Origin of the sequence: Mycobacterium stomatepiae, assembly GCF_010731715.1 — a bacterium.
Taxonomy (GTDB): domain Bacteria; phylum Actinomycetota; class Actinomycetes; order Mycobacteriales; family Mycobacteriaceae; genus Mycobacterium; species Mycobacterium stomatepiae.
Map to the genome: position 1 here is coordinate 2,297,817 of NZ_AP022587.1, position 56,747 is coordinate 2,354,563.

The 56,747-nt window shown below is 64.7% G+C and carries 55 protein-coding genes and 5 pseudogenes (1 of these 60 only partly in view); 36 read left to right on the forward strand and 24 right to left on the reverse strand.

From position 1 onward, the window contains the following. Both G6N54_RS10920 and G6N54_RS10925 read left to right on the forward strand, forming a co-directional pair. A protein-coding gene (locus G6N54_RS10920; protein WP_308207233.1) for a flavin monoamine oxidase family protein crosses the window boundary here: on the forward strand, positions 1-654 show its end. It extends 693 nt beyond the left edge of the window; the window shows 654 of its 1,347 coding nt (coding positions 694-1,347); its start codon lies off the left edge, out of view; its stop codon occupies positions 652-654. A 431-nt stretch (positions 655-1,085) separates the two neighbouring features. Continuing rightward, positions 1,086-2,131, forward strand: a pseudogene (locus tag G6N54_RS10925) (IS30 family transposase). 34 nt (positions 2,132-2,165) lie between these two features. Here the strand turns inward: G6N54_RS10925 and G6N54_RS10930 are convergent. After that, complete coding sequence (locus tag G6N54_RS10930; RefSeq protein WP_163790145.1) at positions 2,166-3,017, reverse strand: helix-turn-helix transcriptional regulator; 852 nt, start codon at positions 3,015-3,017, stop codon at positions 2,166-2,168. A 103-nt stretch (positions 3,018-3,120) separates the two neighbouring features. On the opposite strand from G6N54_RS10930, the gene G6N54_RS10935 reads away from it, so the two are divergent. From G6N54_RS10935 to G6N54_RS10945, 3 genes are read left to right on the forward strand one after another with little or no spacing between them, the layout of a single operon-like run. Next, complete coding sequence (locus G6N54_RS10935) at positions 3,121-3,585, forward strand: hypothetical protein (RefSeq protein WP_163790147.1); 465 nt, start codon at positions 3,121-3,123, stop codon at positions 3,583-3,585. Then, on the forward strand, positions 3,569-4,273 hold the full coding sequence (locus G6N54_RS10940; protein ID WP_163790148.1) for a TetR/AcrR family transcriptional regulator: 705 nt from the start codon (positions 3,569-3,571) through the stop codon (positions 4,271-4,273). Before G6N54_RS10935 ends, G6N54_RS10940 begins: the two co-directional genes overlap by 17 nt. A 25-nt stretch (positions 4,274-4,298) precedes the next feature. After that, a complete protein-coding gene (locus tag G6N54_RS10945) occupies positions 4,299-4,649 on the forward strand; it encodes a hypothetical protein (protein WP_163790151.1) in 351 nt (116 codons plus the stop codon). Between the two features lie 37 nt (positions 4,650-4,686). Here the strand turns inward: G6N54_RS10945 and G6N54_RS10950 are convergent, their stop codons facing one another. Beyond that, on the reverse strand, positions 4,687-5,121 hold the full coding sequence (locus G6N54_RS10950) for an SRPBCC family protein (RefSeq protein WP_163790153.1): 435 nt from the start codon (positions 5,119-5,121) through the stop codon (positions 4,687-4,689). Positions 5,122-5,487: 366 nt separating this feature from the next. Here G6N54_RS10950 and G6N54_RS10955 point away from each other — a divergent pair, with 366 nt between their 5' ends. Further along, on the forward strand, positions 5,488-5,886 hold the full coding sequence (locus G6N54_RS10955) for a heme-binding protein (RefSeq protein ID WP_163790155.1): 399 nt from the start codon (positions 5,488-5,490) through the stop codon (positions 5,884-5,886). A gap of 121 nt (positions 5,887-6,007) precedes the next feature. Continuing rightward, complete coding sequence (locus G6N54_RS10960; RefSeq protein WP_163790157.1) at positions 6,008-7,063, forward strand: DNA topoisomerase IB; 1,056 nt, start codon at positions 6,008-6,010, stop codon at positions 7,061-7,063. A gap of 24 nt (positions 7,064-7,087) precedes the next feature. Here G6N54_RS10960 and G6N54_RS10965 read toward each other — a convergent pair whose 3' ends face one another. Then, entirely contained in the window at positions 7,088-8,146 is a 1,059-nt protein-coding gene (locus G6N54_RS10965; RefSeq protein WP_232073633.1) for a helix-turn-helix transcriptional regulator, read from the reverse strand. Positions 8,147-8,191: 45 nt separating this feature from the next. After that, on the reverse strand, positions 8,192-9,385 hold the full coding sequence (locus G6N54_RS10970) for a glycosyltransferase (protein ID WP_163790161.1): 1,194 nt from the start codon (positions 9,383-9,385) through the stop codon (positions 8,192-8,194). Between G6N54_RS10970 and G6N54_RS10975 the strand changes: the two genes are divergently transcribed. Together G6N54_RS10975 and G6N54_RS10980 are read left to right on the forward strand one after the other, a co-directional pair. Then, on the forward strand, positions 9,302-9,487 hold the full coding sequence (locus tag G6N54_RS10975) for a hypothetical protein (protein WP_163787992.1): 186 nt from the start codon (positions 9,302-9,304) through the stop codon (positions 9,485-9,487). The genes G6N54_RS10970 and G6N54_RS10975 overlap by 84 nt on opposite strands. A gap of 117 nt (positions 9,488-9,604) precedes the next feature. Further along, on the forward strand, positions 9,605-10,546 hold the full coding sequence (locus tag G6N54_RS10980) for a chemotaxis protein CheB (RefSeq protein WP_163790163.1): 942 nt from the start codon (positions 9,605-9,607) through the stop codon (positions 10,544-10,546). A 15-nt stretch (positions 10,547-10,561) separates the two neighbouring features. Here G6N54_RS10980 and G6N54_RS10985 read toward each other — a convergent pair. The 3 genes and pseudogenes from G6N54_RS10985 to G6N54_RS10995 all read right to left on the reverse strand — a co-directional run bounded on the left by G6N54_RS10985 (position 10,562) and on the right by G6N54_RS10995 (position 14,219). Further along, positions 10,562-12,402: pseudogene (locus G6N54_RS10985) on the reverse strand (CheR family methyltransferase). A gap of 52 nt (positions 12,403-12,454) precedes the next feature. Beyond that, positions 12,455-13,210 carry an STAS domain-containing protein gene (locus tag G6N54_RS10990; protein WP_163790166.1) on the reverse strand — a complete coding sequence of 252 codons (756 nt, stop codon included), beginning with the start codon at positions 13,208-13,210 and terminating at the stop codon, positions 12,455-12,457. Continuing rightward, the gene (locus G6N54_RS10995; RefSeq protein ID WP_163790168.1) at positions 13,197-14,219 is read right to left on the reverse strand and encodes a chemotaxis protein CheB; all 1,023 of its coding nucleotides are present in this window, start codon (positions 14,217-14,219) and stop codon (positions 13,197-13,199) included. Before G6N54_RS10995 ends, G6N54_RS10990 begins: the two co-directional genes overlap by 14 nt. 163 nt (positions 14,220-14,382) lie before the next feature. Here G6N54_RS10995 and G6N54_RS11000 point away from each other — a divergent pair, with 163 nt between their 5' ends. Then, positions 14,383-14,640, forward strand: a complete 258-nt coding sequence (locus G6N54_RS11000) for an SAP domain-containing protein (protein WP_163794657.1) — start codon at positions 14,383-14,385, stop codon at positions 14,638-14,640. Between the two features lie 14 nt (positions 14,641-14,654). Here the strand turns inward: G6N54_RS11000 and G6N54_RS11005 are convergent, their stop codons facing one another. Then, complete coding sequence (locus tag G6N54_RS11005) at positions 14,655-15,230, reverse strand: nucleotidyltransferase (RefSeq protein WP_163790170.1); 576 nt, start codon at positions 15,228-15,230, stop codon at positions 14,655-14,657. A gap of 96 nt (positions 15,231-15,326) precedes the next feature. On the opposite strand from G6N54_RS11005, the gene G6N54_RS11010 reads away from it, so the two are divergent. From G6N54_RS11010 to G6N54_RS11035, 6 genes are read left to right on the forward strand one after another with little or no spacing between them, the layout of a single operon-like run. Then, positions 15,327-16,052 (forward strand): glycosyltransferase, encoded by a 726-nt coding sequence (locus G6N54_RS11010; protein ID WP_163790172.1) that lies wholly within the window; start codon positions 15,327-15,329, stop codon positions 16,050-16,052. Beyond that, a complete protein-coding gene (locus tag G6N54_RS11015) occupies positions 16,049-16,990 on the forward strand; it encodes an acyl-CoA dehydrogenase family protein (RefSeq protein ID WP_163790174.1) in 942 nt (313 codons plus the stop codon). The genes G6N54_RS11010 and G6N54_RS11015 overlap by 4 nt, the downstream gene beginning before the upstream one ends. A gap of 7 nt (positions 16,991-16,997) precedes the next feature. Beyond that, positions 16,998-17,768, forward strand: a complete 771-nt coding sequence (locus tag G6N54_RS11020; protein WP_163790175.1) for a PIG-L deacetylase family protein — start codon at positions 16,998-17,000, stop codon at positions 17,766-17,768. Further along, positions 17,765-18,391 (forward strand): SAM-dependent methyltransferase, encoded by a 627-nt coding sequence (locus G6N54_RS11025; protein ID WP_232073635.1) that lies wholly within the window; start codon positions 17,765-17,767, stop codon positions 18,389-18,391. The genes G6N54_RS11020 and G6N54_RS11025 overlap by 4 nt, the downstream gene beginning before the upstream one ends. 23 nt (positions 18,392-18,414) lie before the next feature. Continuing rightward, entirely contained in the window at positions 18,415-19,179 is a 765-nt protein-coding gene (locus tag G6N54_RS11030) for an endonuclease/exonuclease/phosphatase family protein (protein ID WP_163790178.1), read from the forward strand. Positions 19,180-19,218: 39 nt separating this feature from the next. Continuing rightward, positions 19,219-19,836, forward strand: coding sequence for a flavodoxin family protein (locus tag G6N54_RS11035; RefSeq protein ID WP_163790180.1), 618 nt, complete (start codon positions 19,219-19,221; stop codon positions 19,834-19,836). 54 nt (positions 19,837-19,890) lie between these two features. Here G6N54_RS11035 and G6N54_RS11040 read toward each other — a convergent pair whose 3' ends face one another. After that, positions 19,891-20,190 (reverse strand): DUF3349 domain-containing protein, encoded by a 300-nt coding sequence (locus G6N54_RS11040; RefSeq protein WP_163790182.1) that lies wholly within the window; start codon positions 20,188-20,190, stop codon positions 19,891-19,893. A gap of 137 nt (positions 20,191-20,327) precedes the next feature. Next, the gene (gene mbp1 / locus G6N54_RS11045; RefSeq protein WP_163790184.1) at positions 20,328-20,564 is read right to left on the reverse strand and encodes a microaggregate-binding protein 1; all 237 of its coding nucleotides are present in this window, start codon (positions 20,562-20,564) and stop codon (positions 20,328-20,330) included. Between the two features lie 610 nt (positions 20,565-21,174). On the opposite strand from mbp1, the gene G6N54_RS11050 reads away from it, so the two are divergent. The 5 genes and pseudogenes from G6N54_RS11050 to G6N54_RS11070 all read left to right on the forward strand — a co-directional run bounded on the left by G6N54_RS11050 (position 21,175) and on the right by G6N54_RS11070 (position 28,548). Beyond that, a complete protein-coding gene (locus G6N54_RS11050; RefSeq protein WP_197939585.1) occupies positions 21,175-22,215 on the forward strand; it encodes an SDR family oxidoreductase in 1,041 nt (346 codons plus the stop codon). Between the two features lie 51 nt (positions 22,216-22,266). Then, positions 22,267-24,058: pseudogene (locus tag G6N54_RS11055) on the forward strand (thiamine pyrophosphate-requiring protein). 11 nt (positions 24,059-24,069) lie between these two features. Next, positions 24,070-25,175 (forward strand): annotated as a pseudogene (locus G6N54_RS30425) (enolase C-terminal domain-like protein). A 20-nt stretch (positions 25,176-25,195) separates the two neighbouring features. Then, positions 25,196-28,123, forward strand: a complete 2,928-nt coding sequence (locus G6N54_RS11065) for an FAD-binding and (Fe-S)-binding domain-containing protein (protein WP_163790186.1) — start codon at positions 25,196-25,198, stop codon at positions 28,121-28,123. After that, positions 28,120-28,548 (forward strand): anti-sigma factor antagonist, encoded by a 429-nt coding sequence (locus tag G6N54_RS11070; RefSeq protein ID WP_163790188.1) that lies wholly within the window; start codon positions 28,120-28,122, stop codon positions 28,546-28,548. The genes G6N54_RS11065 and G6N54_RS11070 overlap by 4 nt, the downstream gene beginning before the upstream one ends. Here G6N54_RS11070 and G6N54_RS11075 read toward each other — a convergent pair. The 6 genes from G6N54_RS11075 to G6N54_RS11095 form a co-directional block, all read right to left on the reverse strand. Continuing rightward, positions 28,545-29,210, reverse strand: coding sequence for a UdgX family uracil-DNA binding protein (locus G6N54_RS11075; protein ID WP_163790190.1), 666 nt, complete (start codon positions 29,208-29,210; stop codon positions 28,545-28,547). The two genes, G6N54_RS11070 and G6N54_RS11075, sit on opposite strands and share 4 nt — an antisense overlap. 4 nt (positions 29,211-29,214) lie before the next feature. Further along, positions 29,215-30,171: a TIGR03557 family F420-dependent LLM class oxidoreductase gene (locus tag G6N54_RS11080; RefSeq protein ID WP_163790192.1), complete on the reverse strand. Its 957-nt coding sequence runs from the start codon at positions 30,169-30,171 to the stop codon at positions 29,215-29,217. 37 nt (positions 30,172-30,208) lie between these two features. Then, a complete protein-coding gene (locus tag G6N54_RS11085) occupies positions 30,209-30,769 on the reverse strand; it encodes a hemerythrin domain-containing protein (RefSeq protein ID WP_163790193.1) in 561 nt (186 codons plus the stop codon). Between the two features lie 96 nt (positions 30,770-30,865). After that, a complete protein-coding gene (locus G6N54_RS29880; RefSeq protein WP_197939588.1) occupies positions 30,866-31,138 on the reverse strand; it encodes a hypothetical protein in 273 nt (90 codons plus the stop codon). 9 nt (positions 31,139-31,147) lie between these two features. Then, entirely contained in the window at positions 31,148-32,101 is a 954-nt protein-coding gene (locus tag G6N54_RS11090; RefSeq protein ID WP_197939589.1) for a CaiB/BaiF CoA transferase family protein, read from the reverse strand. A gap of 2 nt (positions 32,102-32,103) precedes the next feature. Then, positions 32,104-32,937, reverse strand: a complete 834-nt coding sequence (locus G6N54_RS11095) for an enoyl-CoA hydratase/isomerase family protein (RefSeq protein ID WP_163790195.1) — start codon at positions 32,935-32,937, stop codon at positions 32,104-32,106. A gap of 96 nt (positions 32,938-33,033) precedes the next feature. Here G6N54_RS11095 and G6N54_RS11100 point away from each other — a divergent pair, with 96 nt between their 5' ends. The 5 genes from G6N54_RS11100 (at position 33,034) to G6N54_RS11115 (ending at position 36,196) form a co-directional block, all read left to right on the forward strand. Then, positions 33,034-33,624, forward strand: a complete 591-nt coding sequence (locus G6N54_RS11100) for a TetR/AcrR family transcriptional regulator (protein WP_163790197.1) — start codon at positions 33,034-33,036, stop codon at positions 33,622-33,624. Beyond that, on the forward strand, positions 33,621-34,076 hold the full coding sequence (locus G6N54_RS11105) for a lipocalin-like domain-containing protein (protein WP_163790199.1): 456 nt from the start codon (positions 33,621-33,623) through the stop codon (positions 34,074-34,076). Before G6N54_RS11100 ends, G6N54_RS11105 begins: the two co-directional genes overlap by 4 nt. A gap of 118 nt (positions 34,077-34,194) precedes the next feature. Continuing rightward, positions 34,195-34,815, forward strand: coding sequence for a DUF4190 domain-containing protein (locus tag G6N54_RS30430; RefSeq protein WP_232073644.1), 621 nt, complete (start codon positions 34,195-34,197; stop codon positions 34,813-34,815). Beyond that, positions 34,716-35,174 (forward strand): sensor domain-containing protein, encoded by a 459-nt coding sequence (locus tag G6N54_RS30435; protein ID WP_232073646.1) that lies wholly within the window; start codon positions 34,716-34,718, stop codon positions 35,172-35,174. Before G6N54_RS30430 ends, G6N54_RS30435 begins: the two co-directional genes overlap by 100 nt. A 47-nt stretch (positions 35,175-35,221) precedes the next feature. Continuing rightward, positions 35,222-36,196 carry an aldo/keto reductase gene (locus G6N54_RS11115; protein ID WP_163790201.1) on the forward strand — a complete coding sequence of 325 codons (975 nt, stop codon included), beginning with the start codon at positions 35,222-35,224 and terminating at the stop codon, positions 36,194-36,196. Here the strand turns inward: G6N54_RS11115 and G6N54_RS11120 are convergent. The 4 genes from G6N54_RS11120 to G6N54_RS11135 all read right to left on the reverse strand — a co-directional run bounded on the left by G6N54_RS11120 (position 36,156) and on the right by G6N54_RS11135 (position 42,376). Next, positions 36,156-36,962 carry an SDR family oxidoreductase gene (locus tag G6N54_RS11120; RefSeq protein WP_163794660.1) on the reverse strand — a complete coding sequence of 269 codons (807 nt, stop codon included), beginning with the start codon at positions 36,960-36,962 and terminating at the stop codon, positions 36,156-36,158. The genes G6N54_RS11115 and G6N54_RS11120 overlap by 41 nt on opposite strands. 90 nt (positions 36,963-37,052) lie before the next feature. After that, positions 37,053-38,810, reverse strand: coding sequence for a sensor domain-containing diguanylate cyclase (locus G6N54_RS11125; RefSeq protein WP_163790203.1), 1,758 nt, complete (start codon positions 38,808-38,810; stop codon positions 37,053-37,055). A gap of 137 nt (positions 38,811-38,947) precedes the next feature. After that, positions 38,948-41,104: a glycogen debranching protein GlgX gene (gene glgX, locus G6N54_RS11130; RefSeq protein WP_163790205.1), complete on the reverse strand. Its 2,157-nt coding sequence runs from the start codon at positions 41,102-41,104 to the stop codon at positions 38,948-38,950. Between the two features lie 90 nt (positions 41,105-41,194). Next, positions 41,195-42,376 (reverse strand): zinc-dependent alcohol dehydrogenase, encoded by a 1,182-nt coding sequence (locus G6N54_RS11135; RefSeq protein ID WP_163790207.1) that lies wholly within the window; start codon positions 42,374-42,376, stop codon positions 41,195-41,197. 86 nt (positions 42,377-42,462) lie between these two features. Here G6N54_RS11135 and G6N54_RS11140 point away from each other — a divergent pair, with 86 nt between their 5' ends. Continuing rightward, positions 42,463-43,623, forward strand: a complete 1,161-nt coding sequence (locus tag G6N54_RS11140; protein WP_163790209.1) for an NAD(P)/FAD-dependent oxidoreductase — start codon at positions 42,463-42,465, stop codon at positions 43,621-43,623. A 14-nt stretch (positions 43,624-43,637) separates the two neighbouring features. On the opposite strand, the gene G6N54_RS11145 is transcribed toward G6N54_RS11140, so the two are convergent. Beyond that, complete coding sequence (locus G6N54_RS11145) at positions 43,638-44,363, reverse strand: GAF and ANTAR domain-containing protein (protein ID WP_276056183.1); 726 nt, start codon at positions 44,361-44,363, stop codon at positions 43,638-43,640. Between the two features lie 331 nt (positions 44,364-44,694). Here G6N54_RS11145 and G6N54_RS11150 point away from each other — a divergent pair, with 331 nt between their 5' ends. Then, positions 44,695-45,006 carry a hypothetical protein gene (locus G6N54_RS11150; RefSeq protein WP_179969231.1) on the forward strand — a complete coding sequence of 104 codons (312 nt, stop codon included), beginning with the start codon at positions 44,695-44,697 and terminating at the stop codon, positions 45,004-45,006. 21 nt (positions 45,007-45,027) lie between these two features. Here G6N54_RS11150 and G6N54_RS11155 read toward each other — a convergent pair whose 3' ends face one another. Then, positions 45,028-45,558: a DUF1360 domain-containing protein gene (locus tag G6N54_RS11155; protein WP_163790216.1), complete on the reverse strand. Its 531-nt coding sequence runs from the start codon at positions 45,556-45,558 to the stop codon at positions 45,028-45,030. Between the two features lie 73 nt (positions 45,559-45,631). Then, positions 45,632-47,422, reverse strand: a complete 1,791-nt coding sequence (locus G6N54_RS11160) for a glycoside hydrolase family 15 protein (RefSeq protein WP_163790218.1) — start codon at positions 47,420-47,422, stop codon at positions 45,632-45,634. A 24-nt stretch (positions 47,423-47,446) separates the two neighbouring features. On the opposite strand from G6N54_RS11160, the pseudogene G6N54_RS11165 reads away from it, so the two are divergent. Further along, positions 47,447-48,907: pseudogene (locus G6N54_RS11165) on the forward strand (aminotransferase class I/II-fold pyridoxal phosphate-dependent enzyme). On the opposite strand, the gene G6N54_RS11170 reads toward G6N54_RS11165, so the two are convergent. After that, positions 48,904-49,260, reverse strand: coding sequence for a MerR family transcriptional regulator (locus tag G6N54_RS11170; RefSeq protein WP_163790220.1), 357 nt, complete (start codon positions 49,258-49,260; stop codon positions 48,904-48,906). The pseudogene G6N54_RS11165 and the gene G6N54_RS11170 overlap by 4 nt on opposite strands. Positions 49,261-49,402: 142 nt before the next feature. On the opposite strand from G6N54_RS11170, the gene G6N54_RS11175 reads away from it, so the two are divergent. The 7 genes from G6N54_RS11175 to G6N54_RS11205 all read left to right on the forward strand — a co-directional run bounded on the left by G6N54_RS11175 (position 49,403) and on the right by G6N54_RS11205 (position 56,029). Then, on the forward strand, positions 49,403-49,852 hold the full coding sequence (locus G6N54_RS11175) for an Hsp20/alpha crystallin family protein (protein WP_163794661.1): 450 nt from the start codon (positions 49,403-49,405) through the stop codon (positions 49,850-49,852). A 244-nt stretch (positions 49,853-50,096) separates the two neighbouring features. Next, a complete protein-coding gene (locus tag G6N54_RS11180; protein WP_163790223.1) occupies positions 50,097-50,768 on the forward strand; it encodes a PAS and ANTAR domain-containing protein in 672 nt (223 codons plus the stop codon). Positions 50,769-51,172: 404 nt separating this feature from the next. Continuing rightward, positions 51,173-51,790: a diguanylate cyclase/phosphodiesterase gene (locus G6N54_RS11185; protein ID WP_163790225.1), complete on the forward strand. Its 618-nt coding sequence runs from the start codon at positions 51,173-51,175 to the stop codon at positions 51,788-51,790. A 226-nt stretch (positions 51,791-52,016) separates the two neighbouring features. Next, on the forward strand, positions 52,017-53,063 hold the full coding sequence (locus G6N54_RS11190) for a glycosyltransferase (protein ID WP_163794662.1): 1,047 nt from the start codon (positions 52,017-52,019) through the stop codon (positions 53,061-53,063). Beyond that, positions 53,060-54,298 carry a glycosyltransferase family 4 protein gene (locus G6N54_RS11195; RefSeq protein WP_163790226.1) on the forward strand — a complete coding sequence of 413 codons (1,239 nt, stop codon included), beginning with the start codon at positions 53,060-53,062 and terminating at the stop codon, positions 54,296-54,298. Before G6N54_RS11190 ends, G6N54_RS11195 begins: the two co-directional genes overlap by 4 nt. Beyond that, entirely contained in the window at positions 54,282-55,181 is a 900-nt protein-coding gene (locus tag G6N54_RS11200; RefSeq protein WP_163794663.1) for a glycosyltransferase, read from the forward strand. The genes G6N54_RS11195 and G6N54_RS11200 overlap by 17 nt, the downstream gene beginning before the upstream one ends. Then, entirely contained in the window at positions 55,178-56,029 is an 852-nt protein-coding gene (locus G6N54_RS11205) for a glycosyltransferase family 2 protein (protein ID WP_163790228.1), read from the forward strand. Before G6N54_RS11200 ends, G6N54_RS11205 begins: the two co-directional genes overlap by 4 nt. The last annotated feature ends 718 nt before the right edge of the window (positions 56,030-56,747 follow it).

Genomic DNA, 56,747 nt, shown 5'->3' on the forward strand with positions numbered 1-56,747 from the left:
ACCGCGATCACCCGGCGAGAGAACTCCGTCACCGTGCACGCCGGAAACCAATCCTTCGACGGGCCCGCCGTGATCGTCACCGTTCCCCTTGGGGTGCTCAAGGCCGGTTCGATCGCCTTCGACCCGCCGCTGCCCGACGGACATGCTCGTGCGGTCAATGCGCTGGGATTCGGCGGGCTGTCCAAGACCTTCTTCCGGTTCGACCGGCGAACGTGGAAGACGGACAACGCCTTTTACCTCTTCATGGGCACCGACCCCGGCGCGTGGGCGCAGTGGTTCACGCTGTCGAGCAACGCCGGGCCGATCGTGGTGGCGTTCAATGCCGGTGAACGGGGCCGGGCGGTGGAGGCGTCGTCGGTCGCCGATGTGACGACCCGAGCGCTGCCGATCGCTCGCCAACTGTTCGGCGACGGCATCTCGCCGGTGGAGGTCCGGACATCGAGCTGGAGCACCGACCCGTACGCGCGCGGCAGCTACTCGTTCCACGCGCCCGGCTCGGGGATCGACGACCGCCGCCGCCTACGGGAACCGATCAGCGACCGGCTCTACCTGGCCGGCGAGGCCGCCGACACCAAGAATCCGTCGACCGTGATCGGGGCCTTTGTCAGCGGCCGCTACGCCGCCGACCAATTGATGCGCCGGTTGACGAACTAGCCACGAAATATCAAGGTGTTCAGTAGTTTTCCAACCCGGTGACCTTGCGCCAACCCGACCGCGTCGTCTCCCAGACCGGGGCCGGCGACGTTGTCTCCGGTCGCCGTCCGCACGCCGCGACGTCGAGTGTGCGTTCGCGGTTTTCAGTGCGCGTCCACGCCGGGATTTCGGCCTTGAGTTCAAGGGGTGGTTGCAACACTTCGTAGTTAGGGGTGTTGATGACGGGTCAGCCTCAGTTGTTGGTGGTGCAGCGGCGGTATTGGGATTTGATCGCTGCGGGATGGTCCTCGGAGGATGCCGGGGTGGCGGTCGGCGTGTCGGCGACGTGCGGTAGCAAGTGGTTTCGCAGGTTTGGTGGTGTGAATCCACGATGGTCAAAGCCTCAAGGACAGCGACGGCCGCGGCTGTCGGCGGATGAGCGTGAACAGATCATGATCGGCACCGCGCACGGTGAGTCGATCCGTTCGATGGCGCGCCGGTTGGGCCGGGCGCCGTCGACGATCATGCGCGAGATTGCCCACAACGGTGTCATGCGAGGGCATGTGGGCCGTTATCGCGCCCGGTATCGGTTCAGGGCCCGCCGGGCCGGTTGGGACGCGAAGTCGGGCTACTCGGCGCGCATCGCTCAGCGGCGCAGCGAGCAACGGGCGCGTCGACCCAAGACCGGCAAGTTGGGCCGCTGTGAGCAATTGCGGGCCGAGGTGCAAGCGTTGTTGGTCAACAAGTACAGCCCCGAACAGATCGCCGGGGTATTGACCGCGACCTATCCTGACCGCCCGGAGATGCAGGTGTCCCACGAAACCATCTACCAGGCGCTTTACGTGCAAGGGCGCGGAGAACTGCGCCGGGAACTGAGGACATGCCTGCGCACCGGGCGCGCGTTGCGTAAACCGCGCCGACGGGCCCGCGCCGGTGACGGCCGCGGCCGTATCAAGGCATGGTCAACATCAGTGAGCGGCCCGCCGAAGCTAACGACCGCGCCGTGCCAGGCCATTGGGAAGGAGACCTGATCATCGGCAAGGACCAGGCCTCTCAAATCGGCACGCTGGTTGAACGTTCCACCGGATATGTCCGACTGCTGCACCTACCCCATACCCGTAGCGCCGAGGCCGTCGCCGAGGCCATGATCGCCGCGGTCAAAGACCTGCCCGCCACCTTGCGCCGCACCGTGACCTGGGACCAAGGCCACGAAATGGCCCACCACGCCCGCATCAGCATCGACACCGGCATCGAGGTTTACTTCTGCGATCCCCACTCACCCTGGCAGCGCGGTAGCAATGAGAACACCAACGGCCTACTACGGCAATACTTTCCAAAGGGCACCGACCTTTCGGTGCACGACGCCGAACACCTCGCCTACGTCGCCGACGAACTCAACGGACGACCCCGAAAACGCTTCAACTGGGACAACCCCACCAACCGCCTCAACAAGCTACTGTCCACCCCGACAGACACAACTGTTGCAACCAAACCTTGAATCCACCGGCGGTTTTCCCGCCATGGCGCAACACTCAAAGCCGTGATGCCGCCCGGCCGGCGAGCAGTCGCAGTGCCTCGTCAGATCGTGAACACGGTGCGGCGGTATGGCCGACCAACGACAACCCACCGACGCCGGTGAAGTCGAAGACGTTGTAGGTCAGCGACAGTTCCCCCACCTCGGGGTGCCGGAATCGCTTGACGCCGTGGCGATGTGCCTTGACGTTGTGCGCGGCCCAGGTGCTGCGGAATTGCACGCTGCGGGTCGCCAACTCGTCGACCAGGCCGTTGACGCCCGCCGAATCGGGCGAACGTGCCGCTTCGGCTCGCAGCAGCGCAACGACGTCGTCGGCCTCGCGAGCCCAATCGAGAAAGAACTGATCGGCGGCGGTGTCGAGAAACATGAACCGGGCCAGGTTCGGCGTCGCCTTGGCGCCGGCGAAGACCGGCGCGTACAGCGCGCGCCCCAGCGCGTTGGCGGCCACGAGATCGAGGTGGCCGTTGATGACGAGCGCCGGCGCGGTGGCCATGCTGTCCAGCAATGCCTGCACGCCGTCGGGCATGGCCGTGCCCGCGGAGCGCGCCGGTCGGGTTCGATCGCCCCTGCCGGTGACGGCGCGAACAAGATCGAACAGGTGGGTTTCCTCGGCCTCGCCGAGCCGCAGGGCTCGGGCCACCGCATGCAGGACGTCGTCGGAGACACCGGCCACATTTCCCGGCTCGACCTGCGTGTAGTAGTCGATGCTCACACCGGCCAGGTGGGCGACTTCCGCGCGCCGCAACCCGGGCACGCGGCGGCGCCTGCCCGTGGGCAAGCCGACCTGCTCAGGCGTGATTCTCGCCCGGCGGGTCATCAAGAAGTCCTTGATGTCCTTGGCGATGTCCATTGCCCTGGGATACCCCGACCGCGGGCAAACACCCGTGCGCCGCTTGACCGACCGATGGTCTTGTAAACCGACCAATGGTCGGTTATGGTCCTGAAATCCGTCCATGGAGGTCGCCATGAGCCAGCCAGATCCCTCGCAGCTTCGCACCCGGATGTTCGCGCGGGCGTTCGGGCCGTTTTTCCTGATCGTGCCGTCGATCGTCGCCGTACGAGCGTCCTCACAGGTGCCGGTGCTGTTGAACGAATTCAGCCGTGATCCGATGTGGCAATGGGCGCTCGGGGCGATTCTGCTGATGTGGGGCAGCGTCATCATTGCCTTTCACCAATATTGGCGCAGTGTCGCGGCGGTTTTGGTGTCGTTGCTCGGGTGGTTCCTCGCCATCCGCGGCATCCTGATCCTGGCGATTCCCGATGTCTACGACTCGGCGGGAAAGTCACTGCAAGACAATGCCCTTCCGGTGCTGCGCGGCATCTTCGCCGGAATCGCGTTGGTTGGCTTGTATCTGACCTACGCTGGCTGGATCGCCAAGCCCGTCGAGCGGGATCGGGCGGATGCCGCGGGTAGTTAAGCATCCCGACATTCGCCGTGCCGAGATCCTGGATCGCGCCACGGCGCTGTTCGTGGCGCGCGGCTACGACAATGTCAGCCTCAACGATCTGATCGCGCATGCCGGTGTCTCCAAAGGCGCCTTCTACCACTGGTTTCCGTCCAAGGAGGCGTTGATCACGACGCTGGCCGAGCGCAGCGCCCGCAGTCAACTCGCGTTCATCGAAGAGGCGGCCGCGCACTGCCACGGCAACGCCCTCGATCGGCTCAACACGCTGCTGCAGGCCGGTTTTGACGTCAAGATGCAGACCGGCACCCCCGAGCAACTGGCCGCGATGGTTTCGCTGCTGCGGCCCGAAAACGCCCACCTGTACGGGCGCATCATCGCGGTGAGCGAAGAGCTGACCCGACCGCTGCTGACCCGGTTGATCGCCGATGGAGTGGCCGAAGGCACCTTCCACACGTTCGACGCCGAAGGTGTGGCCGACATGATTCAGGGCCTGGCCGCGCGCCTGAACTCCAATGTGGTGCAGATCATCGACGCCGCCGACGAGCCCGCCAGACAGCACGCTATCGACGTATTGACCGACAGATGCAAGCTGCACGGGTTGGCCGTCGACCGGGTTCTCGGGCTAACGGACGGCAGCGTCACCACGCTCAACCGCGCACAGGTCGAAGTCATGGTTGCGGCCTTGGCGCGCGATTACTGAGGCGGCGATTGGGCATAGCTGATACATGACGGCATTGCAGACAAACCAGCGCTCGAAGAGCGACACCATCGCCACAGCCATCATGTTCGTGCTCGCCGCGATAGCCGGGGTCGTAACCGTGTCGTTTTCCTTCTTTTTCGTGATGGCCACCGATTCCTGCACGGCCAACAACTGCGACACATCGGCTCTCGATTGGGCTTATGCCGTGGCGTGGGGAGGCATCGGGATCGCCGCGATCGTCGGCGTCGGGGGCATCATCATCGCGGCGGCACGCAAACGGGTCATGTGGGTCTGGCCAACCATTGCCCTGGGGCTGATCATCGTCGCGGTGGTGATCGGTTCAATACTGGCGAACTCGGTTGGCCCGCATCGTTGATAAGGGCTAAAGCATTGCGCTACGGCAGAACTCGATGCTACTTCTCCAGCGCCTGCGCGCATGCGTTGAGGATCGCGAGGAAACTCCCACGCAGTAGCCGCCGGCTGACCGCCTCCAGCACCTTGCCGCCCGCCGCGGCCGGATGCGTGTAATTGGTCAGCCAGTCGACGTGCGTCACATCGCCCGCGGCCGTGAACGTCAGGGTGCCGCCGTCGTGGTTGAACGGCGGGATCGACTTGACGATCAGGTAGCTATAGCTGTGCGGCCGGTCGTAGGCCGTGAGCTCTTCCCGGAAGAAGGTGCCGACGCCGATCACCTCGCGCAGCGCGCCCGGGCCCGGGCCCGACGTGCCTTTGGCCCAATACCCCTTGAGCGCCAACGGTGCGGCCGCCAGGTGGGCCGGGTCGCTCAGCCAGTCGAAGACCTGGTCCACCGGTGCTGCGATCGTCCGTTCCACGTGAATCTCGACCATCAGAACTCCCGCCTGGCAGTACCGGCAACGACCCGAAGCCATGCTAGTCGCCGGTCGTGTCCACTCACGAGCGCGTGACAGCTGGCAACAACGGATATCTTTGCGACAGCATGGATCGCCCCGATCGGGACGGGTCAGATCACTAAGGGGGATTTTGCTGGCACCCGTTTGAGTTGGTCACGATTTGGTCACAACGTGCAAATTCTGACTGCCAGGGCTCGCTCGCGGTCAGAATGTCCGTCGAGGCGACCGTTAGCTGCCTGCGTCGGTCCAGCGTTGCCAACGATCGGCTCAGCTACCTTGGACTTCGGGGAATCGGGAGTCCCCGCGAATCAATTCGGATCGATTCGAAGGGCACAAAAACTCATGAAGTTCAGCAATATCGTCGCGCGTCGGCGAGTCGCCGGCGTCAGCGCCGGCTGCCTGCTCGGGGGAACGGCTATCGGCCTCGTCGCCGCGCCGTCGGCGGCCGCCGCCCCCGACTGCAGCCCCGCGGGTGTCAACGCCACGGTTTCTTCGGTGCAGGGTGCCGCAGAGCAGTATCTCGCGGCGCACCCGGGCGCAAACCAGGTAGTCAGCGCCGCGTACGGGCAGCCGCGTGCGGAAGCCGCCTCCAGCCTGCGCGGCTACTTCACCGCGCACCCGCAGGAGTACACCGACCTGCGTGGGATCCTCGCGCCGATCGGCGAAACCGAGCGCGCGTGCAACATATCGGCGCTGCCGGGAAATCTGGAATCGGCTTACCACGAGTTCATGGCCGGCTGATTCCGCCCGCATACGACCCGCCACACCGCCGTGGCGGGTCGTATTGCGTTCGCGGATGGCCGGTGTGAACTGTCCCGTGTGCGGGTAATTCCCAGTCAGCCAATGGGACTGGGAGGTGAAGATGAGGCTACGACGAAGCATGCTCAGCGGGCCGGGGATCGCCCGCAAACGCCGGGGCAACGGCTTTGCTTACTACGCCCCCGACGGCGACCTGCTTGCCGACGATGCCGCCCTGCAGCGGATCCGGGACTTGGTGATTCCGCCGGCCTGGAAGAAGGTGTGGATCTCGCCGCACCCCAATGGCCACATCCAGGCCGTCGGCACCGACGCGGCCGGTCGCCGTCAGTACCTTTACCATTCCGCGTGGCAGCAGGAACGAGCCGAGGAGAAGTTCGACCGGGTCCTGGACCTCTCCGCCCGGTTACCGGATTTCCGGGCTCGAATTATGGCCGACCTCACCCGCCGAGGTGCGTCGCGGGAACGCGTGTTGGCGCTGGGGTTGCGCCTGCTGGACCGTGGCTACTTCCGTTCCGGCGGCGAGCAATACGCCGAGGAACACGAGTCCTACGGCATCGCCACGTTGTTGTGTGACCACGTGACCGTGCGTCGCGACACGGTCGACTTCGACTACCCGGCCAAGAGCGGCGTGCAGCGCACCGTGCAGGTCGAAGACGCCGAATTGGTTCGCGCGGTGCGTTCACTGATGCGACGTCGCCAACGCGGCGAACGATTACTGGTGTACCGCAACGCATCCGAATGGGTCGACATTCGGGCCGAGGACCTCAATACCCGGTTCAAGGAGCTCGTCGGCGACGAATTCACGGTCAAAGACCTGCGGACCTGGCACGGGACGGTGTTGGCGGCCGCCGCATTCACCGACGCGGATCCTCCTGTGTCGCAACGCGTGGTCAAACGCGTCGAGGCGGCGGTGATGAGAGAGGTCGCCGAGGAGCTGGGCAACACCCCCGCGGTAGCCCGCGGCTCGTATGTGGATCCGCGGGTCGTCACCGGTTACCAACGGGGACTCACCATCGCCGCGGCCACCCAGCGAGCCGCCCGCGCGCGCCGTCCCGATGCCGCCCAGGAGATATTGGAAAAGGCGACTCGTGCGCTGATCCGACGCGTAGCCAAGGGCGGCAGCGCATCTCAGCGGCCGGTTCTGGCCAAAACGGCATGATTGATCGCCACTGAACGCATCAGATCATTGTCTGAGCGTGGTGTGTGGGCTCTCGCCGTAGGTCTGCCGATAGAGCACCGCGAACCGGCCGGTATGGATGAATCCCCACCGGTGCGCGATCTCGGTGACAGTGGTCGCAGCGCGCTCGCCCGCCATCAAGTCCAGATGCGCACGATGCAGCCGCACGCGACGCAGATACCCCGTCGGAGTGGTGTCGAGCTGATGCCGGAATAGATACTGCACTGCCCTGGGCGTGAGATGCACTGCGGCCGCGACCTCGTGGACGCCGACGTCACTGGCAGCGTGGCAGTGGATAAACGACACTGCGTCCTTGAGTGCTTCCGGAATCGCCGGATTGCTCAGCGCATCGCTGGCCGCCGTCAGGTTGGACGGGTAACACTCGAGCAGGGCGGTCGCCAACACCGAGGCTGCGGATGCAGCGATCAACGGCTGCTGGACGGTGTCCGCCGAAGACAGGCTGGCGGAAGCGTAATCCAGTGCCCGATGCCAGGCGCGCGCGGCGGCTTGTGAACGTGGCCACCGATCCAGGAACCGGATCTTCTGCGGCAGCGGCGCGTGCAGATCGGCGGCGGCCTTGCGCAACGTATCTTCGGCGATGCAAACGACATCGAATCGGGCGGAATCCACGTGCAGCCCGCAGGACATCCCGTCGGCGACGAGCACCGGGGACTGCTGCTCGGGCAGTGGACTTGCGCTGGTGATCAACGAACCGGCGCGAGGCTGGATCACGAGAATACGTTCGGCCCCAGGGATCTCGTAGCTGGCCCGGCCCTGGATTACGACTTCGTCGAGCGTCATCGAACCCACATCGCAACGCCGGTGCTTGACGACCGCGCGTTTGCCGATGCTCACGATCTCCCAGCCGGGTACGTAGGCGGCCCTAAAAAAGGGCCGTGCGCTTTCAGGATCGAACGTGCGGAACTGCTCATGACGAACCGCGACCGGTCGGGATAATCTGCCCGGATCATCGGCAGCACCGAGGTCGGCGTTGATCGAATCGAATAATCCACCGGCTACGTCGTCGGACGCACCGTGGGCCGTGTTTTCGGTGATGCTCGTCATCATCTCACCTTCAGTAGAGCGAGCGTACCGAAAGACCGCCCCCCCTCACCGTGTGACCTCTTCGGTTGCGCCGCGCCGCGTTCGGCACAGCACGCGTGCTGAGCTGAGTTTTCCATAGATGGCCAGCGAATCCAGCGCGATCCGACGCCACGTGTAGCGCGACAGCGCCCGGCTCCGGCCCGCCGCGCCCATGCTCTTACAGCGAAAACTTTGCACTGGAACGCTTCTCAACGCGGCGCTCAATTCGACCGGATTGTCAGCCGACAGCACAATCCCGGTGACGTCGTCCACGACGATGTCACTTAGGGCACCGACGGGCAACGCGATGACTGCGAGTCCAGTGGCCATGGCCTGCAATACGGGCGTCGCACGTTGCGATTGTCGCGGCGTACACACGAGCACCGCAGCCGATCGCAGTAGCATCGGCAGCTCGTCGCCGGGAACGGTACCGGAGAACCGTACCCGGTCAGCCACCCGTAGCTCTCTTGCGAGACGCCTTAGCTTCGCCCGCGCCTGGTCGTGGGCCCGGTTGGTCGCCCCGGTTTCCGCGAAGACGAGCTCCGTGGCCGGAACCCTGGGCAAAGCCTTGACGGCAATATCAAAACCATTATCTAACAACGGATTTGGTGCCACGCATAGAATGCGGTGAGGGTCGGTGCACTCAAGCACCGGGCCTGTAGGAGCGAATTGCTCGACGTCGATACCGCCGCAGAAGACCGACGCCCGCTCGCGGCCATGACGCAACCTGGCCAGCACGTCGGGCTCGGCACTACACTCCGCGGTTGCCCATCTTGCATTCCGTGCCAACAGCGACTCGATGCGCTGTTGTTCCATGCCTTTGGCCGCAGTGGCATCCGGATACGACTGCGACAGCGCGGCCAAGGCCTGGAAAGTCTGCACCGTAGGCAAGGCTTCTCGGCGCGCGGCCAGTTGAGCCGCCAGCCCGCCCAACCACCCGAATGCGTGCACGACGTCGGGTTGATCAGATAGCCAGCACCTTTCGAGTTTGGCCGCCCAATCCCCAACGAACGGGAGCATGTCCGCGGCCGATCGCGCCGCGGCCGGGCCGACGCACCCCGAAACGATGCGATATCCCCGATCGCTGCGCGATTGCGCCGGACGCCGGTCTCCTTGCCTGACGTAAACTCCGACGTCATGCCCTTGGACGCTGAGGGCGCCGCCGAGCAGGGCGGGGTCGTCACCGATGAAGTCGTCGCCTGCGACGATCGCGATCCTCACGACAAGTCCCTTCGTAGACCCGCTACCGAACTCCTCGTTGAGATCTTCGGTGCATACCGCCTCCTCGCGACAGGAGGCCGTACCCACATCGGCGCTTGGTAAACGCGAAAGCTCCGGGTGCTTCGCCGGCGACCCGGATGCTTCGCAAGTTGGCCACAGGCTCGCTGCGCGACGCTATGAGGACTGCAGTGCCGCCGCCGACGGGTGGACACTGAACACATGACGACGAATGGCCACCGACCACAAGTTGAACTGGTGGTCCTGCTGGCCTCGGCCGGTGGCTTGGACGCACTGTCGGCGGTCTTGGTCGCCCTGCCGGCCGAATTCGGGGCGGCGGTCGTCATACAACAGCACCTCGGCGGGCAGTCCAGCGTGCTGCCGACGATTCTGCGTAGGTCGACGGCACACCCGGTGAGCTGGGCGCGCGACGGACAAGTGGTTGAACATGGTCATGTGCTCGTATGCCCGCCGGACATGCATATCGAATTGATGCCGAACCGTTCGTGCAGGCTGCGCACAATGGCGTCGCTCGCAGAGCGCCGCTTCGACGTGCTGCTGGCATCGGTGGCGAGCTCGTTTGGCCCACGGGCACTGGCGGTCGTGTTGTCGGGCTCCGGCCGGGACGGCGCCGAGGGTGTGGCGGCGATGAAACGGGCCGGCGCCATCGTCATCGCCCAGAGCCCCGAGACCGCTCACTACCCGTCGATGCCGATCGCCGCGGCCAAGGCCGGTGCGGATCTGGTTTTGCCCGTTCACGACATCGGTGGCGTCCTGGCCCGCATCGTCGAAGGCGCGCCACTACCGTCCGTATCGGACGCAGGCGAGACCGCCAATTCTTTCGGGACGCCGCCACCGAAAACGGGGCGCAAGATGACGCCTGCAGGAGGGGAGCCGACGGAAACCGGTGAGATGACTGATGCCCAGCACAACGGTCGGACCCAGCTATCAGTCGACCGCGCCATCGGCAGCGCGGCTATCCGCGCCGAAGCCGCGCGGCTGCGCGCCGCCGAACTCCGGCGCAGGCGCCAGGATCTGGCCGCCGGGTTCGGCGCCACGGCAGAGACGGTGGCAATCGCACAACGCCGGGCGGAAGAGTCCATCCGCCGTGCCCAACAGGCCCGGCAGGCCGCCATGCACGCAGCGGCGCATCGGCACAAGTGATCACGAACGCTGCTGCTAGCCAGTGACTTCCATCAATAGCAGCGCTCCCCCGACAACTCCATCGGCCGAGCGAAACGAGGTGCACGTGACCCGCACCTGGGCCGGACGGCCACGTCGGTTGACCGCGTCGATCGTCGTTTCACCGAAGCTGTCCTGGTCGACGAACGCACTACCGATCAACGGCCCGCACGGTCTCCAGCGGCAACCCGATGTCAAGCGAAGTCAACCGCGTCCCGGTCGTCTCGTCGGCACGCAACCCCCAGAGGTCCTCGCAGCCCCGGTTCCACACGATCACCTTCATCTCCCGGTCCACCACGACCATCCCCAGCTGGACCGAGTTGATCAGTGAATCCAGAAAGTCCTTGGCGTCGTCTAGTTCGAGGCTGCGCTCGCGCAGTGTGTCGTTGATGGTGTGCAGCTCGTCGTTGGTCGACTGCAACTCCTCGTTCATCGTCTCGAGTTCTTCGTTGGTTGACTGCAGTTCCTCGTTGGTGGTCTCGAGCTCCTCCACCGTGGATTGGAGTTCTTCGTTGGTGGTCTCGAGTTCTTCGTTGGTCGACTGCAGCTCTTCGTAGGCCGCCTCGAGCTGCCGATTGGTCTGGACGACCTTGTCCAGCAGGGCGCGCGTACCGGTGACGTCGAAGAAGACGATCGACACGCCTAGCAGGCCATTTTCGGCATCGACGAGAGGGTTGACATGGATCTCGAACCAGACCGTATCCGCGCCCGGTCGCTGCCATTTGACGTCCGGAATGCGCGCGGAACGGCGCTCCACCTTCGCTTGCTCGAGGTAGGCACGCAGTTCGACCGGACGATAGGAAACCTCCAGATCGCGCAGTAGCCGGCCTATGTCGCGGGCTGATAGGCCGAAGACGCTTTCCGCCTGTTGATTGATCATCGCAACGGTATCCTCGCCGGTGACCACGATCTGGGCCACCGGACTGGCGCGAAAAGCCAACTCGCGCACCGTGGTCAGACCCGGCAACTCGCCGTGGCGATCATAGAACGCCGCCGCCGGGTCGAAGCGGTCGACACCGCCGTGAGTCCCGGCCGTCTTGCGGAAGATCCGGTTCTTGAGGTTCAGCGGAGTGAACCGGTCACTGTGACTCAACAGCATCTCCGCGTGCCCAAGAAACAGCGTTCCCTGCGGTCCTAGTGCGAAATGCAAGCGCCCCAGCACGTTTCGCTGCGTCTCGGCATTCAGATACATCAAGGTATTGCGGCACACCAGTAGGTCGACCCGCGAAATTGGCGCATCTTTGACCAGATCGTTGCGGCCGAATATGACTGCGCCGCAGATCCTTGTGAAATATGTAGCGTCCGTTGACCTGTTCGAAATAGCGCGCCAACAAATCCGGGGGCACCGACTCGACCGCCCTGGCGTCGTAGGATGCGGCGCGCGCCTCGCCAAGCGCTTCCTCGTCGATGTCGGTGGCGTAGATCTTGACTCGCTGCCGGAACGCATCGGGCCCGAGCGCTTCGGCGAGCAGCATGGCCAGGGTGTAGGCCTCCTGTCCGGAGGCGCATCCCGCACTCCACACCCGGATCGGGTCGCTGGGACCGCGCTCGGCCAGCATCCGCGGAATGACCTCCTCGCTGACAAAATCCCAGGCTTCTGGGTCCCGGAAGAACGCGGTGACATTGATCAAGATGGTGTTGAATAGCGCAGCGAACTCGTCCGAGCTTGCTTGCAGAACATCGAGGTATTCCTCGTAGGAGGTGTATCCAGCGTGGTCCATCCGATGGCGCACGCGGCGCATCAAGGAGGTGCGTTTGTAGCCGGTGAAGTCGAAGCCGCGGGAATCCCGCATGTAACGCAATAGAGCCTCGAAGGACTCGTCGATAGTGTCGTCCATGGAGATCCCCGTCGAGGTCAGCAGCCGCAGGACTTGAACAGTACTCGCGAGGCTAGAGCTGGTTTTCCCGGCCAACCACGGCCCACACCGTCTTGCCGGATGACGTTGGGGTGTTCCCCCAGGCCCGACAAAGGACGGAGACGATGGACAGCCCCGACAACGCTTCGGCGCCGCTTTCGGTTTCGAGCCTGACCGCCGGTACCCGGCTGCCATCCTCCACCGCCACAGTGACGGTGTCTCGATGGCTCTCGACAATCAACACTGGTGCACTGTCGGTGTGATCCAGGACGTTTTCCACGAACACCGTGGCAACGGTTCCCGCAATCGGGATCAGATGGCGCTGGCTCCACGCGGTAAGCCACTCCGCGATCAAGGCGCGGGCCAGACCGACGCTGACCGCTCTTGCGGGAAGCTGGGTCCGCGCCCGCTTGCGGCCGTCAAGCGAACGGTCTGCGGCGGCGTTCATCGCTGAGTTGCGGTCGCGATATACCGGCACGTACCGGGAAACGCCACTCGCCGTGATGGCGTGGCGCGCCTGCTGGTCTTCACACACCAGCAGGATCGGTACGTCCGGCCAGATGCTGACGTGCCAGCGAGCGCTGGTAAACACCGACCATGCAGAGTCGGAGGCAGCGGACAGATCGTTGACGTCGACAATCACGGCGCACGGCTCGTCCAGAGCGGCCTTGATCACCGCATCACGGAGCTGCCGATAAGTGGTGCCATCCAGTGCCCCGGCGACGGTCAGGATCACCGTGTCCTGATGGCGATGTGCGTCGACTTCGACGAGTGACTCAGCCACCGGCATCACCGAACTCACTCGGTCGTGACCCGGTAGCCGTCAGCCGCGCGCCAAGTATCGCCAACGCGCGTTCGGTTTCCTCGGCCTGGGCGCTGTAGCGCGAGAAGAGCGGACCGTGACCGACGCTATCGGCCAATTGCCTCGCGAGTTTTGCCTTTTCCTGCAGACTGCGCAGGGCTACCCAGAGCGCGCCTTCGACTTCACCGTCGCGAGCGGCCAACAGCGAATCGGGCGACCAGGCGTGACCAACACGGCAACGAAAGTGGCCCTCTCCGACCGACACCAGCGATCCGTTGCAGTCCGGACAGGAATATCCGGACGCCGGGCCTAATTCCTGGGTGTCGAAGCTCGTGGAGAATCTGTCCGCCATGGCAATACGGTTCTCCATCTCCATCCGGGCATCGTGCTCCATGGTCGGCTCCTTGATCTCCCGCCGCGACAGCAGCCTTAGCACGTCGCCGATTTCGGTCGCCGCGGCCTGTTGATCCAGCACACCCGCATCCTGCGCCTTTCCTGGCAGAGCCGGGAAAAGCGCGTCGTCAAGCGACTGACCGATCGTCGTTCCACCGCGGGAACGGATCGCTGCCAACCCCAGTACGCCGTCGTCGAGCACACCGGACAGCAGCACTCCGACGGCGCGGGGGCCGAACGCCAACGCAACCGAGCGGAACAACGCGTTGATCGCCGGGCGGTGGCCATTCTCGGTCGGTCCTTGCGACAGCACGACACGATGATCGAGAACGAGCAAATGGCGGTCCGGACTGGCGACGTAGATACGCCCCTGTTCCAGCTTCTCGCCGTCCTCGGCGGCGGCAGCGGGGAGCGGCCCGCTTCGGTCGATGATGCGCGCCAGGATGCTCGGCGCACCGGCGGGGATGTGCAAGGTCACCAAATATGAGTACGGCAAATCAGTCGACAATCCGGCGGCCAGATTCGACAGTGCTTCGACGCCTCCCGCCGAGGCACCGATAGCTACTACGCCGTGAAGGTCGTTGCTGGTCGCCCGGATCACCACTTTCGACTACCCCTATCAAGGGTAGGTAACCACGAGGGTGATGCATAGGTGCGTGGTCGCCCGGAGTTTGCGCCGGCTAGCGATCGCCCCCAGCTGGGTTTCACCCCCACATCGCGGGGAATTCTCGCCAAAGTGTCGCATCGATTATAGGAAGGTGACCAACGTGCCTAACCCGTCGATCAAGAACGAGAAGATGTACCGCGAACTGCGCAAGCAGGGCAACTCGGAAGAAAAGTCCGCGCGGATCTCCAACGCCGCTGCGGCGCGGGGAAAGTCCTCAGTCGGCCGCAAGGGCGGCAAATCCGGCTCCTACTCCGACTGGACGGTGCCGGAGCTGAAGAAGCGCGCCAAAAAGCTTGGTATGTCCGGGTATTCGAGCCTGACGAAAGACAAGCTGGTCGCCAAACTGCGCAACCACTGATCCACCCGACTCAGTCAGCCGGTAAGGCCTAGCCGTTCTACCAGAACCAGGAAAGCGACCGCGTAGTCGTTGTCGCCGGTCTCTTTCGTGATGCGATCCCAATCCAGGTGTTCACGGATCGCGCGGACGCCTGGGAGAAGTTTCGCGAAGTCGCAGTGATGCTCGTTGAGGGCGCGCAATTTCTGGATCACGACCATGGAGGGCGGAAATACCGGCATCGCGATTGCCAACACGTCGCGCCGCACGGCACAGTCGAGGGTGGCCGGCACCACCGGTTCGCCATTCAATCGGTGCAGTACATCTACGAGCGCCTCGCCGTTGCGGGCCTTGAACAACCAGTCCTCCGGGGGCTTTTCGATGGCAAATCCCGCATCGCGCAGGGTCGCGGCGGCGGTCTCTACGTCGGATTCGGCAACCACCAAGTCGACGTCGTGACTGGGCTCGGGTGCACCGTAAGCCCACAACGCGTAACTTCCGGCCAACGCGAAGCGCGGACCGTTCTCCTTGAGCGCCGACGCGGCGCTCCGCAGCGCCTCGCGCAGTTGTGCTGGGGAGTCCTGTGAATTTGCCGGGTTCTCCGAAGGAGCCATCGTGACTTGGTCATACCCGCCCGAAGGGGTACACAACCTTGACGGAGCGTCGTTTGAAGCCTGTTTAAGGAACGGCGGATTGGGCAATCGCCAGGTATGTCAGCGCCAGCACTTCGCAGCTACGATCGCGCCGTCGTAGTGGTTCCCGCCCACAACGAAAGGGCCGATCTCCCTGCCTGCCTACGTGCGGTATTGACGAGTGACCTATGCGTGCCGATTCCCGTCTTGATAGTCGTGATCTTGGATGCCAGCGACGATGAAAGCGCGAGGCTAGCCGGACAGTACGGGCCGGATGTGCATTTCGTCAGCGTCGATGTCCACAATGTGGGTGCCGCGCGGGCGGTGGGGTTCGGATACGGCCGCTCGCTGTGTCAAGTCGGCGACCGGTGCTGGTACGCCACCACCGACGCGGACAGCCGGGTGGACCCCGGTTGGCTGATCCATCAGCTGGAGCTGGGCGCGGACATGGTGCTGGGCGTAGTGCGTATCACCAACTGGCGCCAGCATTCCCCCGCCGTCATCGACCGCTATACGCAGGCTTACACGGCGGAACAGACGGATCGGGAAGGCCAGCACGGCCACGTCCACGGCGCCAACATGGGCTTCAGCGCCAGCGCCTACTGGCGGGTCGGTGGCTTTCGCGCAGTGTCCTCGGGCGAGGATGTCGACTTGGTCGAGCGGTTCGAGGCGGCCGGCTACCGCATTCACCGCGACGCCCAATTGTCGGTTATCACATCGGCGCGAACGAAGGCTCGGGCCCCGTTCGGATTCGCGCACTACTTGAGACAACTGGGGAGATCAGTGGCGGGTGATTGCGCGTGACGGCGGGATTGATCAAGCATTGGTTGGACTCGGGACGACTCGAGTTGCCGCTGCCCGCATCGGGACACACGCTGGAACGCTGGCGGCGCCTGTCCCTGCTGGCCGAAGAAGACATCGTCGCGGCCCGGATCGTCGAGGCCCACGTCGACGCCGTCGCGATCCTCCACGAGCTGGGCGGCAAACCCCCCGAGCTCGGTCAGCTTTGGGGTGTGTGGGCGGCCGAATCACCCGATGCGGTAGTGACGGCTACCGACGCGCAGGGCGCGTTCACGCTGAACGGGACCAAGGTTTGGTGCTCGGGAGCCGGGTTCTGCAGTCATGCACTGGTGACCGCCCGGCTGGACGACGGCAGCCGGGGATTGTTTGCAATCAAGATCGTTAACCCCGCGGTCAAGGCGTTGCCTTCCACGTGGTGGAACGCCGGGATGGCCGGAAGTGACACCCGGCCGGTGCAATTCAGCAACGCTCCGGCGGTCGCCATCGGCGAACCCGGTGATTACTTGAGCCGGCCCGGATTTTGGCACGGCGCGATCGGCGTCGCCGCTTGCTGGCTTGGCGGCGCACGCAGAGTTGCCGAGCCGCTATACCGCTGCGCCGCAAGCGAATCAGCAGACGCCTACTCATTAGCGCACCTGGGCGCCGTCGACGCCGCACTTGCGGCCGGCGACGCAATGCTGACCACCGCGGCAGCCCAGGTCGACGCCGACCCTTTCGACCGAGCCGATAGCGCACAACTACTCGCTCGCCGCGTCCGCGCAGTCGTGGAACACGCTGCCGACGAGGCCATTACCCGCACCGGCCGAGCGCTGGGCCCGGGGCCATTGTGTCAGGACGGTCGGCACGCGCAGCGGGTAGCGGACTTGAGCATCTACATACGGCAAAGCCACGCGGAGCGCGATCTGGCAGCGCTCGGGCGCCTCGCTGGGCAGCAGCACTGAGGGCAACGTGAGAACCCTTTCGACGAGCAATTGCGCGAGGTTTGCCGCCAAGCCGCTGACCCACAGCGGCACACCGGCGCCGGTATGGCTGGCCGCGTTGCACGAGAATCCCTTGGCGCCATTAAATCTCGCCGAATGCCCGGGCCTGGTTGTGGTCGCGCCCCACCCCGACGACGAAACTCTCGGGATAGGGGCCACGATCGCCCAACTCGTCGCATTAGGTGTCGAAGTCCAGGTCGTCTCCGTCAGTGACGGCGGCGCGGCGCATCCGGGCGCGACGCCGCTAGACCGAACCCGCATGGCGACCACCAGGCAGCACGAACTGCGCAGGGCAACGAGCACTCTAGGAGTGCCACCGCCGCAGTCGCTGCGCTTTCCGGACGGTCAGCTGGCCCAACACGAGGACCAACTGGCCGACGTACTCGCCGAGACGCTAGGCGCCATGGCGCCCGGTACCTGGTGTGCGGCTACTTGGCGAGGGGACGGGCATCCCGATCACGAATCCGTCGGGCGCGCCGCGGCCACCGCCTGCGCGCGCGCGGACGCCTTGCTGCTGGAGTATCCAATCTGGATGTGGCACTGGGCGATCCCCAACGATCCGGTGGTGCCATGGGATCGTGCGCTCACGGTGCCCGCGCCCGACTGGGCGGTTGCGCGCAAACGCCATGCCGCGCGCTGCTTTCGCAGTCAATTCGAGTCGAGCGCCGGCTCACCGCCCGTGCTGCCCACCTACGTGCTGCCGCGGCTGATGGCGGTGGGAGAGGTGCTGTTGCGGTGAGCGCGCGACTCCCCGACGCCTACTTCGACCAGATGTACGCCGACGCCAACGATCCGTGGCAGCTGTCGACGCGATGGTACGAACAGCGCAAGTACGCGATCACCTTGGCCATGCTGCCGAATAGCCGATACCGGCACGCATTCGAGCCCGGCTGCTCGATCGGCACGTTGACCGCGCAGCTAGCGCAGCGTTGCGATCGGGTGACCGCGGTGGACGTGGTAGAAGCGGCCCTGCATAGCGCGGATGTGCGGCTCCGGCAAGCGGATTGCCGGGACAGCGTGACGCTGGCCCGGTCTCCTCTCGACGCGGCATGGCCGCCAGGCCCCTTCGATCTGGTCGTGCTCAGTGAGGTCGCCTACTACCTCGAGGCCGATGCGCTAGCAGGGGCATTGGAACGCGAATGCGTTCGGTTGCAGCCTGGCACGAATGTGGTTGCCGCACATTGGCGCCACCCCGTGGCCGACTATCTGCTCAACGGCGACGCGGCCCACGCCATCATCGCGCGAACACCAGGGCTGATATCGCTGGGTCGTTACCGCGACCCCGACGTCGTCGTCGAAGTGTTCGACACGAGTGACGGTCGGGCGGTGGCGGCGCGCGAAGAGGTACCCGGAGCCCGCTAGCCGAAAGTGGGTATCGGACACCTATGCGCGTTGCGACCTTCAATATCCTGCAAGGCCGCACCGTGAGCGACGGTGTGCACCCGCAGCGGTTGCGGGACTGCGTCCGCCAGCTGGATCCCGATGTGCTGGCCCTGCAGGAAGTCGACTGCGGTCAGGCGCGGTCCTCGCACGCCGACCTCACCGCATTGGCCGCCGAGGCGATGGGAGCGGTGGAGCATCGGTTTGTGGCCGCGATCTCGGGCACTCCCGGCGCGACTTGGATGGCGGCGACCGGCGATGAACAACCCGGGACCGCGGCGTACGGAATCGCGCTGCTGTCCCGGTTCCCTGCCGCCAGTTGGCAAGTGGTGCGACTGCCCCGGATTCCGATGCGATTTCCGATGTATCTGCCCGGGCCAAACCGGGTGATGATCGTCGACGAGGAACCGAGGGCGGCCGTCATTGCCCGGCTGGACACGCCGCTGGGTCCGCTGACAGTGGCCAACACGCATCTGTCCTTCGTGCCCGGCTGGAACCGTCGTCAGCTGCGCCGGCTGGTCCGCGATTTACGTGGTTTTCCGGGTCCGCGGTTGCTGATCGGCGACCTCAACATGACGCCCCCGACAGTGCGTCGCTGGTCGGGCATGAGACCACTGGCCACAGCCCGGACGTTTCCCGCCGATGCCCCCGCCCGCCAGCTCGACCACATCCTGACCGATGATCGCAACCTGCGCGGTGGTGCGGCCGAGGCCAAGCCGATGCCGATCTCCGACCACCGGCCCCTGGTGGTCAACCTCGACCGTGCCTGAGTGCCGTTTCGCACCCCGGCGAGCGGGTAGGACCTAGCTATGTCGCAGACACCGCTACGAGCTCTGGCTTTGGTGTGCAGCCTGAAACCCAGTCCGGCGCCGTCCAGTAGCGAGCTGATCGCCGAGCACGTCTTCGCCACGTTGCGGGACGAGGATGTCGCGTGTGCCGCGGTGCGGTGTGTGGACTACGCCATCGCCCCCGGCGTCGAGCCCGACATGGGCGACGGCGATCAGTGGCCTCAGCTTCGCAGCCAGGTCCTCGAGTCGGACATCTTGCTACTGAGCACCCCGGTGTGGCTGGGTCACCCGTCGAGCGTGGCGCAGCGGGTGCTGGAACGCCTCGACGCCGAATTGTCGAACAGCGATGAACAGGGCCGACCTTCGCTGGCCGGCAAGGTCGCGATCGTCAGCGTGGTCGGCAACGAGGACGGCGCGCACAAGACCGTTGCCGACCTGTTCCAGTCGCTTAACGACATTGGCTACAGCATTCCCGCACAGGGCTGTACCTATTGGAATGGCGCGGCGATGGAAGCAACCGACTACAACGATCTCGATGAGATCCCCGAAGCGGTGGCATCGGCGACTGCGGCGGCCGCACGCAACGCCGCTCACCTAGCACGGACACTCAAATCCGCGGGGTATCCGCCCTACGAATAGTTTTGTTGCCGAATAGTGTTGTTGCAAAAGCACTCTGGTGCAAAAGCGGGCGGTTCAAGCGCCCCCGGTCGGGGTGCTGGGCCGCCTAATCGCGATGAGCCGCCGCCGAACCCGCCCGATGTCTTCGAGCGAAGGCATCTCGTGGATGCTGCGGGTGATCTCTACGCCGATATCGGTGTTTCCGACCGGACGTCCGCGTAACGCAAGTTCGCCGGCGATCTCGCGAACTTCGTCATCGGAAACGCGACGCGGCAACAGCGCCAGTAGCGGGAGATAACCGAGTGCCTGTACGCGGCTGGGGTAGCCGGCGCGCAAAAACGCGACGATACTGGTTGCTCGACCGACCAAGTCCATCTGTTACCTCGCTAACACACCGGCACGCCCGATGAACGGCGTCCTTGCCAGGTATAGCCCGGTGCCGAGGTTTGAAACCTCTGAGCAGCAGAAGGGGCCGACACCACGCTGGGCCGGCCCCATCCACGCCTGGGTTATTACTGATGCGATTTCTGGCGCTCTTCGGCGGCGTCAGCACCACCACGCGCGGCCTCGGCTTCGGCTTCCTTCTTGGCCGCGTCGCGCTGCGCGTCGGCCTTATCCTGCTGGGCCTTGCCCTCTTCGACGACGTCGTCGCGGCCGATCAGCGTCCCGCCGACCTCCTTTGCCTTGCCCTTGACGCCCTCGACGGCTCCCTTGATTCCTTCTTCGGGGCCACTGTTGTGCTCGCCCATAATTCGATCCTCCCTCTCGGAGTTATTGAACTCACGCTCGCCTGACCGCGAATCGATTGATCGGCTCACGTGTGTACTGCGAACGGTGCAGACAAATCGCCTGCCACGTCGATCAATTCGCTCGCTTGTAACGACTTCCCAACGGACAGCCAGCCAAACGGTCGAGGCGCGATCCGCAAACTCTCGCCTGGTCAACGGATCACGCCGTGCCGTGATCGCTCTCTCCGCCTGCCGCCGGCGCCGATTCGCGCGTTCGGACGAGTCTTTCCCGGGTAAAAGTAGTGGCCCGGAAGTCATCCGGTTACCCGAGCTGGAATCGAAGCTACTTGCGGGGCAAGGCGATGACCGCCGGGTCCGCACCTCAGAACCCGCATTGCCGGCGCTATCCCGCGGAGCGCTTTTGGCACCCGACCACGCCGTCGTCCTTGGTCCCGGTGTCGACACCTGGCTGGACGCTACGACAGGCAACGGTCAGGCCGGCGAATCCGCGGGGCCCGCAACCAAGGACGTGAACCGACCGGATGCGTAGTGTGCGGCTCACCGGTCCTATACGGACAGTCACAGGTTTCGACAACGAATAACGACAACTATTACGGGTACCACGACACCCGTGAGACGTGCCGAAGTCGCCCGCCCGGGTCAGAACGTTGTGGTCACTGGAGCCAGTGGCGGTATTGGGCGCGCTACGGCAGCGGCATTCGGCGTGCGGGGCGCAAACGTCGGCCTGGTTGCGCGGGGCGCGAAGGGATTGACCGCGGCGGCCCGCGACGTCGAGGCGGCGGGCGGCAAGGCATACGTCATACCGACCGACGTGGCCGACCCCGAGCAGTGCGATGCCGCTGCCGAGACGGCCGAGCGAACATTCGGACCCATCGATGTATGGGTGAATGTTGCTTTTACGTCTGTGTTTTCGCCGTTCGATCAGATCACCCCTGTGGAGTACCGGCGCGTCACCGACGTGAGCTATCTCGGCTACGTCTACTGCACCATGGCGGCGTTACGGCGAATGAAGCCCCGCGACTCCGGCACCATCGTGCACGTCGGCTTGGCGCTTGCTTACCGCGGTATTCCGCTGCAAACCGCATATTGCGGCGCCAAGCATGCGGTTCAGGGATTCCACGAGGCGCTGCGCTGCGAGCTGTTGCACGAGCACAGCAAGGTCCGCGTCACGATGGTCCAGATGCCGGCGGTCAATACACCGCAGTTCTCCTGGGTACTGTCGCGGCTAGCCAAGCAAGCACAACCCGTCCCCCCGATCTATCAGCCCGAGGTCGCCGCGCGAGCCGTCGTGTATGCCGCGAATCATCCTCGGCGGCGCGAGTATTGGGTGGGGGGCAGCACGATGGGCACGCTGGCAGCGAACGCGATCGCGCCCGGTCTGCTGGATCGCTACCTCGCCCGAGCCGGGTTCGGTGCACAGCAGACGGACCGCGACCGCCCGGCCGACCAGCCGGCCAACCTGTGGCGGCCCGCCGACGGTAGCGACGGTCATGACTTCGGCGCCCGTGGCATCTTCGATGACCGATCAAAGCGCCGCAGCCATCAGCCGTGGGCGTCCCACCACCACGGTGTAGTCGGCGCGGGCGCCACAGCAGCGCTTGCGGCGATGGCCACGGTGGCGGCCCGACAGTTACGTCGATGGTGCCGATGACCGCCGCCTTCGCGTACCGACATCGAACTGTTCCATCTAGGAGGGAAACGAATGGCCAAGCAAGAGGTTAGTGACTACTTACTGGAACGGCTGCGCGCGTGGGGCGTTCAACACGTCTTCGGCTATCCCGGCGACGGCATCAACGGAATTCTCGCGGCCTGGGGGCGCGCTGACAACGAGCCCAAGTTCATCCAGGCGCGCCATGAGGAAATGAGTGCCTTCGAGGCCGTCGGCTACGCCAAATTCACCGGCCGCGTCGGGATCTGCATGGGCACCTCGGGGCCGGGTGCGATCCACCTGCTCAATGGTCTCTACGACGCCAAGCTCGACCACGTTCCGGTGGTGGCCATCGTCGGGCAAACCAACCGCAGCGCCATGGGCGGATCCTACCAGCAAGAGGTCGATCTGCTGAGCCTGTTCAAAGATGTCGCCAGCGACTACGTCCAAATGGTCACCGTCCCAGAGCAATTGCCCAATGTGCTGGACCGAGCCATCAAGGTTGCAATGACGCAACGCGCCCCGACCGCGCTGATCATCCCGGCCGACGTGCAAGAACTGCCGTATTCGGCGCCCACCCACGCCTTCAAAATGGTGCCGTCTAGCCTGGGCATCGAATGGCCGGCCATCTCCCCCGACGACGCCGCGATCTCCCGCGCGGCCGAAATCCTCAACGGCGGCACGAAGGTCGCCATGTTGGTAGGCGCCGGCGCGCGGGGCGCGCGCCGAGGTGACCGAGGTCGCTGAGCTGCTCGGCGCCGGAGCGGCCAAGGCGCTGCTGGGCAAGGACGTGCTCTCCGACGAATTGCCTTGGGTTACCGGATCTATCGGCCTGCTCGGGACGCGTCCGAGCTACGAGCTGATGCGCGACTGCGACACGCTGCTGACCGTGGGATCCAGTTTTCCCTACACCCAGTTCATGCCGGAATTCGGGCAATGCCGGGCGGTCCAGATCGACGTCGACGGCCGGTTCATCGGGATGCGTTATCCCTATGAGGTCAATGTGGTCGCAGACGCAAAGGCGGCTCTGCGGGCCCTGATCCCGCAGCTGCAGCGCAAGGAGGATCGGTCCTGGCGAGAGGGCATCGAGAAGAATGTGTCGCGTTGGTGGGAAACCATGGACAAGGAGGCGCATGTCAGCGCCCACCCGATCAACCCGCTTCGGCTGTTCTCCGAACTGTCGCCGCAGCTGCCCGACGATGCGATCGTTACGGCCGATTCCGGGTCGGCGGCCAACTGGTATGCGCGAAACCTGAAGTTCCGTGGAAACATTCGGGGATCGCTGTCCGGGACGCTGGCGACCATGGGTCCCGGGGTGCCCTATGCGATCGGCGCGAAATTCGCGCACCCGGGACGGCCCGTCATCGCGTTCGCCGGCGACGGCGCGATGCAGATGAACGGTATGGCCGAGTTGATCACGATCAAGCGCTACTGGCAGGAGTGGGACGATCCGCGTCTGATCGTGGCGATCCTGCACAACAACGACCTCAACCAGGTCACCTGGGAGATGCGTGCGATGGCCGGTGCCCCGAAATTCGCTGAATCGCAGGTACTTCCCGATGTCGATTTCGCCGCGTTCGCGTCCGGACTGGGACTCAACGCGGTGGCCGTCAAGGATCCCGAAGAACTAGCGAACGCCTGGCGCGAGGCCCTGTCGGCCGACCGTCCGACCGTCCTCGACGTCTACACCGACCCGGACATGCCGCCGATCCCACCGCACGCGACGTGGGAGCAGTTCAAGGCGACCACCGCCGCGGTGCTGGCCGGCGACGAGGACCGCATCGGGTTCGTCAAGGAGGGCCTGAAAACCAAGGCGCAGGAGTTCTTGCCGCACAGGAACAGTTGACGTTTCGGGCCATGTCTACCGACTCGACCGCCTCCAACCTGAGGGCCACGGCATACACCATCCCGACCGACGCACCCGAGGCCGACGGCACGCTGAGCTGGAACGCCACCACGCTGATCGTCGTCGAGGCGCATTGCGCGGGCACAGTGGGTACGGGCTGGACCTACGGGAGCCCCGCGTGCGTTTCCGTCGTCAATGACGTGCTCGCCGACGTGGTCATCGGCCGTACCGTCCTGGATGTTGCGAGTGCCTCCGATGCCATGGTCAAAGCACTACGCAATGTGGGGCGCCAAGGCGTTGGTGGACAAGCACTTTCAGCGGTCGACATCGCGCTCTGGGATCTCAAGGCCCGACTGCTGGGTCTCCCACTGCATCGCCTGCTCGGTGCGGTGCGCGACACGGTAGCCGTCTACGGCAGCGGTGGATTCACGTGCTACAGCGACGAGCAGCTGCGCGAACAGCTCACGGGCTGGACGGAAGGCTTGGCCATTCCCCGGGTGAAGATCAAGATCGGCGAATCGTGGGCACCCGCGTCGACCGCGACTTGGCCCGGATGGACCGGGCACGCGATGCCATCGGCGACGCGGCCGAGCTCTACGTCGATGCCAACGGCGCGTATACCCGCAAGCAAGCCATCCGGGTAATGGCCAACGCGGCCGATCTGGAGGTGTGCTGGTTCGAAGAGCCGGTGTCCTCCGACGATCTCGACGGGCTGCGCGCGGTATCCGAGTCGGTGTACGCCGACGTGACAGCCGGCGAATACGGCTACGACCTTTCCTACTTCCGTCGGATGTGTGCATCCGGCGCGGTGGACTGTTTGCAGGCCGACGCGTCGCGCTGTGGCGGGATCACCGACTGGCTGCGCGTGGCGGCGATAGCGGCCGGTTACGGACTGGGCATCTCCGCGCATTGCGCACCGCATCTGCATCTGCATGCGGCCGCGGCCACGCCCAATCTGCGCCACCTGGAATGGTTTCACGACCACGCCCGGATAGAGCAGATGGCCTTCGACGGCACAGCGCAACCCATCGGCGGAGTTCTGCGGCCCGATCCCGATGCGCCGGGTCGCGGCTTCACCCTCCGCGCCACCGACATCGAAAAGTACCGAGAAGACTGAATCTTCAGCGAGGAGTTGACATGCCGGCGAAACACGCGGACCGCGCACCGAAGTTGTTCGACGCGGTGGCCGAAGAGCTACGCGCCAATGTCGACGCGGAGATCCGGTTCGATCCCGGCTCCCGGGCGGCCTACTCCACCGACGCGTCGAATTACCGGCAGGTGCCGATCGGCGTCGTGATACCGCGCACCCCCGAGGCCGGCGTCGACGCGATCGCCGTGTGCCGCCGGTACGACATGCCGGTCTTGTCGCGCGGCGGCGGCACCAGCCTGGCCGGCCAATGCTGTAACGCCGCGGTGGTGATCGATTGGAGCAAGTACTGCACCAAGGTGGGATCGGTGGACACCGACGCGGGAATCGCGTTGGTGCAGCCGGGAATCAAGCTCGACCTGCTCAACGATCACCTGCAGTCGTCGGGCTGGATGGTGGGCCCTAAACCGTCCACCCACGTCAGCTGCGCGATCGGCGGCATGATCGGCAACAACTCGTGCGGATCCACCGCACAGGCCTACGGGAAGACGGTCGATTCGGTGCGTCGCCTCGAAGTCCTGACCTACGACGGTCTCAGGATGTGGGTTGGCCCGACCAGCGACGACGAATTCGCTCGAATTCTCGGCGAAGGCGGCCGACGGGCCGAGATCTACCGTGGCCTCAGGGCGATAGCGGAAGAGTACGCCGACGATATCCGCTCGACATATCCGAAAATCCCGAGACGCGTTTCGGGCTACAACCTCGGCTCGCTGTTGCCGGAGAACGGATTTGACGTCGCCAAGGCCTTAGTGGGCTCCGAGAGCACACTGGTCACGGTGCTACGCGCCGAGCTGCAGCTGGTGCGCATCCCTGGGGCGAGCGCGCTGGCGGTGATCGGCTTCGACGACATCGCGTCGGCCGCCGACGCAGTTCCCGCCGTGCTCAAGCATCAACCGTCGGCCCTGGAGGGTCTGGACCACCGTCTGGTCGAGCTGGAGCACTCCCAGCGGCTGGCCGAAAAGGCGCTACGTCAGTTGCCCGACGGCACCGCCTGGCTGATGGTGCAGCTGGACGGCGACAACCAGGACGAGGCGGATCGCAAGGCCAAGGCGATGATCGACGCCCTGCACGAGATTTCCCACAATGGCGTCACGGTGCTGGACGACCCGGCCCGGAAAAAGGAAGTTTGGGCGGCTCGCGAAGCCGGGCTGGGGGCCACCGCATTTCCACCCAACGAGCCCGAGACCCACGAGGGATGGGAAGACGCCGCAGTACCGCCGGGTCGATTGGGCGATTACCTGCGCGACTTTCACCGACTGCTCGACCGATACGACTATGGAACCTCGTCGCTCTACGGGCACTTCGGCCAGGGCTGCGTGCACACCCGTATCCCGTTCGATCTGCGGGCCGCCGAGGGTATCGCCAAATACCGCGCCTTTGCCGAAGATTCAGCGCGTCTGGTGGTGAAATACGGCGGCTCCCTGTCGGGAGAACACGGCGACGGCCAATCGCGCGGCGAGCTGTTGCCGCTCATGTTCGGCGAGCGCATGGTCGGCGCCTTCGAGCGGACCAAGGCGCTGTTCGACCCCGACAACCGAATGAACCCCGGCAAGGTCGTGCATCCCTACAAGCTCGACGAGAATCTGCGCCTGGGCGTGAATTACCGTCCGGCCGAAACTAGTAGCGAGTTCGCCTTCCCGCATGACGACCACCGATTTTCCAAGGCGGCGGCGCGGTGCGTGGGGGTGGGCAAGTGCCGCGGCCACGAATCCGGCGTGATGTGCCCGAGCTACCGCGCCACCGGCGAGGAAGAGCATTCGACCCGGGGGCGGGCACGGCTGCTGTTCGAGATGATGCAGGGCGACGTCATCACCGGCGGGTGGCGCTCCACCGAGGTCCACGATGCGCTTGATCTGTGCCTGGCGTGCAAGGGCTGCCGCAGCGACTGCCCCGTCGATGTCGACATGGCAACCTACAAAGCGGAATTCCTGTTCCACCACTACCGCGGCCGGCTGCGGCCGATGGCGCACTACTCGATGGGTTGGATCCCACTGTGGGCGCGGCTGGCCGCCGTCGCGCCGCACCTGCTCAACTCGACGGCGCATGCGCGTGGGCTCTCCACCCTGGTCAAAAAGGTTGGCGGGATTGATGCTCAACGAGAGCTACCGCGCTTCGCGGACAAACGATTCACCACCTGGTTCTCCCATCACCGACCGCCCGCCAACACAAATCCGCGCGGCCGGGTGCTGCTATGGCCGGATACATTCGTCAACAACTTCGAGCCCGAAGTCGGACACGCCGCGATGGCGGTGCTGGAAGCGGCCGGCTTCGATGTCGAAGTGCCGCGTCGAACCCTCTGTTGCGGACTGACCTGGATCTCGACCGGTCAACTCAGGATCGCCAAACGCGTTCTGCGCCGGACTCTTACGGCGCTACGCCCGACGCTGCAGACGAGTACGCCGGTAGTGGTGCTGGAACCCAGCTGCGCCGCGGTATTTCGGTCCGATCTGCCTGAACTTCTCCATGGGGATGAGGATGCACACCGCCTTGCGGAACAGACCTTCACGCTCGGCGAGCTGTTGACCGCCAAGGCTCCGGATTGGGAGCCAACCCAGATCGACTGTAGCGCCGTCATTCAGCAACATTGCCATCAGCACGCGGTGCTGGACGCGTACAGCGATGAGCAGCATCTTCTCTCGGACGCTGGAGTGGACGCCGAACTCCTCGACGCCGGATGTTGTGGCTTGGCAGGAAACTTCGGCTTCGAGAAGGGGCACTACGATGTCTCGGTCGCATGCGCCCAAGACAAACTGCTGCCGGCCCTGCGCCACGCCGATCCCGATGCCCTGGTGCTGGCGGACGGCTTCAGCTGTCGCACCCAGATTCGCGATCTGGCCCCCGACCGGCGGCCGATGCACCTCGCGCAAGTTCTCGCCGCCGGGCTGGCCAGTCGTGAGTCGCAGGCGGCCGGACCGTGAGCAGCGAGCTTGCCGGGCCCTTCACCACGCGATTGACGTTGAGCACGCGACTGGCATCCGAACTCGCCGGTGCGCGCGGCAGATTGCGGGCGGCCGCTCAGCTCGGCCGGTCGGCGGTCATCATCCACGTCGGCGGTGAGATCGGCGCATTCAACAAGGACATCTGGCGGCGCCTCATCGCCGAGGCAGGCACTGCGGCTCCCGCACCCGGATCACTCGTCGTCGATGTGAACGCCGTTGGTTTTATGGGCTGCTGCGCATTCGAAGTACTGGTCGATGAAGCGCAACGGTGCCGCCATCGTCGTATCGCCTTGCGCCTGGTCAGCAGCATACCGCGAGTTACCCGCTTCGTTGACGCATGCGGATTTGGTGGCGTGCTGCCTGTTCACCTGACCGCCAGCGCCGCATTGGCGGCTGCGCCCTAACGCGTGAGAGCCGCGTGAGCCGACCGCGCGCCACGCAGATCATCGACGAATGCCCGGTAAGCCTCGTCGCGGCGCTCGCTTCGGTCGCGGAGGATCGCCGAGGGGTGCACGGTCGTCAAGACGGCCGGCTCGGATGCTAGACGCACGTCGATCGCCGCGGGCAGCCGCAGTATCTCGCCACGGTGCGCGGATACCCGAAACGATGCTCCCAGAAGCGATTGCGCGGCTGTAGCGCCGAGGCACACGATCACGTGCGGACGCAGCGCCTCGATCTCGGCGAACAACCATGGCCGGCACGCGACGACCTCGGTGCGATTCGGCTTCTCGTGTATCCGTCGCTTACCACCCTTGCGGGTGAATTTGAAATGCTTGACCGCATTGGTCTGATACGTCGAGGCCGGATCGATATCCGCCGCTTCGAGTGCTCGTGACAGCAGTCGGCCCGCCGGGCCGACAAACGGCAGACCCGCCCGGTCCTCCTGATCTCCCGGCTGCTCGCCGATCAACATGATCGATGCCTTGGCCTTGCCGTGACCGAAGACGGTCTGCGTGGCGTTCTCGAAAAGAGCACACCCCCGGCACCCATGGGCTGCCGCTTTCAGCGCACTGAGCGAACGCTTTTCCGGCAAGTAATGCTCGGCGCCGGCCGTGATTGAGGCCATGGTCTCAGGCGGCAAACTCGGGTGCGATCCCCGATTGCCAGAAGTCGAAAAAGCAGTCCTTCTCGGACCCAATCTGTTGAGTGTAGACCTCGCCATAGCCGGCGTCGATGAATGCGCGGATACGCTCGATGTAGGGCTTGGGATCTGGTCCGCAGGGTAATGCCTCTTCCACCGCCGCACGGGTGACCAAGCTGGATGCCTGCTCGAATTCCTGTGGTGTAGGCAATGTTTGGGATAATTGGCCGGGCAACTGATCGTTCGGCCAAAGGTCGTAAGCGGTCCGTACACCCTCTTCGGTTGTCGGAGCGTGGCAGACTTTGAAGCCCCCCTGGCACGGCTTTCCCGCTCCGCCCGCGCCACGAAATTCCGACAGCAATTCGCGCGATGGCATGATCCCCTGGTAGCCGTCGCCGATACGTCGCGCCAGCCGCGCGGACCGTGGTCCGAACGCCGAGATATAGATCGGCACAGGCTTTTCCGGCAGCGTATAGATGCGGGCATTCTCCACCGTGCAATGCCGGCCGCGGTGGTTGACTTTTTTGCCGGTGAACAGCTTGCGGATGATGTCCACCGCTTCCCCCAGCATTTCGCGCCTGATCGCAGCGGGCGGCCAGTGCTGGCCGGTGATGTGTTCGTTCAGCGCTTCTCCGGTACCCAGTCCCAGCACAAATCGCCCGTTGAGCTGCGCCGCCGATGTTGCCGCCGCCTGTGCCACCAGGGCGGGGTGTATCCGCATAATCGGGCAGGTGACGGCGGTGGTGATCGGCAACGAACACGCCTGAGACAAGGCGCCGATCACCGACCAGACGAACGGGCTCTGGCCCTGCTTGTCGTTCCACGGATGGAAGTGATCGGAGATCCAGAGACGTTCGAAGCCAGCGGATTCCGCACGTACCGCCTGCCGAACCAACTCGTCGGGATCGGATTCTTCGCAGGACAAGAAGTAGCCCAGGGACGTCATGTCCCTGGGCTACCCCTGCGAGCGTGCCGGAAACGTGCTAGCCCTTACCGGTGATGGCGTCGCGGGCCCGGTCCAGCATGGCCGCGAACGGACCAGCCACCAGATTGGCGACCTGCGATTCGACTCCAGCATGTGGCCGGGTCGGCGCGATCGCTTCGGCCAGCTTGGCAGCGCGACCCATGCTTTCGAGCTCGTGGCTGCTCAATTCCTGCCCCAGCCTCGCGAACTCGTCCTTCTCCTCGTGCGCGGCGTGGTCGAGCACGTCGTCACGCAGCTCGGTCAGCAGTTGCGTGAACTCGGTGCTGTCAACATCGAGCTTCTCCAGCTGCTGCAGGACCGTCTTGGCCTTGTGTTCCTCTTCTAACCGCTGCCCCACCACGGCGGCGCCGTTGGCGATCTTGCGCTTGGCCCGTGGGTGCACAATTTTCTCTTCGACGGTTTCGTGAATTGCGAGCAGTCGGCGCAGCTCTACGAAGTTCTGCTCGCGTGTTTCGCCAGAAGCCGCAATCGTTTTGGCGAACAACGACTTGATCTGTTCGTGCTGGTTGGTGAGAAAGTCGACCACATCGGTGGGCGACATGACGGCGGACTGAGCCATAGAGTCCTCCCCAAATAGTTCGGTGACAGCGCGCGGGCTGTGTTGCGCGCTCCCAGTCGGCTACCCAGCGACATGCTCACCAAACATCGCGCCGCGCTAGACCGCCGTCTCCGCGGTCTCACGTGCGGGTTCGATCAGCGCACCGGATTTCACCAGGGCCTCGATCTCATCGGCGGTCAGGCCGATTTCTTTGAGGATCTCTTCGTTGTGCTCGCCCTGGCGCGCGGGCACCTGGGTGGTCAGGGTGCCGTCGTGACCGCTGAAGTGCCAGGGCGGCGCGGGGATGGTGATGCTGCCTCCGTGCCGGTCGGAGACTTCGCGGGTGACGCCCCAGCCCTTGGCCCATTCGGTTTCGCTGAACTCGGCCATATCGCGCAGTCAGCCGGTGGCGATCTTGGCCTCGTCGAACTGTGCGTCGAGCGAGTCCATGGAATCGAAGGTATAGATCCACGTCTGCACGATCGCGTGCAACTCCCCCAGGTGCTGCCGGCGTAGCTCGGGTGTGCGGAAACGCGGGTCGTCGGCGAGGTCTGGACGCCGCATCGCGTGCAGGTAGAACGGGAAGCTCATGCTCCCCACCAGGCTCATCGGCGAAACGAACTGGTGACCTTCGGGACTGGTGAAAAACACGCAGTCGGCGGCGCCCAGGATCGGCGTCTCGGCGCCCAGTTCGACATCCGAGAGGTCATAGTGCACGCGCTCGTTGAGCGGCGTGAGCACCGCCGCCATGGCCACGTCGACGTACTGTCCCTCGCCGGTGACCCGCCGATGCTGCAGGGCGGCCAGCACCGCGATGACGGCGTGCAGACCGGCGTACACGTCGCCGTGCGACAGCGAATCCGACCGGCGATCGTCGCCGTCAACACCGAACTGCCGCAACGTGTTCTGGGTGAATCCGACCTCGGCCTGCACGGTCGGCGCGTAGGCCATCCTGGTTCGCCACGGCCCCGTCTGCCCGTAGCCGCTGATGGAGGCGTAGACGACCGCGGGATTGCGTGCCGCGACCGACTGATAGTCCAAGCCGAATGAGGCCAGGGCGCCGGGGCGGAAGTTCTCGACGATGATGTCGGCCGTATCGCACAACTGCAGCACCGCTTCGCGGGCCTGCGGCACGTTGAGGTCGATGCTCAAGTTGCGCTTGCCGGCGTTCTGCTGGGCGTAATAATCGCTGATCTCGTCGCGCCGCGGAAACGCGAAGCGACTGATATCCCCGCGGGGCGGTTCGATTTTGATCACCTCGGCACCCAGGTCGAGGAGATGCTTGGTGCAGTGCGGACCTGCCAGCACCCGGGTGAAATCGATCACCCGGACGCCTTCGAGTGGGAGCGCCATGGCTACCGCCCCTCGAAACGCGCGGCACCGGGTCCTTCGGCGGCCAGGGATGCCAGCCCGATCTTCAAGTCCTCGGATTGCCAGATACCGGACTGCAATTCGTGCATCGCGTCGTCAGTCGCTGCCACCCCATGCGAGACCGCATGCGAGACAATCGCTTTGGTGGACGCGTGCGCCACGGTCGGCCCGTTGGCAAGCTCATGGGCAAGCGCACTGGCGACCGCGGCGAGCTGGTCGTCGGCGACAACGCGGTTGATGACGTTCCAACGTTCCAGCGTGCGGGCGTCATACCGGCGTGCAAGTAGTGCCATCTCCTTGGCACGCGCCGCGCCGGCGCGCTCGGTGACGCGTTGGATGCCTCCCATCAATGGGTTCAGGCCGATCGATGCCTCGATGTTGCCGATCTTGGCCGACTCGCTCGCGACGATCAGATCGCAGGCCAGCGCCAGCTCCAACCCACCACCCAGGCAGACACCGTGCACGGCGGCGACGATCGGAATCGGTAGCGAATCGAATGCCCTGAGCAGTTCGACGACGCCGATCGTAGGCGCCTCGCCACTCTGCGCGCTGTCGAACAGTGTCACGTCGGCACCGGCACAGAAATTGCGCAGGCTGCTGCGCAGCAGCACGGCACGGGCCCCCTGCTCGGCCGCCCAGCGAATTCCGTCGAGCAACGCGTCGAACAACGCAGTCCCCAAGAAATTGTGCGGAGCGTGCTGCATGGTCAGCACGGCGACGTGGCCATCCATCTCGCGGGCCACCGGTGGTGAATCACGGTCGGGGGCATGCACCGGCGATATCGTGCCGGCCGGTTGATCCAGGGTCTGCTCGGACATGGGGTCTCCCACTATATGTCGTTCGTCATACTGATAACAATTGCCACCATATAGCTCTAATGGGTGGCTAGCCAAGAATTATGTATGATGGGCGACATGCCAAAAAGAAGTGACAGCAAGGACCGGATGATCGCGGCGGCTCGCCGGCTGTTCCGCGAACGCGGCTACTTCGGAACCGCACTGTCCGACGTCGTCGCGGAGAGCTCGGCACCCCGGGGCTCGTTGTACTTCCACTTTCCCGGCGGCAAGGAGGAACTCGCGGCCGAGGTGGCGCTGATGCACTCCGCCGACGCCATCGCTCACATCAACCGCGCCGCGGGCACCACCGGCACTGCCGCCGAGTTGATCGCGGCGTTCCTCGGCCGACCCCGCGACGAAATCATGGCCAGCGACTACCGCGAAGGCTGCGCCGTTGCTCCCATCGTCATCGAATCCACCCCGGCCTCGGCGCAGCTCACCGACACGACCCGGCGGGGCTTCCATGACCTGGTCGCCACGTTGGCCGCCCGTCTCACCGAGAAAGGCATTCCCGAAAGCCGGGCCGGGCACCTGGCCCTCAACGCCGTCACCGCCATGGAAGGCGCGCTCATTCTCAGCCGGGTGCTACGTAGCCCCGAGCCATTCGATGCCGCGATCGCCGAACTCGCGGCCACCGCCGAGGCCGCAGCAGGGACACCGGCCCGATGACAACGACAACGGCAGATCAATTGCGCACCGGACTGATTGGTGCGTGGACGCTGCAATCGTACGAAAGCAGCGCGCTGGACGGATCCGACGTGAGCTACCCGCTGGGCACCGACGCGCGCGGCTTGATCATGTACACCCCGGACGGCTACATGTCCGCCCAGCTGATGCGTGCCGGCCGAACACCCTTCGACCGCGACGATCCGCACAATGCGCACGACAACGAGCTCGCCGCGGCGGCCGGTGGATATATGAGCTACGCCGGCCCGTTCTCGGTCGTCGAAGACGGCCTGATCGCTCACCATGTCGAAGTCAGCCTGCTGCCCAACTGGATCGGTGGAATCCAATTCCGTAAGGCCCACCTGCGGGACTCGTTCCTCGAACTCGGCCCGCCCGAACCGATCGTGCTCAATGGCGTGCCCCGCAACGCCAGGCTGGTGTGGCGCCGCACCTGAGCGCAGAACTACCGATGGCGTGGGTCCCGGTACTAAAGTTCGGGCAGGATCCCAGACGAAGGAGGCCGAGACGAACCCTCAGGATCCGTTCGGACACAATCCCTTTAGCCCGGAGTCCTTGACCTACGATCCGCTGGGTCGCGTCCCCTACGCCCCGCCGCCGGTCGAGCCGCCGGTATTCGTGCCGCCGCCCCTGCCGCCGCACCGTCCGACCGTCAACACCTTCGCGACGTTGTCGCTGGTGTTCGCCTTCGTGTTCGCGCCCGTCGGAGCGATTCTCGGGCATCTCGGCCTCGCACAGATCCGCCGCACCGGTGAGCTGGGACGCGACCGGGCACTCGTCGGTTTGTCCCTGTCGTATGCGTTCATCACGCTCACCGTCGTCGCGCTGGCCGGGTGGGCCACCGTGTCCACCCTCGCCGTCTATCGGTCCAATCAGGCCGCGCCGGCGATCACCGCCGCCCCCGTCACCACAAGCGAGTCGCCGCCGCTGCCGACGGTCGTGCCGGACGACGTGACCAAGCTGCTGCCAAAGCTGGATGCCCTGAAAAGCCTTGCCAACGACCAGAATCTGGAGGCCGGCGAAACCTGGGACCGTCCCGGCAAAAGCGACAAGGTCGCGACGATCGATCGTCCGCAGTGCTGGGGAAGCATGACGCCCGGGGCGCCCGAGGCTACAGCGCCGACGCCATCCTCCGGTATCGGGCGGAGGAATTCTCCGATACCCGGACCTTGCTGAAGTCGATGCAGATCATCCAGGCGGTCATCGGGTTTCGTGATCCGCCCACCGCCGAATCGCAAGTGACGAAGCTGATCGACGGATGGCGCGACTGCGGAGGCGCGCCCGTGACGCTGACCGGAAAAGGTGGGCCGTCGTACACACTGACCCTCAGCCCTCCTTTCGACGCGGGCAACGGCATCACCACGATGGATCTGGCGCCTACGGGCCTGAACGTGCGATTTGTTCGAGCGGCGGCGGCGAAAGCCAACGTCGTGGTCGACCTCTACGTCGTCAGCCTCGGCACGACCGATGCCAGCGGCCCGCGGCAAACGGCCGTGAGCATCGCCAACTACATCCTCAACAAGATCCCGAACTAGGACCCCGAACTAGGACATTGAGATGGCCACCGCAGTACGGTGGGCCCATGAAATATCTCGAGGTCGACGGAGTCGGAAAAGTCAGCCGGATCGGGCTGGGCACTTGGCAGTTCGGCTCACGCGAGTGGGGTTACGGCGACGAATACGCCTCCGGCCCCGCCCGCGACATCGTGCAACGATCCCTGGCGATGGGCGTGACGTTGTTCGATACCGCCGAGGTGTACGGGCTGGGCAAGAGCGAGCGGATCCTCGGCGAGGCGCTCGGCGACGCGCGCGCCGAGGTCGTGGTGGCCAGCAAGATCATGCCGGTCGCGCCGTTCCCCGCGGTGATCAAGCAGCGCGAGCGCGCCAGTGCGCGCCGGCTGCAGCTGGACCGCATCCCGCTCTACCAGATTCACCAGTCCAACCCGCTGGTCCCCGATTCGGTGATCATGCCGGGCATGCGTGACCTCCTCGACAGCGGTGACATCGGCGCGGCCGGCGTCTCGAACTACTCGCTGGAGCGCTGGCTTAAGGCCGATGACGCGCTCGGCCGTCCGGTCATCAGCAATCAGGTCCACTTCTCGCTCGCCTTCCCGAAGGCGCTCAGGAAGATGGTGCCGTTCGCCGAGAAGGAGAATCGCGTCGTGATCGCCTACAGCCCTCTCGAGCAGAGCCTGCTCGGTGGCAAGTATGGCGTCGACAACCGCCCCGGCGGCGTCCGCGCGATCAACTCCCTGTTCGGTACCGAAAACCTGCGCCGCATCGAGCCGTTGCTGCAGTTGTTGCGCGACGTCGCCAAGGAAGTCGACGCCAAGCCGGCCCAGGTCGCGCTGGCCTGGCTGATCAGCTATCCGGGCGTGGTCGCGATTCCCGGCGCATCCAGCGTCGAGCAGCTCGAGTTCAACGTGGCGGCGGCCGACATCGAACTGCCCACCGCCTCCCGCGATGCGCTCACCGAGGCGGCGCTGGCATTCCAGCCGGTGTCACCGGTTCAGTTCGTCACCGAGCTGGTACGGGAGAGGGTGCTCCGCCGTCACTGAGTGGGCGCGAGCGCCGGGACACCCGCGGGGCGCCCCCGCGGGTGTCCCGCGCGATGACGATCGGCATCGACGTCGATGAGTTGGTGCGCAGGATCGTGTGCACCACCTCGACCAAGTCCTCGATCGGCATCAGCTTGCCGGGCATGCAACGATCCGACACCCATACCGGGACGGCCCGCACGGCGAGGTCCATGTCCCAGCCAGCGTTCATCCCCGTTGCCGCTTCACCTTCACCACCAGCGCACTCCCCCACGATGAGGTTGGTGAAGCCGATATCGGGGTGCTCGGCGCGCCACGCGTCGACCAGCCGTTCGAGGGCGGCCTTGCTGACGCCGTAGGCACCCAGACCCTGCCAGGACGGCCCGTAGGGACCCGCGTCGGAGGACAGGTAGACCGCCTTGCCCGCGGACGCCGTCAGGTGCGGCACTGCCGCCGCCGTCACCAGCGATGCGCCGATGACATTGGTGTCGAAGATCCGGCGCCACGTTTGCGCATCGGTGTCGACCAGGCGCACCAGCGGGCTGATGGCGGGCGTGAACACGACGTTGTCTATGCCGCCGAGCGCCTCGGCGGCCTGGCCGATCGCCGATCGACACGAAGCCTCGTCGATGATGTCGCATTCGACGGCGACCGCACCCGCGCCCGCTTCCTTGGCTGCGGATTCCAGGCGCTCGCGTCGGCGCGCCAGTAGCGCGACCTGATCACCTCGCTGCGCAAGCCCGATTCCAATGCAGCGCCCGAGCCCGCTCGATGCGCCGACCACCACTGTCCTTGACATATTTGCCCTCTCTTGTAACGAGCCCGCTGTCGGCGAAAAACCTACCGGATGCGATCTGGCGGCGGCGATAGCTCGCTGCTAACTCCGCTGAACAGTGTTCCTGGCGGCCAGCTTGGCCTTGTACATGGCCGCGTCGGCACGGGCGGTGACCGTGTCGACGGACTCGCCGGGAAAAGCAAGCGTGGCGCCGATACTGAGGGTCGCGCGAAGCGTCTTGCCGGACGCGTGGATGGGTTCGGCGGCACAACAACGAATTTTCTCGGCGATCCGGGTGAGCTCGTCGATGCTGCGCACACCGGGCAGCAGGACGAGAATCTTGTCACCTCCCGTCCGGCCGACCGTGTCGCCCCGGCGAACGCTCTTCTGGATCCGTGTTGCCAGAGTGGCGAGCACGACGTCGCCGATGCCGTGTCCCCACGTGTCGTTTATTTCTTTGAAATGGTCGATGTCGCAGTAAAGAACTCCCACGCTGCTTCCGGCGGCCTGGGATCCCTCCAGCGCGGCGGCCAGTCGGCCCATGGCTTCGGCCCGGTTCGCCAGGCCGGTGAGAGCGTCGAACCGTGCCAACCGTTCCAGCCGCTGCTCGGCCTCGACCTGGTCGTCGATGACGCGCAACGCGGCGATCAGGCCGTCCGTATTGCCCTCGGCGTCGACGTACGGTTTTCCGTGGCCCTCGACCCAGTGGTAGTCGCCGTCAGCGTCATGCACCCGGAACCGTTGCACCACCGATTCGCCGGCCGCAACCCTGCTCATCGCGGCACTGACGGTCTCGAGGTCGAGTGGATGGATGTAGCGGTCCAAATCCGCGCCGCTCCAGGCATGCGGAGGCCGGCCCAGCGCGGCCTCTACGGACGGCGAGACCCAGGCGAGCTCCTCGCCGCGCAGGTGTACGACGATGTCCACCGCATTGTCCGCGAGGATGCGATAGCGCATCTCGGCCTCGGCGCGTTCCTTACTGACCAGCTCCTTCTCTATCAGAAGTTTCTGCTCACGCTGGGTGAAGAAGAATGTGATCGCCCCGACGATGGCGGTGCCGAGCAGTATCGAGAGGGTCCATTCCGTCTGCTCACCAAACCCGAGCCACAGAAAGATCGGCCGCGCCACTGCGACCACGATCGGAAAGCCGGCCAGGATCGCTGCCAGCCGCAGCAGCGACGACCTGTCGGGGCGCGCGAGCACCCAGGCGACCGGGAACCGGTCGGGGCGTCCCAGCACTATCGCGGCGTCGAGAAGCAACAGCGCGAGGGCCGTCATCAGCGCCTGGCCGGTCGTGGGCGAGGTGCCCACCAGCGCCAAGGCATCGAACAGGTAGGCCCCGACCGTGACGAACGGAATGGCCCCACCGGCGGCGGCGAACGCGGGGCACAGCACTGGGGCCTTGCCATTGCCATCCACCCGCATCAGCCCCGCAGCGGCCGCCAGGAGAAGAGCCGACGACGCGGTCTGCGGGCTCGGCCGGCCCGGCCAGGTCCAGCCCGACGCGCGTACCGCTTCGCCGAACCACAATTGGTCCGGGCCGACCAACCCACCGGTCACGTATTCGACCAGGGTTGTGCCGGCAAAGGCACCCACCACCAGGGCCAAGCCACGCCCGGCCCACACGCGCTTCTGCGAAGGGTGACCCGTCTGTGCCCAAATCGCCGCCACCAGCGCCAGCAGCCACACGCCGGTCCACGGCATCATCTGGGGCCAGTTCGGGTGGATACGGGTCAACCGGTCGACACCGGTCGCCCAGCCGGCCCAGCACAGCGCCGCGATGGCGAACACCACCAGCAGGGCGATCCGCCTGCACCAGGCCACATCATTGAGGCACTCGTCGGGGCTCCGCCTCGCCATTGGCCACCACTTCCTCCCCCGCGCGGCACAACCGAAATTGTGCGCGGAAAGGAAACCGCTGTCTCGGGGTAAAATGTAACCAATCTGTGGGCTACCGGTCACCGATGCCGCCGCAGCGAAGCGCGGTGAAAGATTCGTCAGCTTTCGCCGGCCGGGAGGGCCATCAGCACGACGGCGCTGTGCGCCTCCACAGTCAGCACGCCTCCCCCGGGAACCTCGTCGGCCGGTGTTCTCTCCTCGAGTCCGGTGAAGACCACCACCTGCCACGATGCACCGAATTCCTTTGGTGGAAGGGTGAATTCGAGCGGCTCGTAGTGGGCGTTGAAACACAGCAGGAAGGAGTCGTCGAGCACCCGCTGACCCCGCGCATCGCGGTCGGAAATGCCATGACCGTTGAGAAAAACCGCGACGGATTTCGCGAAACTGGCGCCCCAGTCCTCATCGGTCATCTCGTCCCCGTCCGGGGCGAACCAGGCGATATCGGGCAGGCCATCCTGGCCACGGCGGCCCACCGGCTTGCCGCTAAAGAATCGGCGCCTGCGGAACACCGGGTGCTTCGCGCGCAGCGCCGACACGGTGCGGGTGAATTCCAGGAGGTCCTTGTCGGCGTCGTCCCAGTTGATCCAGGTGAGTTCGCTGTCCTGGCAATAGCCGTTGTTGTTGCCGTCCTGCGTGCGGCCGAGTTCGTCGCCGTGGCAGATCATCGGCACACCCTGCGAAAGCAGCAGCGTGGTGATGAAGTTGCGCTGCTGACGGGCGCGCAACTCGTTGATGCCGGCGTCGTCGGTCGGCCCTTCGGCGCCGCAGTTCCACGAGCGGTTATGACTCTCGCCGTCGTTGTTGCCCTCGCCGTTGGCCTCGTTGTGCTTCTCGTTGTAGGAGACCAGGTCGCGCAGCGTAAACCCGTCGTGGGCGATCACGAAGTTTATCGACGCCACCGGCCGCCGACCGGTGTGCTCGTAGAGGTCGGCCGATCCGGACAGCCGGTAGGCGAACTCGTCGAGGGTGGCGGGCTCGCCACGCCAGAAGTCGCGCACGGTGTCGCGGTATTTTCCGTTCCACTCCGTCCACTGCGGCGGGAAGTTGCCGACCTGGTAGCCACCGGGCCCGACGTCCCATGGTTCGGCGATGAGCTTGACCTGGCTAACGGTCGGATCCTGTTGCACGAGTTCGAAAAAGGTCGACAGTTTGTCGACATCGTAGAACTCCCGGGCCAGCGTCGAGGCCAGGTCGAACCGGAAGCCGTCGACGTGCATCTCGGTCACCCAGTAGCGCAGCGAGTCCATGATCAGTTGCAGCGCGTGCGGATGGCCGACGTTGAGGCTGTTTCCGGTGCCCGTGTAGTCCATGTAGTACTGCTTGTCGTCGTCGACCAGCCGGTAGTAGGCCGGATTGTCGATACCGCGCATCGACAACGTGGGGCCAAGATGGTTGCCCTCGGCGGTGTGGTTGTAGACGACGTCGAGGATCACCTCGATACCGGCCTCGTGCAGGGCGCGCACCATGGCCTTGAACTCCTGCACCTGTCCGCCGGGGGAGGTGCCGCTGGAGTATTTGAAGTCCGGCGCGAAGAACCCAATTGTGTTGTAGCCCCAGTAATTCGACAGTCCACGCTCGACCAGGGTGGAGTCGTTGGCGAAGTGGTGCACGGGCATCAGCTCGATCGCGGTGATGCCCAGGCTCTTGAGGTGGTCGAGGATCACCGGGTGCGCGACCGCCCCATAGGTGCCGCGTATCTGTTCGGGGATATCGGGGTGGGTCTGCGTCAGGCCCTTGACGTGCGCCTCGTAGATGACGCTGTCGGCATATTCGTGGGACGGCGGGCGATCGTTGCCCCAGTCGAAGAACGGATTGATCACCACCGACTTGGGCATGCTGGTCGCGGAGTCGTCGTCATTGCGGCTGTCGGGCTCGCCGAAGTTGTAGCTGAACAGCGACTGGTTCCAGTCAAAGGTGCCGTCGATGGCCTTCGAATACGGGTCCAGCAGTAGCTTGTTCGGGTTGTAGCGCAGGCCCTCGGCGGGCTCGTAGGAGCCGTGGACGCGGTAGCCGTAGCGCTGGCCGGGTTCGATGGCGGGGATGTAGCCGTGCCACACATAGTAGTCGACCTCGGGCAGCGTGATTCGAGTCTCGGTGCCGTCAGCGTCGAACAAGCACAGTTCGACGCGCTCGGCCAACTCACTGAACAGCGCGAAGTTGGTGCCGGCACCGTCATAGGTGGCGCCCAGCGGGTACGCCTTGCCCGGCCACAGCTCTCCGGTAGGCGTCGGAAAAGACGCATCCGCTCTAGTCATGGCGCACTTGATACCCGAGACATGCGGCGATCAAACAATTGTGCGAAATACCTTGACGGACTTGCTATTCCGGGGCCCCGTCGAAGCCGGTCATGGCTTGAGGACGATCTTTACGGCGCCGTCTTGCTTTTTCTGGAAGATCTTATAGGCATGCGGGGCCTCGTCGAGCGGTAACACGTGGGTGGCGAACTCGTCGACACCGAGCGGGTCGTCGTCGGTCAGCAGCGGCATGATGTCGTCGACCCATCTCTTGACGTTTGCCTGACCCATCCGCAGGGTCACCTGCTTGTCGAAGAGAGTCAGCATCGGGAGTGGGTCGGCCATCCCGCCGTAGACCCCGATCAGCGAAATCGTCCCGCCGCGCCGCACGATGTCGATCGCCGAGTACAGTGCGCTGAGCCGGTCCACGCCGGCGGTCTGCATCATCCGCTTGGCGATGGCATCCGGCAGTATCGACGTGGCCTGCTGAGCGAATTGGGAAACCGGGGAACCGTGCGCCTCCATGCCCACCGCGTCGATCACCGAGTCCGGGCCACGGCCGTCGGTCAGGTCGCGGATCGCGTCACCGAGACCCGAGTCCAACCGTCCCACATCGATGGTATGGATACCCCTCTTCGCGGCGCGGGCCAACCGCTCGGGCACCAGGTCGACGGCGATGACGCGATAACCGAGATGGTCGGCGATGCGCGCGGCCATGTCCCCGATCGGCCCCAACCCGAGGACGGCTACCGTTCCGCCCTCCGGGATATCCGCGTACGCCACCGCCTGCCAGGCCGTCGGCAGCACATCCGAAAGATACACAAACCGCGAATCTGGCGGCCCGACTGGGACTTTCATGTGAGTGAACTGAGCCTGCGGAACGCGCAGCAGCTCGGCTTGGCCACCCGGGATTTCCCCGTACAGTTGCGAATAGCCGAAAAGCGCTGCCCCCATTCCTTGTTCACGCACCTGGGTGGTCTCACACTGGGTGAAGAGTTGCTTGTGGCACATATGACAGCTACCGCAGGAGATCTGAAACGGAATCACAACCCGATCGCCGACGCGGAGATCGCCGGTTTCCGGACCGATCTCACGGACGATACCCATCGGTTCGTGGCCGAGGATGTCGCCCGGATTCATGAACGCACCGAGTATCTCGTAGAGATGGAGATCGGACCCGCAGATGTTGGTCGACGTCACTTCGATGATTGCATCGGTGGGCTGTTCGATCTTCGGGTCGGGGACCGACTCCACGCGGACGTCGCGTTTGCCTTGCCAGGTGACAGCTTTCATGCGGTGGGCACGTAACCACCCCGCGCTCGTCGAAACGAAACCGCCGCCGGCGACCGGTTGAGCCCGTCCAATGCGGGTATCACGCCATGGTGACCGAGTCGGGATTGATCGTCGTGGGCAGCGGCCCGGCCGGAGTCGCCGCGGCCGAGTCATTTCGGGAACATAATGGCCGCACAACGGTGCAAATTCTCACCGCCGACGTCGACCTGCCCTACGCGCGACCGCCGTTGAGTAAGGAGTATCTGCGCGGCACGACCGATGACGTCGCATTACACGACGCGCAGTGGTTTGACGACCGAGGGATCGAGCTCACCACCGGCGCGACCGTCGACCGGCTGGACCTCAATGAGCACGCGCTCTACCTCGGTGACGAACGCCAGGTGTTCGACACCTTGATCCTGGCGTGCGGTGCCGCGCCGGAGGCCCCACCGGTTCCCGGCGGCCAACGCGCGCGGCTACTTCGCTCACTGGCCGACGCCACCGAGCTGCGCAACGCCGCAGACGCGGCAGCCTCCGCGGTGGTGATCGGCTCGGGCTTCATCGGCTGCGAGGCGGCCGCATCGCTGGCACTGCGCGATATCCCGGTGAGTTTGGTTGCCCCCGAACCACTTCCGCAAGAAAAACGACTCGGAACACAGGCCGCTGAGCGGCTACGCGATTTCGTGACCGCTGCGGGAGCACGCCACGTCGGTAGAGTCGAGGTCGAGGAGATCACCGCCAACGGCGTGCGGCTGGACAGCGGCGTCACCATCGACTGCGACCTCGTGCTCGCCGCGACGGGAGTCGCGCCACGAAGTCGCATCGCGGCCGAAGCGGGTTTGAAGATGCGGGACTCCCGCATCCTCGTCGGCTCTGACATGGCAACCTCGGCGCCCAACGTCTACGCCGCCGGCGATGTTGCGCTGGCGCGCCACGAGGTGGCGGGACGCCACCTGGCCATCGAACATTGGCAGGATGCGACCGATCAGGGCGCGATCGCGGGTGCCTGCGCAGCGGGATGGCCCACCAGGTGGGTTGGAGTACCAGGATTTTGGACTTCGGTAGGAGACGCCACGCTGAAGTACCATGCCTGGGGAGACGGCTACGAGCACTCCGGACTACGTGAGCGCGCTGACGGGTTCACGGTCTGGTACGAGACCGGCGACGCGGTTGTCGGGGTTCTGACCTACAACGCGGACGACGACTACGAACTCGGCGAGCAGCTGATCGCCGAACGCCGACCGAAGCCCTTTCCGCTCGACCACTAGGGCCGGAAGGCCACTCACCGATACCGGCGTTTGAGTGGATGCTCGCTGTCGATCAGTTTCTCGGCGAGGTCGGTGAGATTGGTGTTGGATTGCTGCGATAGCCGGGTGAGAAGCTCGAACGCCTCGACGGCGTCAAGATTGAAGCGCTCCATGATCACGCCTTTGGCCTGACCGATGATGTCCCGCGACGCCAGGGCGCTGCGAAATTGGTCCTTGCGCCGCATCATCGACCACGCCAATGCGACGTGCGTGGCGAATACGCCGCCGAGTTCCATCGAGTCCTCGTTGAAAGCATGTGGTTGCTCGGCATAGAAATTCAGCGCCGCGATGGTACCGCCGCCAACGAACAACTCGTAGGACAAGATGGATCGGATCGGCGTGTGCTCGAGGGCATACTGCTGATAGCGGGGCCAGCGTTTGTCGACGGCGAGGTCCGCAACATGCATGATGTGGTGCTCCCAAGCGGCCGCGACACACGGGCCTTCCCGGTAGCGCGCCTGGACCGCGTCGAGGTCTGTCGGATAGCGATGGGTGGCGACGACATTGGTGACCACTTTGCCCGCGTCGGCAAGGGTAATTCCCGCGTACTGGCAACCGGGGATGTGCGTTGCACCGCTCTCGATGAGTTCGTGCAGCCCCGCCTCGGTGGCTGTTCCGTCGCGTTCGAGGATGGCAATCAGCTCCGCCAGTTGAGCGACGATCGTGGTCTTTTCGTCTGACACAGCATCACCACCGATCATTGCGGCCCGCAGCCGGGCACCCACCGATGCCGTAATCATAGGTCGCGCCCGAGCGGGTTTCATCCGCGGCTATTCCGCCTGGAGACTAGTCCACGTAACGAAATTAGAAGCCATTAAGCGATAGGGTTACTCAGCTCCCGCCACCCGCAGCTACGATTACTCGACACGGCCGAGCAGATCATGTTCGAGGTGGACAACTCGGCGACTCTCGCAAAAGGACGTGCCGTTCACCGGCCGCGAAGGCATCTCGATGGCAAAGATCAACTGACAAAACCGTTTAATCCCGTCGCGTGTCGGGCAGTCCGCCAACGTGGATAGCAACGACGACAACATGTTGGACCAGTCCGAAAGCCTTGACTCGGACGAAGTTCGAAACGACGACGGCGACGAGGTGGTGGACCCGCCTGACCGTTGGATTCATGCCGACGATCACGAGTCGCTCGACGAGAAGCTCGCGGCGGAGACTTCCGATAGGCCGCGCGACGACCAATCACCCGACTCCGAGCAGGGCGGCGGCCTCGACGTCGACGTGGTCAGCGACGACGCGTTGGATCGCATGGACCCCAACGATTACGGTCAGACCCGCGGCCAAATCGATGGCACGCCGGAAGACGGCGATTCGTTCTTCGACGTCGAACGGTGACAACGAACCTTGTTGCGCTGCCTAACCTTCCGCTGACCGCTGCGCCTTGGCATAAGCAAGCTGAAGAAAGTCGGCGCCAGCCAAGGCGGTGAAGCTGCCTCCGATCAGCCGAGTGAATCTGGGCGCGAAGATCATGCCGATCACGAAGCCGGTCGTTACCCACATATCGAGGCAAAACGGGCACGTCAGCAGCTCACCCACGCTGTGCCGCAACGTTCCCCCTTGTCTGACTTCTTCATGCACCTCAGCTGGGCCGCCGGCGCCGGAGTAGTACGTAAAGGGCACTCTCAGCGGACTCGTCACTGCGTCCTTGGTCAGGGTTCGCGAAAGCTTATGGGCGCCTATGGTTACGGTGAGGAGATCCTGCAGGCGCCATCGCTCCGGCAGGCTCCGGCCGGTAGCCGCCGCGACCACTGTCGCGGTTGCTACCACCAGACCGTAGGCGCCGAGAACTGCCAGGTAGCCGCCCAACGGTCTGGGATTGTCACCGCGGTACACGCCAGCTTCATGCCGAGCGCCGCCGACCACCCGGGTGCGGGCAATTTCGCTCATTGCAACTCCTTCACAGTGCTCAGGCGTGTCCGCAGGCCGGGTACCCGGTGTAGGCCCTGTCAATCCACGATCGTCAGCTACCACGCCCGGCGAGGCGATGCGCGGTCTCCAGCAGCAACGCGTGCACAAATGCCTGCGGTAGATTGCCGCGCAACTGGTGCTGTCCCACGTCGAATTCTTCGGCAAACAACCCGGGCGGGCCGCACGCCGTACGGCTTCGTTCGAAGAAACCTACCGCCTCAATCTCGTTGCCCTGCTGGTGTTCTGCCAGTGCCATCAGGAAGCCGCACAACAGGAAGGCCCCCTCGGCATTACCGAGCGGTCGGTCGTCGGGGCGAAATCGGTAGACGAAGCCTTGCTCGGTCAACTCCGCGCGTACCGCTTCGAGGGTGGCGACGGTGCGCGTGTCACTCGCGGGAATCGCAGCCCGAATGGCGGGCAACAACAGTGCCGCGTCGATCCGTGGATCACCTTGCGCACGTTGCCATCTTCCGCTGGGATGCAGGCAATCCGAGTCCGCGTCGGCAATCAATCGATCGGCCAGGTGCTGCCACGCCGCGCCCAACCGCGGTGGCGCCACCGCACCGATCGCGCGCAGCCCTGCTGCACACATCAATCGCGAATGTGCCCAACGCTGGTCATCCAGTTCCCATATCCCCGAATCTGTTTCTCCCCAGCGCTGTTCGATGGTGTGCACCAGCGTCTCAACCACTCGCCAATGCGTGGCATCGAGGCGCTCGAGGAGCGCCGCCTCCGCTAGCAGCAACAGCGCCTCACCTTGGACGTCCAACTGAAATTGGTCCGACACCCAGTTTCCGGTTCTGGCGACGCCACCCGGATAGCCCGGCAGCCCAAGGTCATGTTCACGGGGCGGCGGAATGCCGTCGACCGAATAGGCCGGCTTGAGCTCTGGACCATCGGCCAGAATCCGTTCGCTGACAAACCGAACCGCGTCATCGAGCAGCGGATAGGCCCCCGCTGCGGCGACAGCTTGACCCGCGAAGCACTGATCCCGGATCCAGCAATATCGGTAGTCATAGTTGCGGTCTTGTTCGGCCCGTTCCGGCAATGACGTCGTCGCCGCGGCAACCATTCCCCCGTCAGCACTGGTCAGACCGCGCAGCACCGCGTAGGCAACCTGGGCGTCGAAATCGGCCAAGCTGTCGCTGAATTCCGGAACCGCTTGCTCCCAAAAGCTTTCGGTGGCCGCCCAGGTGTCTGTGGCTCGGACAGCCCGAGGTTGCAGCTCGTGGTCGGACAGCTCGAGAACCAGATCGTGGTCGCGTCCGGGCACGACGTCGAGCACCGCGTGCAGCGCGCCACCTTGGCCGACCCCGGCGCCGTCGGCACCGGTCCACCGGAACCGGCAGGGCCCGGATCTTCCTGTCCACAGCGGGATTTCGTCGTTCTGGCCGCACTTCTGTACCGCCATTTCGCTATTACCGAAGTCGGCGCGGACATCGAGGGTGATATGCACGCGCGGCCGTCCGTCGACAGCGTGGATCCGGCGCAATAACACCGCGGTGTGCGTATCCGCCGGCATTGCCAGTGCTTCGCGGCATTCGACGATTCCGCAACCGGTCACCCACCGTGACACCCAGATCAAAGACCGCGGCTCGTAGTGGCCGCCCCAGACAAAGCGCGTCCGTTCGGGCGCCACCGCGTAAACGCCCGGCCCGCCGAGCAGCGAGTTGAACACTGCTCCGTTGTGCCAGCGCGGCAAACACATCCAGCAATAGTCGCCGCGCGGTCCGACCACGACGCCACGTTCGCCGTCGGCGAGCAACGCATACTGGCGCAGCACATGGGGTGGAAAGTCGTCGGCCGCGAAACGCCCTGCGCCCGGTCGCGGGATTGGAGCCATCGGCGGGGGGGTACCCACTAGCTCATGGATCAGTCGCAAGCTCCCCTGCTGGATGCACTGGCCGACTATCACCGCAAGAACGGCTACGGCTTTACCCCGCCGGGGCACCGGCAGGGTAAAGGTACCGATGACCGCGTTCTCGCAGTGCTGGGCAAGGAACCGTTCCGGGCCGATGTGCTGGCCACCGGCGGCCTCGACGACCGACGGACCCGCGGGAAGTTTCTGGCGCGCGCAGAGGAACTGATGGCCGATGCCGTCGGCGCGCAAACCGCCTTCTTCTCCACGTGCGGCAGTTCGCTATCGGTGAAGGCCGCGATGATGGCCGTCGCCGGCGGGGCGGACGGCGGACTGCTCGTCCCCCGCGACAGCCACAAATCCATTGTGGCTGGGTTGATCTTCTCGGGAGTGCGGCCCCGATGGATTACCCCGCGCTGGGATAGCGAGCACCACTTCTCCCATCCACCCTCACCGGAGCAGGTGCGGGCCGCATGGGAGAAACACCCCGACGCGGCCGGGGCGCTGATCGTCAGCCCCAGCCCGTAGGGCACCTGTGCCGACATCGCCGCCATTGCCGATATCTGCCATCGTCGCAACAAACCGCTGATCGTCGACGAGGCTTGGGGCGCACATCTTCCGTTCCATGAGGACCTGCCGACCTGGGCGATGGACGCCGGCGCGGACGTCTGCGTGGTCAGCGTGCACAAGATGGGGGCGGGGTTCGAACAGGGGTCCGTTTTCCACCTGCAGGGCGACCTCGTCGACGCGACGCGGCTATCTGCGTGCGCCGATCTGTTGATGACGACCAGCCCCAACGTGATGGTCTATCCGGCCCTTGACGGTTGGCGACGACAGATGGCCGAACACGGACATGACCTGTTCAGCGCCGAACTCGAACTCGCCGACTATCTGCGTGGCCGCCTCGCGGAGATTCCGGATGTCAAGGTGCTCCACGACGAGTTGCTCGGCGCAGAGGCGTCCTGCGACCTCGACACGACGCAAATCCTGATGGACATCTCCGCGACCGCCACATCGGGATACCAGGCCGCGGACTGGCTCCGCGAACACCAGCACATCGATCTGGGTATGAGCGATCACCGACGCGTGCTGGCCACGATGTCGTTCGCCGACGACAAACTAACTGCCGACCGGTTGGTGGATGCAATGACGCAATGGCGCCAAGCCGCAACGACTTTCGAGCGTCCGCCGGCCATCCAATTGCCCTCGCCGGAGGAGTTGCAACTCGAAACCGTGTGCCTTCCGCGTGACGCGTTCTTCGGGCCAACCGAGATGGTGCCCGCCGCCGATGCCGCCGGCCGGGTCGCGGCCGAGCAGATCACCCCCTATCCTCCGGGCATCCCGGCCGTCGTGCCGGGCGAGCGTCTCAACGACGCCGTGATCGATTACCTACGCTCGGGGGTCGAAGCGGGTATGACGCTGCCCGATCCTGCGGATCAGTCCGCACAACAGTTCCGCGTGGTCGCCTAGGTCAGGTCGTCGCGTCTGGATCTCACGGCGTTGCGCAGCGTGCGGTTCGTCGAGCGCAGATCGGTATTCGTCGCGGTCAGTTCCGCATTGTCGTCTTCGAGATTGAGAATGCGCGCGATGCCGGCCAGGTTTACCCCGGCATCGACCAGTGCGCTGATCCGCCGCAGCCGCGCCAAATCATCGGCACTGTAGCGCCGTGTCCCGCCCTCGCTGCGCGACGGCGTAAGAAGCCCGTGCTGCTCGTAGAGGCGCAGCGACTGTGCCGGGACACCGGAGAGTTCGGCGGCGACCGAGATTCCGTACACGCCGTGGTCGGACGCCGGCACACTTGTTCCGTCCCGGCCGTCGGCCATCAAGCACCTCCTTGCTTGCTCACGCAGAAAATCTGCTTATCACACTTGCACTGAACTAGCTAGGGTGATACATACAACCTATGCCTGATGGCATAGATAATCAGAGATCCATGGCAACAGATTGGAGTGAGAGATGGCTGCAATGCTGATGCGTACCGACCCCTTTCGCAGGCTGGACCGGTTCGCCCAGCAGGCACTGGGGACGGCCGCCCGGCCCGCGGTGATGCCGATGGACGCCTGGCGCGAGGGCGAAGAATTCGTCGTCGAGTTCGATCTGCCGGGCATCGACGCCGACTCGCTGGACATCGACATCGAGCGCAACGTGGTGACGGTGCGCGCTGAGCGTCCCGCCGTCGACCCCAACCGGGAGATGCTGGCCACCGAGCGGCCCCGCGGAGTGTTCAGCAGACAGCTGGTCCTCGGGGAAAACCTCGACACCGACCGGATCGAGGCTTCCTACACCGAAGGCGTGCTGTGCCTACGCATCCCGGTGGCCGAAAAGGCCAAGCCGCGCAAGATCAGCGTCGGCCACGGTGAGCCAAGCCGGGCCATCGATGACCGCGCCGCAAAGCGTGAGGTCATCAACGCCTAGTCGGTTGGTGGGACGGCGGTGGCGGAGCCTCCTCGGCCGCCGCTCCACCGACCTCAACACCCGGGCGCGGACTGTTGTGTCATGATTTGTAACGCCCTCGGCGTTGAACAGTCAGCGCCACGAATTGCGACGCCGTGGCTTCGCGAGTTCTCTCATCTTTCCGATCCCAGCCGGGGTCAATGGTGCGCGCATGGCGGGGGTCGGTCGTGTCCGGTGATCTGAACCCGAGGAGACGAAGTCCGCGATGAATTGGGACCTCAACGGCCAATCGGCCGACGTCGAACAAGCCCTCGCCGGCGGTGCGCCGCAGCGAGCGGGCTGGTTCCGGTTCTACTTTTCCGACCAACGCTGGGAGTGGTCCGAACAGGTACAGCGGATGCACGGGTATGAGCCCGGCAGCGTTACCCCGACTACCGAACTGGTGCTCTCGCACAAACACCCGGACGACCGTGGGCAGGTCGCGGCCACCATCGATCAGATCCTCGACACCCACCAGGCGTTCAGCACACGCCATCGGATCATTGAGACCGGCGGACAAGTCCGCGACGTGGTGGTCGTCGGCGACCAGCTCCGCGACGACCAGGGCGCCGTGGTCGGAACACATGGGTTTTACGTCGACGTCTCCCCGGCGCCCGATCAGGAGCGCGAAGACCTCGTCACGGCGAAGCTGGCTGAGATCGCCGAGCAGCGCGCCGGTATTGAGCAAGCCAAAGGGATGTTGATGCTGGTCTATGGCATTGGCGACGGTCCGGCGTTTGATCTCCTCAAGTGGCTATCTCAGGAAGCCAATATCAAACTGCGATTGCTGGCAGAACAGATCTGCGAAGACTTCCGCGGGCTCGGTCCGCGCATGATCTCACAATCGGACTTCGACCACTTACTGTTGACCGCGCACGAACGCGTAGACCTGTGTTGAAGCTTCTGAAAACTACCCACTGCCCCCACGACACGCTGCGCAGCTAAGAACTATCTCCGGGGTGGGATCGCCCCTCGCACGCCGAACAGGTTAGGCCGTCTCCTCCCGGGTACATCAGGGCATGACTACAAACGGGATTGCGTCGACTACGGCGCGTGAGGATGTCTCGGCTGCCGGAGATCGGATAAAGACCGCGGAGATGATTCATCGCGATGGACGAGTCGTCGTCGAGTCGACTGCCGTCGCGGACGATGACGTCGCATGGTGACCGGCAGCCGCCAGCTTGTCGGCTCACGTACTTGGCAATCTCGTCGGAAACGAAGTCGTGGTAGGTGCACCGGTACCGCCCGGGCCGGTAGCAGATTCGACGACTGGTCAGCCGTCCCGTCAATCGAGGAGATCACATGACCCAGCCAATCACCAAGGCCAACGGGGGACATCGGAAGCGTATTCCAGATCAGGCGACGGACGCAGAAACCGCGTTGCTGCGCTACATCGTGTATGGGATTCTGCCGGCCTGGTTCATCCCTGGGTTCCTCGACTGGAACCAACACCGCCGCAGCAGGATTGAGCAAAACGCCGGCACCCGCGAGTCGCTGATCCACCTACTGATGATGACTGAAGTCGGTGTGCCACTGACGCTGGGTCTGCTATGCGAAATCAACCCCCTGATACTCACCACAATGATCGTCGCGATCGCTGCGCACGAGGCCACCGCGCTCTGGGATGTCAGCACCGCTGAACACAGCGGACGTCAGGTCACAACGTTCGAACAGCATGTGCACAGTTTCCTGGAGTCGATGCCCCTTATGGCCGCGTCGGCCTTGGGTTGCTTGCGATGGAAGCAGGTCCGCGAGCTAGTCGGCGGCGCACATTCACGCGATGCATGGCGGTTGCGCTGGAAGAAGGAGCCGTTGCCCAAGGGGTATCTCGGGGCTATCGGTGCCTGCGTCGTTGCCGCAATCGCGGTGCCCTACGGCGAAGAGCTCCTGCGCTGCGTTCGCGAGGCCAACCGACGCTAGACCCACTGAACTAAAGAGGAAGAACGGGCTGGCCGCTCCTCATCCCGGCATGGCGAGGTTCAGAAGTTTAGTCGAGTAAGGCCGGGGTATCACGGCTTTACAACATTCTTCAGCACGCAGGGATGGCTCAGCGATCCAGGACCATGAAGCCTCAGCGGGTGCTTGGCTTTTCGATTTCCTTGATTGTCTCTTCTCGACAGGGATGGCTACATTGCGCATTGCTTCCGTGCCGGCTTCGCACGTCTACGTGCGTCACCTCTCCGAACCCGGCGGTATTGACAGTGTTGTGCGCCTTGCGGATCCGGCTCCGAAAGACGGGCGCACGGTGCCGGGTGGCTGGTGGCCACCGCTGATGCTTGAGCCGGGCTGGGTAAGCAACCACAGCGACCGCTTCGATGTGTTCCATGTGCACTTCGGGTTTGACGCGATCGGCCGTGACGTGTTGGACGGCGTTGTGCACGAGCTCGAGAAGCATGGCAAGCCGTTGGTGTACACCGTCCACGACTTACGCAATCCTCACCACCCTGAGTCTCAGGCTCACGCCGAACAGCAAGATGTACTCGTCGGTGCGGCCAGTGAGTTGATCACTCTGACTCCTGGTGCTGCGCAAACCATTTGGGAGCGGTGGGGTCGCCGATGCCGTGTGTTTCCCCACCCGCATGTGCTCGACAGTCGCCGGATCGAGCAAAACAGGAGTGGCGCTGAGGACTTCGTGATCGGCGTACACGCGAAGAGCTTGCGGGCGAACATGGATCCGCTGCCGGTCGTAGACGCGCTGGTCGATATCGTTTCGATGCTCCCCCAAGGCGTGCTGCGAGTCGACGTACACGACGAGATTTTCGATCCCGCGAATCACTGGTTTGCGCCCGAGACTGGCTCAGCACTTGTGGATTACGACCGATATGACCACGTCCAGGTCCGGGTGCACCCGCACTTCTCTGACGCCGAGTTCTGGGAATACTTGGCATCGCTGGCCGTGTCGGTGCTTCCGTATCGCTTCGGAAGTCATTCGGGTTGGCTCGAAGCGTGCTTCGACCTGGGTACCGCTGTCATCGCCCCCAGCTGCGGATTTTACGATCAGCAACAGCCGTGTGGCGTATTCGAATTCGACGAGAATCGGTTCGACCGAGAAACGTTGAACCGTGCAGTCACTGATGCGTATCGCCAGTGGGCGTCGGGCACCACCCCACGCGCGACGTGGGCGCAGCGGCGCGCCGAGCGCGTCAAGATCGCGGCCACGCATCGCACTCTGTATCGGGATGTGCTGACATGAACGACGCGCTGCGTATCGCGTTGGTCGCCTCGAATCGCTTTTCCATCAGTCAGCCCTTCGCCGGGGGACTGGAAGCCCACGTGTGGCATCTGGCGCGGGCCTTGGTCCAGGACGGGCACGAGGTCGCGCTTTTTGCCGCCGCTGGATCCGACGAGGATCTGGGCTGTCGCACCATTGAGGTCCGCAACCTCGATGTGTCAGAAGCGGCGCAGGCGGATGTATCCATGCCCCCGGCAGCCTTCATGGTGGATCATCACGCCTATCTGGCGCTGATGTTGCAGTTAGCCGGTTGCGCCAGCGGCGATTTTGACATCATCCACAATCACAGCCTGCATTATCTGCCGGTCGCGATGGCACCGATCTTGTGCACGCCGATGCTCACGACCGTGCACACGCCACCGACACCGTGGCTGGAGTCGGCAATCAATGCGTCAGGCGGGGTAGGCACACGATTCGCGGCAGTTTCCCGGCATACGGCTGCTGCGTGGCGCACAGCCGTGAACAGTATCTCCGTGGTGCCCAACGGCATTGCCACGCACCAGTGGCCGCTGGGACCAGGCGGCGGCCCTCTGGTGTGGTTTGGGCGAATGACCGCCGAGAAAGCCCCCCATCTGGCGATCGCGGTTGCCAAACGCGCCAGCATGCCCCTGGTGCTCGCCGGTCCAGTCTCCGACCCGCACTACTTCGCGACCGAAGTAACACCACATTTCGGTGACGGCATCCAGTACGCGGGTCATCTCGATCAGGCCAGTTTGGCGCAGCTGGTCGGTCGTGCCAGCGCCGCATTAATCACGCCGATGTGGGATGAACCTTATGGTCTAGTGGTCGCCGAGGCGATGTGTTGCGGCACACCGGTCGTAGCATTCGACCGCGGCGGTATCCCCGAACTCGTCGGGCTCCGGTCGGGACGGCTCGTCGCACCCGGCGACTTGGACGCGATGGCAGACGCCATCCCTGTGGTTCGACAACTCTCGCGAAAGCAGCTGCGTGAGAACGCCGTTCGGCACTGCTCCGCACAGGTGATGGTGCGCGCCTACCTCGATTTATACGAGGACATGCTCAGAGACCACGACAAGGGCAACAATGATCGGCTACTACATTCATCATCACGGTTTCGGGCACTTGGCGCGGGCGGCGAGTGTCTGCGCGCAATTACAGCGCCCAGTCACGGCGCTGAGTTCGCTCGAGATTCCGCCACCTCATCCGTTCGCCGCAGTCGTGAAGCTACCGAGTGACGACGAAGCTGTGCAGGTAAGCGAGCCCACCGCCCACGGTGCCCTGCACTGGGCTCCCCACCACGACAGCGGTTTCACGTCACGCATGGACGCGGTAGCGCGTTGGGTCGCCGACTTTCGCCCGCAAGCCTTCGTCACCGACGTCTCAGTCGAAATTGCGGCATTCGTTCGTCTGATGGGCGTGCCCGTGATTGTGATGGCGCTGCCCGGCCAACGAATCGACGCCCCACACCTGCTCGCATATCAGCTTGCCGATCACATCGTCGCGGCGTGGCCCCACGAACTGTACGCACCGGCGTGGCTGGGCGCGCACGCAAAAAAGACCAGCTACGTCGGCGGGATCAGCCGCTTCGATGGCCGTGTCCGTTCAGCTCGGAGTGATGTCGTCTCCACAGGTGGATCTCCGTTGCCGGACAACCGAACCCGGGTACTTGTTCTGGGTGGAGCCAGCGAAGTTTTCGGCGACACGATCGATGACTGCGCGCGGGCTTGCCCCGACACGACGTGGACAGTGCTCGGCGGTCCTGGCGGCCGCTGGACAGATGACCCATGGACACAGATCTGCAGCACTGATGTCGTCGTGACACACGCGGGCCAAGGCTGTATCGCCGATGTGGCCGCAGCGAGACGACCGGCTGTCGTGATCCCGAAACCGCGCCCTTTTGGTGAACAGCGGTCCACTGCGGCAACGTTGCGCCGACACCGGTTAGCCATCGTCACGCCAGAATGGCCGGACGTTCGGAGATGGCCGAGACTCCTTGCGCGTGCCCTGGCGACCAATCCACAGAGATGGCGTCGCTGGCAGGTGGAAGGTGCTGCAGCCCGCGCCGCGATGGCTATTGAAGCGACAGCACAGCGCTGCACGACAACGGAGGCACGGTGAAAACCGCCGTTATCACCACCGTGCGCGGACGCGGGGATCACTTACAGCGTCAGATCCGAGGGTTGGCACGGAGCACCCAACCCGCCGACCTGCATGTCGTGGTTGCGCTCGGCGATCCATGCGTCAGTAGGGTCGTCGCCGAGGAGGGCTGGGCAGCAGCAGTCCTTGAGCTGGATGTCAGCGAGCCCATACCAATTGCGCAGGGCCGCAACACCGGTGCTGCTGCGGCTCTGCGCGGGTCCGCCGAGCTCTTGGTGTTCCTTGACGTCGATTGTATTCCGGACGCGAGCCTTATCGGTTGCTATCGACACATCGCAGCCCAGCCCGAACACGCCGACGCCCTGCTGTGCGGACCAGTCACCTATCTGGACCCGCCGGGCCCGCATGGCTACGTACGGAGTGAGCTGCGCCGCAACCCGCATCCAGCCAGACCCGCACCACGCGCCCAAGATGTCTTGGTCACAACGGATTACGGCTTATTCTGGTCGCTTTCGTTCGCGGTGACAGCGGCAACCTGGCACAAGATCGGCGGCTTCTGCGAGCGATACCGCGGCTATGGCGGCGAGGATACCGATTTCGCGCAATGCGCTGCCAAACAGAAGATTTCTATGCGGTGGGTCGGTGGCGCCCATGCCTTTCACCAATTCCATCCCACAGCAGACCCGCCCGTGCACCATCTGGACGACATCGTCCGTAACGCAACGATATTTCATGAGCGTTGGGGCTGGTGGCCCATGCAAGGATGGCTTGCAGCGTTCGAAGACGATGGTCTGATTGTCCGTGACGCCGACGGACATCCACAGCGCACTGGCGTTCGCCAAGACGTATTAGGCCCATCGCTCGGCTAGTTCTTCATTAGCGGATGTGCGAGGACTCCGCCGTTAGCCGCGGACTGTTTACCCGCTGCGGCTCGCCAACACCCAGGACCGCATCGACGGCGGCTAGGTCGGTGTCCTGCCCGGTCGGCGCTGCCCCGCCCGATGATCCCACCACGTCAGCGACGACAGGCTGCTTACCCCGCCGCACCGAAGGCCTCTTAAACCCGTCTACCACCGGTGCGCCTCATCGTCCGGTATCGACTGGACTCGTATCAGACTGGCGTTACTGCGCGAACGAGCAACTGCTCGACACACCTCGCGCGACCGGCGCCGGGCGGCTCGCGCGCGTTCAACCAACTCGACGATGTCGGCGCGGTGCAAGCCCGCACGGGCCACACGAACTCGATAGGCCTTCTGCCGACACGCCGGCGAGCAACACATGGCGTTCGCGCGGCCAGCGAAATTCTCAGTGCAAACCGCACAGCGCTTGCCCGTCATAAACCGTCACGTTACGGATTAACCACGCGAAACGAAACGCCACCTGAGTTACCCGAAGACTGCGACACCTCGACCTACGCACCGAGCCCACGTTGAGTTATCCCCATGCTGCTTGGGCGCTCGGCCACGGCGCGGACCGCACGCACCTGAATCGGTCCCACAAGTGGCAACCTGGTCCGCCGCGGACGGGGGTCCGGATCCGGTGCGCTTGTCACCTGTTGGCGGAGGGCAACGGCCGTGCGGTAGCCCG

Coding starts and splice junctions, on each gene's coding strand:
- G6N54_RS10930 (WP_163790145.1), bottom strand. CDS start 3,017: ATGGACATCGCCAAGGACATCAAGGACTTCTTGATGACCCGCCGGGCG.
- G6N54_RS10935 (WP_163790147.1), top strand. CDS start 3,121: ATGGAGGTCGCCATGAGCCAGCCAGATCCCTCGCAGCTTCGCACCCGG.
- G6N54_RS10940 (WP_163790148.1), top strand. CDS start 3,569: ATGCCGCGGGTAGTTAAGCATCCCGACATTCGCCGTGCCGAGATCCTG.
- G6N54_RS10945 (WP_163790151.1), top strand. CDS start 4,299: ATGACGGCATTGCAGACAAACCAGCGCTCGAAGAGCGACACCATCGCC.
- G6N54_RS10950 (WP_163790153.1), bottom strand. CDS start 5,121: ATGGTCGAGATTCACGTGGAACGGACGATCGCAGCACCGGTGGACCAG.
- G6N54_RS10955 (WP_163790155.1), top strand. CDS start 5,488: ATGAAGTTCAGCAATATCGTCGCGCGTCGGCGAGTCGCCGGCGTCAGC.
- G6N54_RS10960 (WP_163790157.1), top strand. CDS start 6,008: ATGAGGCTACGACGAAGCATGCTCAGCGGGCCGGGGATCGCCCGCAAA.
- G6N54_RS10965 (WP_232073633.1), bottom strand. CDS start 8,146: ATGACGAGCATCACCGAAAACACGGCCCACGGTGCGTCCGACGACGTA.
- G6N54_RS10975 (WP_163787992.1), top strand. CDS start 9,302: ATGCCCTTGGACGCTGAGGGCGCCGCCGAGCAGGGCGGGGTCGTCACC.
- G6N54_RS10980 (WP_163790163.1), top strand. CDS start 9,605: ATGACGACGAATGGCCACCGACCACAAGTTGAACTGGTGGTCCTGCTG.
- G6N54_RS10990 (WP_163790166.1), bottom strand. CDS start 13,210: ATGCCGGTGGCTGAGTCACTCGTCGAAGTCGACGCACATCGCCATCAG.
- G6N54_RS11005 (WP_163790170.1), bottom strand. CDS start 15,230: ATGGCTCCTTCGGAGAACCCGGCAAATTCACAGGACTCCCCAGCACAA.
- G6N54_RS11010 (WP_163790172.1), top strand. CDS start 15,327: ATGTCAGCGCCAGCACTTCGCAGCTACGATCGCGCCGTCGTAGTGGTT.
- G6N54_RS11030 (WP_163790178.1), top strand. CDS start 18,415: ATGCGCGTTGCGACCTTCAATATCCTGCAAGGCCGCACCGTGAGCGAC.
- G6N54_RS11035 (WP_163790180.1), top strand. CDS start 19,219: ATGTCGCAGACACCGCTACGAGCTCTGGCTTTGGTGTGCAGCCTGAAA.
- G6N54_RS11040 (WP_163790182.1), bottom strand. CDS start 20,190: ATGGACTTGGTCGGTCGAGCAACCAGTATCGTCGCGTTTTTGCGCGCC.
- mbp1 (WP_163790184.1), bottom strand. CDS start 20,564: ATGGGCGAGCACAACAGTGGCCCCGAAGAAGGAATCAAGGGAGCCGTC.
- G6N54_RS11065 (WP_163790186.1), top strand. CDS start 25,196: ATGCCGGCGAAACACGCGGACCGCGCACCGAAGTTGTTCGACGCGGTG.
- G6N54_RS11075 (WP_163790190.1), bottom strand. CDS start 29,210: ATGGCCTCAATCACGGCCGGCGCCGAGCATTACTTGCCGGAAAAGCGT.
- G6N54_RS11080 (WP_163790192.1), bottom strand. CDS start 30,171: ATGACGTCCCTGGGCTACTTCTTGTCCTGCGAAGAATCCGATCCCGAC.
- G6N54_RS11085 (WP_163790193.1), bottom strand. CDS start 30,769: ATGGCTCAGTCCGCCGTCATGTCGCCCACCGATGTGGTCGACTTTCTC.
- G6N54_RS29880 (WP_197939588.1), bottom strand. CDS start 31,138: ATGGCCGAGTTCAGCGAAACCGAATGGGCCAAGGGCTGGGGCGTCACC.
- G6N54_RS11090 (WP_197939589.1), bottom strand. CDS start 32,101: ATGGCGCTCCCACTCGAAGGCGTCCGGGTGATCGATTTCACCCGGGTG.
- G6N54_RS11095 (WP_163790195.1), bottom strand. CDS start 32,937: ATGTCCGAGCAGACCCTGGATCAACCGGCCGGCACGATATCGCCGGTG.
- G6N54_RS11100 (WP_163790197.1), top strand. CDS start 33,034: ATGCCAAAAAGAAGTGACAGCAAGGACCGGATGATCGCGGCGGCTCGC.
- G6N54_RS11105 (WP_163790199.1), top strand. CDS start 33,621: ATGACAACGACAACGGCAGATCAATTGCGCACCGGACTGATTGGTGCG.
- G6N54_RS11115 (WP_163790201.1), top strand. CDS start 35,222: ATGAAATATCTCGAGGTCGACGGAGTCGGAAAAGTCAGCCGGATCGGG.
- G6N54_RS11125 (WP_163790203.1), bottom strand. CDS start 38,810: ATGGCGAGGCGGAGCCCCGACGAGTGCCTCAATGATGTGGCCTGGTGC.
- glgX (WP_163790205.1), bottom strand. CDS start 41,104: ATGACTAGAGCGGATGCGTCTTTTCCGACGCCTACCGGAGAGCTGTGG.
- G6N54_RS11135 (WP_163790207.1), bottom strand. CDS start 42,376: ATGAAAGCTGTCACCTGGCAAGGCAAACGCGACGTCCGCGTGGAGTCG.
- G6N54_RS11140 (WP_163790209.1), top strand. CDS start 42,463: ATGGTGACCGAGTCGGGATTGATCGTCGTGGGCAGCGGCCCGGCCGGA.
- G6N54_RS11145 (WP_276056183.1), bottom strand. CDS start 44,363: ATGATCGGTGGTGATGCTGTGTCAGACGAAAAGACCACGATCGTCGCT.
- G6N54_RS11150 (WP_179969231.1), top strand. CDS start 44,695: ATGTTGGACCAGTCCGAAAGCCTTGACTCGGACGAAGTTCGAAACGAC.
- G6N54_RS11155 (WP_163790216.1), bottom strand. CDS start 45,558: ATGAGCGAAATTGCCCGCACCCGGGTGGTCGGCGGCGCTCGGCATGAA.
- G6N54_RS11160 (WP_163790218.1), bottom strand. CDS start 47,422: ATGGCTCCAATCCCGCGACCGGGCGCAGGGCGTTTCGCGGCCGACGAC.
- G6N54_RS11170 (WP_163790220.1), bottom strand. CDS start 49,260: ATGGCCGACGGCCGGGACGGAACAAGTGTGCCGGCGTCCGACCACGGC.
- G6N54_RS11175 (WP_163794661.1), top strand. CDS start 49,403: ATGCTGATGCGTACCGACCCCTTTCGCAGGCTGGACCGGTTCGCCCAG.
- G6N54_RS11180 (WP_163790223.1), top strand. CDS start 50,097: ATGAATTGGGACCTCAACGGCCAATCGGCCGACGTCGAACAAGCCCTC.
- G6N54_RS11185 (WP_163790225.1), top strand. CDS start 51,173: ATGACCCAGCCAATCACCAAGGCCAACGGGGGACATCGGAAGCGTATT.
- G6N54_RS11195 (WP_163790226.1), top strand. CDS start 53,060: ATGAACGACGCGCTGCGTATCGCGTTGGTCGCCTCGAATCGCTTTTCC.